The organism is Pseudomonas sp. DCA-1, from assembly GCF_046523955.1.
GTDB lineage: Bacteria > Pseudomonadota > Gammaproteobacteria > Pseudomonadales > Pseudomonadaceae > Aquipseudomonas > Aquipseudomonas putida_Y.
This window is the reverse complement of record NZ_CP169881.1, coordinates 1705001-1762012: the sequence shown is the minus strand read 5'-3', so window position 1 is coordinate 1762012 and position 57012 is coordinate 1705001. Positions and strand designations below refer to the sequence as shown.

Here is a 57012-nt window from a genome sequence, read left to right as displayed (position 1 = left end):
GACATTGAGCAACCTGCCGGCGGCCTCGACAGCACTCGGGTTGGCGCCCGGCCTGCTGGCCGCTGTCGCCAGCGCCGTGCTGGTGCTGTCTGCCTTGCTGGTCATTGGCTTGTACCGCCGACGCCTGGCCGAGCAACCACTGGCCGATAACCTGCTCGTTCAACTGGGCCGGCGCACACTTCGCCTGCCCAATGCGCGCCTGGCGGTCCTGCAACTGCTGATTACCGCGCTGGATGTGGCGGCGGCAGCCACCGTGCTCTACCTGTTGCTGCCAGAAGCCCCTCCTTTCGGCGCCTTTGTGCTGGTGTACCTGCTGGCCTTGGCTGCAGGCGTGCTCAGCCACGTACCGGGCGGCGTCGGGGTATTCGAAGCGATCCTGCTGGCGGCCTTTGCCGACCAACTCGGTGCCGCACCGCTGGCCGCTGCCTTGCTGCTGTACCGGCTGATCTATGTGGTACTGCCACTGCTGCTGGCCTGCGTGTTGCTGCTGGCCAATGAAGCCCGACGCCTGCTGTTTGCACAACAGGCCATCAAGGCCGCTTCGGGTCTGGCCGCACCGGTCCTGTCGATTCTGGTGTTCCTGTCCGGCATGGTGCTGCTGTTTTCCGGCGCCACGCCGGAGATAGACACGCGTCTGGAGCACATGGGCTTCCTGGTGCCACACCGGCTGATCGATGCCTCTCATTTCGGCGCCAGCCTGATCGGTGTGCTATGCCTGCTACTGGCCCAAGGCCTGCGTCGGCGCCTGTCCGCCGCCTGGCTACTGACCACCGTACTGTTGCTGGTCGGCGCCCTGCTGTCGCTGTTGAAGGGTTTTGACTGGGAAGAGGCTTGCCTGCTGACCTTCACCGCTGCCCTGCTCGCTCTATTCCGCCGCTCGTTCTATCGCCCCAGCCGCCTGCTGGAGCTACCCTTCTCGCCGGTGTTCCTGGTGGCCAGCGCCTGTGCGGTAGGCGCATCGGTGTGGTTGCTGCTGTTCGCCTACCAGGATGTGCCTTACAGCCATCAGCTATGGTGGCAGTTCACCCTGGATGCCGACGCTCCACGGGGTCTGCGCGCCGCCATGGGCAGCGCCTTGCTACTGGCTGCCGTGGCACTGACGTGGCTGCTGCGCACGGCGCCGCCGGTGATCCACCTGCCCGATGAAGAAGAGCTGCAACGCGCCAACCGTATCCTGCAGGCCTCCGACCAGCCCGACGGTGGCTTGGCGCTGACTGGCGACAAGGCGTTGCTGTTCCACCCGCGTGATAATGCGTTCCTCATGTACGCCCGGCGCGGCCGCAGCCTGGTGGCGCTGTACGACCCAATAGGCCCGGCCCAGGAACGCGCCGAGATGATCTGGCAGTTCCGCGACCTGTGCGACCTGCATAACGCACGGCCAGTGTTCTACCAGGTGCGTGCGGAGAACCTGCCGTTCTATATGGACATCGGCCTGACCGCATTGAAGCTGGGCGAAGAAGCCCGGGTCGACTTGCGCCGCTTCGACCTTGAAGCCAAAGGCAAGGAGATGAAGGACCTGCGCTACACCTGGAACCGCGGCGGACGCGATGGCCTGAGCCTTGAGATCCATGAGCCCGGCCACGCTCCGCTGGCTGAGCTGAAGGAAATTTCCGATGCCTGGCTCGGCGGCAAGAGCGTGCGCGAGAAAGGCTTTTCGCTGGGGCGCTTCAGCCCGGACTACCTGCAACACTTCCGCATAGCCCTGATTCGCTTCCAGGGCCGCCCGGTAGCCTTCGCCAACTTGCTGGAAACCCATGGAAACGAGCTGGCCAGCCTCGACCTGATGCGTGCGCACCCCGAAGCGCCAAAGCTGACCATGGAATTCATGATGATCGGCTTGATCCTGCACTACAAAAGCCATGACTACGGGCGTTTCAGCCTGGGCATGGTACCGCTGTCCGGTCTGCAACCAAGGCGTGGCGCCCCCTTGACCCAGCGCTTGGGTTCACTGGTGTTCCGCCGTGGTGAACAGCTTTACAACTTCCAGGGGCTTCGACGCTTCAAGGACAAGTTCCAGCCGGACTGGGAACCCCGCTACATGGCCGTGCCAGCCGGGCTCGACCCGCTGGTGGCACTGGCCGACACCGCCGCCCTGATTGCAGGCGGCCTGACTGGATTGGTGAAACGCTGATGACCCGACGCTTTTGGCTGTACCTGCTGGTTCCCCTGCTGCTGGCCGCCTTGGGTGGCGCGCTGGCCTTCTGGCTGTGGACGCGCCCGGCCCCCGAGGCACGCCTGGAACAAATGAGCATCAATGACACCAGCATCACCCTTGTTACCCCTGGTGTGCACCCCAAGGTCCGGGTGGCCATCGGTGTGCCACAAGACCAGGCACTGACGGGCAAGCAACTGCTCGACCTGAGCCAGGCCGGTGAAGCCCAGCTGGTGCAGGTAATTCTGCCGCCTAATGACTGCAGCAAGCAGCAACAGGCCATGGACCAGGCGCTGGCGCAACTGCCAGGAAAACCGACCCTGGTCGCAGGTATCGGCCCCGGTGCCGCTCAGGCCTGGCGTTGGCTGGCCAGCCAGGACAATGACAAGGCGCGGGCCATTTCCGTGGGCTTCACCCTCGAACAGCCTGGCTGCCAGGCACCGCTGCCCAAATCGGCTGCCCATGGCCACTGGAACGTCGCCTGGAACGACAACCCGGATGACGCCAGCGCCGCGTTCGTGCGCGACCAGGCCAACGCCGAAACCAGCATCAGCGACTACGACATCCACTTGCCACAAGTGCTCAAGGCGCAACTCACCCAAGCCCTGGTCGGCCATGACGGTAACGCACTGGCCATGCCGGTGGTCGAGGTGCCGGCCGGGCAAACGACAGACACGGTCACCTTGTTCCTTTCTGGTGATGGCGGCTGGCGCGACCTGGACCGCGACGTGGCCGGGGAAATGGCCAAGCTGGGTTACCCGGTGGTAGGCATCGACACGCTACGCTACTACTGGCAGCACAAGACCCCGGAACAAAGCGCCGCCGACCTTTCCGAGCTGATGCATCACTACCGGCAGAAGTGGGGTACCAAGCGCTTCGTATTGACCGGCTATTCGTTCGGCGCCGATGTGCTGCCGGCGATCTACAACCGCCTGCCGGTCGAGGACCAACAGCGTATCGACGCGGTGATGCTGTTGGCCTTTGCGCGCAGTGGCAGTTTCGAGATCGAGGTCGAGGGTTGGCTGGGCAAGGAAGGCCAGGAAGCGCCAACCGGGCCGGAAATGGCCAAGCTGCCAGCACCCAAGGTCGTCTGCGTGTATGGCGTAGAGGAAACCGACGAAAGCGGTTGCACGGAAAACACGGCAGTAGGTGAGCACCTCAAACTGCCTGGCGGGCACCACTTCGACGAGAACTACCCGGCACTCGCCAAGCGGTTGATTGGCGAGATCGAGACGCGCCAAGGCAAGTCCCGCGTAGCTGAGCAGAATTGACAGGCATCAGGGCCGCTCTGCGGCCCTGACAGTACCGTATAACCCAATTCAGATCTCGACCTGCGTCCCCAGCTCGATCACCCGGTTCAACGGCAGGTTGAAGAAGCGCAGGTTGCCGTTGGCATTCTTCAGCAAGAACGCGAACAGGTTGCCCCGCCAGCGCGACATCCCCTCCAGCCGTGACGCGATCACCGTCTCGCGACTAAGGAAGTAGGTGGTGCGCATCGGCGTGAAGTCCAGGCCATCCAGATGGCACAGCTTCAACGCGGCAGGCACGTCCGGCTCATCCATGAACCCAAAGTGCAGCAACACACGGAAGAATCCGTCGCCATAGGCTTCCACCTCGAAACGCTCATGTTCCGGCACCCGGGGCCGGTCTTCGCTGACCACAGTCAGCAACACCACCTGGCTGTGCAGCACCTGGTTGTGCAGCATGTTGTGCAACAGCGCATGCGGCACGGCATCGGAGCGCGCAGTCAGAAACACTGCCGTACCCTCGACCCGGTGCGGTGGCTGAATGCGGATGCTGCTGATGAACAATGGCAACGGCAGCGCACCTTCATCGATGCGCTCGACCAGAATCTGCTTGCCGCGCTTCCAGGTGCTCATCAGCAGGAACAGCACACCGCCGGCCAACACCGGGAAGGCACCGCCCTGGGCGATTTTCGGCACGTTGGCGGCGAAGAACAGCCCGTCGACTAACAGGAAGCCGACCAGAATCGGCACTGCGAGCAGCGGCGGCCACTTCCACAGCAGCAGCATCACCGCGGATACCAGAATGGTGGTCATCAGCATGGTACCGGTGACCGCAACCCCATAGGCAGCCGCCAGAGCGCCCGACGACCCGAAGCCGATGACCAACAGGACCACGCCCGCCATCAGCGTCCAGTTCACCGCACCAATGTAGATCTGCCCCTGCTCGTCGCTTGAGGTGTGCTGAATGTGCATACGTGGGATGTAGCCCAGCTGGATGGCCTGACGGGTCAGGGAGAAGGCCCCGGAAATCACCGCCTGCGAGGCGATAACCGTGGCCATGGTGGCCAGCCCGACCAAGGGCAGCAGCGCCCAGTCCGGCGCCAGCAGGTAGAACGGGTTGCGCGCCGCCTCCGGATTTTGCAGCAGCAGTGCACCCTGGCCAAAATAGTTGAGCAGCAGCGCCGGTAGCACCAGGATGAACCAGGCCCGGGCAATCGGCTTGCGGCCAAAGTGCCCCATGTCGGCGTACAGCGCCTCGGCACCGGTCAGCGCCAGCACGACCGCGCCGAGAATGGCCACGCCGATGCCTGGGTGCACCACGAAGAAGTTGACTGCCCAGCCCGGGTTGAACGCCTTGAGCACTTCCGGGCTCTGCGAGATGCCATGCACACCCAACGCGCCCAGCGCCACGAACCAAGTCACCATGATCGGACCAAACAGCTTGCCGATCTTCTCGGTGCCGTGCTGCTGCACCAGGAACAGTGCCACCAGCACCACCAGCGAAATTGGCACTACCCAGTGGTCGATACCGTCGAAGGCCAGGCCTACGCCCTCCACCGCCGACAGCACCGATACCGCCGGGGTGATCATACTGTCACCATAGAACAGCGAAGCGCCGATCAAGCCACAGATCACCATAAGCGTGCGCAGCCGCGGGTAGGCCGCCGTGGCCCGCCGCGCCAGTGCAGTCAGCGCCATGGTGCCGCCCTCACCCTGGTTATCAGCACGCAAGATGAACATCACGTACTTGAACGACACCACCCACAGCAGCGACCACAGGATCAGCGACAGGATCCCCAGCACGCCATCATGGTTGACCGACACCCCATAGCCGCCGGTAAAGACCTCCTTGAGGGTGTACAACGGACTTGTGCCGATATCGCCATAAACCACACCGACCGCCGCCACGAGCAGGCCCACCGACCGCGACGCCCCCTGCTTCCCCTCGTGCCCGCCCTCAGCGTGACTGCTTGCCTGAACCATCGACCACTCCCGCAAACGGCCCTTACGGCCCCTGGTAATCACTTTGCCGCCAGGCCCTTGAAGGCACCCCGGCGCAACGGCGCGAAGCATAGCGCAGCGTTCGTCGTATTTCTGCTGGTCAAGCGCCCTTGCGCTCGCTAGAATTGCGCACTTTTTGATCAGAGGCGCCAAAAGCGCCCGTCAAGTTCGTCCCCGATTCCGGCCGGGCGACCTGTATTCAATACCGAGGTTAGTCATGTCCACCACGCCCGCCACCCCCAAGGCAGGTTTCGGTTTGGAAGGCTTGGGTTGCCCTGATGACTCTCAATCTATACTTGAACGTTGATCCTACCTCTCCTATACCGCTCATCCCCTAATCAAGAAAATCACACGCTGACACAGGCGCCACCTTGTACAACGTAGACGAACCCCCTATCATCCAGCTACGCCATTGACGCACACAAGGGACTGCATGATCTTCATCGAGACCCCAGTATTCACCTCCGATCTCAAGGAGCATCTGGATGATGAAGAATACCGGGCTTTGCAGGCCTATCTGGCCGAGCATCCCGAAGCAGGTTCTCTCCTAGAGGAAACCGGCGGCCTCAGAAAAATCCGCTGGGCAGCCAAGGGCAAGGGCAAGAGTAGGGGTGTACGAGTGATCTACTACCATGTCACTGCAGCCCACCAGATCCGTATGATTCTGATCTATCGCAAGGGAATCGTGGATACCTTGACGAGCAGTCAGAAAGCGCAGCTTCGCGCACTAAACAAAGGGTGGAAATAATGGATAAGAATCTCTTCGATCGTCTTGTGGAAAGCATGACTCAGATGGATGAGATCGATCGCGGTGAGCGTCAGCCCTCGCGTGAATTCCACGTAGACGCAGTTCAAGTCAAAAAGATTCGTCAAGCCACCGGCCTCTCACAGGCTGCGTTTGCCAAACGTATTGATGTCGCAGTAGGGACTTTACGGAATTGGGAACAGGGCCGTCGCGAGCCTGAAGGACCAGCTCGTGCCTTGCTTCGAGCGATTCATAACGATCCTGAGCACGTACTTGCGGCATTGAGCTAAGTATACAAAAGCCCACAGTAGCGCTTTTTAAGCACACAGCTCGACAGGAAACTCACCTTACCTCAGCGTGACCAATTGCCTGAACCATCGCCCCCCTCCCGCAAACGGCCCTCACGGCCCCTGGTAATCACTTTGCCGCCAGGCCCTTGAAGGCCCCCCGGCGCAACGGCGCGAAGCATAGCGCAGCGTTCGTCGTATTTCTGCTGGTCAAGCGCCCTTGCGCTCGCTAGAATTGCGCACTTTTTGATCAGAGGCGCCAAAAGCGCCCGTCAAGTTCGCCCCCGATTCCGGCCGGGCGACCTGCATTCAATACCGAGGTTAGTCATGTCCACCACGCCCGCCACCCCCAAGGTAGGTTTCGTAAGCCTGGGTTGCCCAAAAGCCTTGGTCGACTCTGAACGCATCCTGACCCAGCTGCGCATGGAAGGCTATGAAGTCGTGCCCACCTACGAGGACGCCGACGTGGTGGTGGTCAACACCTGCGGCTTCATCGACAGCGCCAAGGCCGAATCGCTGGAAGTGATCGGCGAAGCAATCAAGGAAAACGGCAAGGTCATCGTCACCGGCTGCATGGGCGTCGAGGAAGGCAACATCCGTGACGTGCACCCAAGCGTGCTGTCGGTCACCGGCCCACAGCAGTACGAGCAGGTGGTCAACGCCGTTCACGAAGTGGTGCCACCGCGTCAGGACCACAACCCGCTGATCGACCTGGTGCCGCCACAGGGCGTCAAGCTGACCCCGCGCCACTATGCCTACCTGAAAATCTCCGAAGGCTGCAACCACAGCTGCAGCTTCTGCATCATCCCGTCGATGCGCGGCAAGCTGGTCAGCCGCCCGGTGGGTGAAGTGCTGAGTGAGGCCGAGCGCCTGGTCAAGGCCGGGGTCAAGGAGATCCTGGTGATTTCCCAGGACACCAGCGCCTACGGCGTCGACGTCAAGTACAAGACCGACTTCTGGAACGGCCGCCCGGTCAAGACCCGCATGCTCGAGCTGTGCGAAGCGCTGAGCAGCCTGGGCGCCTGGGTACGCCTGCACTATGTGTACCCTTACCCGAACGTTGACGACGTGATCCCGCTGATGGCTGCCGGCAAGATCCTGCCGTACCTGGACATCCCGTTCCAGCACGCCAGCCCGAAAGTGCTCAAGTCGATGAAGCGCCCTGCCTTCGAAGACCGCACCCTGGCACGCATCAAGAACTGGCGCGAGCAATGCCCTGAGCTGGTGATCCGCTCCACCTTCATCGTCGGCTTCCCGGGCGAGACCGAGGAAGACTTCCAGTACCTGCTGGACTGGCTGACCGAAGCCCAGCTCGACCGCGTGGGCTGCTTCCAGTACTCGCCGGTAGAAGGCGCCCCGGCCAACGACCTGGGCCTGGAAGAAGTACCGGACGACGTCAAGCAGTCGCGCTGGGACCGCTTCATGGCCCACCAGCAGGCCATCAGTGCTGCCCGCCTGCAATTGCGTATCGGCAAGGAAATCGACGTGCTGATCGACGAAGTTGAAGAACAAGGCTCGGTTGGCCGCAGCTTCTTCGATGCACCGGAAATCGATGGCAGCGTGTTCATCGATGGCGACCATGGTTTCAAACCAGGCGACAAAGTGCGTTGCCGTGTAGTGGATGCCGACGAATACGACATGTGGGCTGAACCCATCTAAAACGGCTGAAGCCTGCAAAGCCCCTGCCCCGGCGCTCTCCATTAGGGAATGACCGGTGCAGGGGCTTTTTTGTCAGAACGTGTGGAACAGCATCAGGCCGCCCTCGGCATCCGGGCTGGCATCCGAGAAGCCTTTGACTGCGTAGAGTTGGACTTTCCACTGCGGGTTGAGCTTGTGGGTGAGGAACAAGGTAAGCTCCTTGATCTGCGCCCCGGTCGAGACCACTTTCTGCCGCCAATCGTAGGAGGCGCCGGCCGAAGTACCGACCGCCACCGGCAGGGCAAAACCGAGGCTGGCAAATACCGGGTCGTCGAAATCGCTATCGGGCGGGTCGCCGAATTTCTTCCAACCCAGTGTCGCGAAGCCGGTGACCGAGCCAAAGCCCTTGGTGATGTCGACCTGGGTGGTGTAGTCGTACTGTCCGGTGCCCAGGCACTGGTCTTCGTCGGCGGTGGGGAATTTGACCTTGCCGATCAGGTCCAGCATCAGGCCGCCGTCACTACCATCTAGCAATGCATAGGCGACGCTGGCAACCGTGTCACCCAACCCGCTCTCCACGTCTCGGCAACCACCGGGCAAGGGGTCACCATTGGGGCCGACTTCGGGGTTGGTGATACGCAACCAGGGCACGGTAACCTTGTAAGTCATGGGGCCGCTCTCATACTTGCCGACCACTGGCAAATACCAGATTTCCGACGTGGTGCCGGTGCCATAGTCGCCACTTGAATAGTCCATGCCAATGGCGGCACTGAAGGTATCAGCCTGCACCGACACACAGGTGCATGAGAGCAAACAGGCGAAAAGAGCGAGCGAGGGTCTCATTTGCACCTCAGTACGCTTTCGGGAAGCATGGTCGGATTTTCACAGCCTAGTTGGCTAACGCCCGGATCGCTCTGGATGCTCGACTTTTTCCACCTTCTCAACTCTCTCTGGTAACTCCACCTTTTCGACCCGTTCAGGTTTTTCGACTTTTTCGACTTTTTCGACTTTTTCGACTTTTTCGACTTTTTCGACTTTTTCGACTTTTTCGACTTTTTCGACCTTCTCGACCTTCTCGACCTTCTCGACCTTCTCGACTTTCTCGACTTTCTCGACTTTCTCGACTTTCTCGACTTTGTCGGGCTTTTCGACCTTCTCTACTTTTTCAACCTTCCCGGTTTTTTCGACTTCAACCTTTTCAACCCGATCGGAGCTTCCGCTGTTGCTGCGGGCCGACCGCTCCAAGGTGTCGCGGTGTGCCGACGCTCCCGACTTGTCAACGCTGCCATGGCTACCGGAGCCGTCGACGGCGCTGCGCCCACTGTGATCATCACTACTTTCATCGCGATCGTTGGTCGCATCGCTTGCGCCATGACCGCTGCTGGAACCGCCGGAGCTGCTTTTGTCATGCTCACTACCGTGCCCCGACTGGCTTCTGCCGGGATTGTCTACACGGTCGTCCTGGAGTTCCACGCGGGTTGCCCGCAGCTCATGAGTACCATTGAGCACCCCGCTCACCCGCACACGTTGATCGAGCGCCAACGCCGTTGGCTGCCTGCCGACAATTACGGTGCCCTGCCCCAACGTCACATTGATACCTGCGACCACCAACTGCCGAGCTTGTGTGCGCTGCACCAGCCCTTCAACCACCGCCTGCTGGACACGGCCAGCAAAAGGCAGGCTCGGGTCTGGACGGGTTTGCGCCACTTCAAGCTGGCGCCCGGTCCACTGGCCGCGCACCAGCAATTCACGAGCAGGCGCCACACGGGTACCCAACTTCAACCCTTGAAGGCTGCCAGTGCGATCAACCGCGCCGATGGCGCTGGCCTCCCTCAACCCCGGTGCCCGTTCGATGCGGGTGGCCACTACTTCTCCCCGGGCATCGCGCAGGCCGCTGACCCTCACGGGCTCACCAGGGCGCAGCCCTTCAGCCACCCGCGCGCCAGCGGCCAACCGCACAGGTTGCCCCATGACCCGCAGGGGGGCCGAGGCATTGGGCAGCGCCGTCAACGGCCCTTCGAAGACGTTGAGGATCGAAATGCGCCCCGCTTGCAGGCCGCGCTGGGTGGCGAATGCCTCCACCGCCACCACCTGCCCGATCGCCAGCTGACCACTGCTGGTAGGTGCGCCGTTTTCACTCACCGGTACGTCCTTGCCATAGTGCACTTCCATGCCATTGACGCAGATCGAGGCAAATCCGGTGATGGTACCGACGATACCAGTCCCTCCAGTACCGCCCGGGTGCAGGATCGGCGTACCGGTACCGTCCACACCATCCGCCACTGCACCTGTGCCGCCTGTACCCCCAGGGCGTTGCTGAACTGGGGCACCGGTGCCACCGACGCCGCCATTTTCATTGCGCACACCGGTGCCGCCCATGCCGCCGGGAAACTGCAGACTCGCGGCACCGGCCATACCCACTTCGTCACGGCTGACACATACCGGCGCTGCAGCCACCTCGCCCGGGACCATCAGGTTCCACCCGAAAACCAGGGCAAACGTGACAGCACTGAGGTAGCGCACAAAAAGTGTCATGGCCCGGGTGTCTTCGACGGATCGGAATCGGTAGCTTCAGTGTAGAAATAAAGCCCGACAGTGATGCGCTGACGTTGTTCGATACCGGGCTCATCAACACTCTCCAACTCAGCTGCAAGTCGGCTGAAGGCAAGAAGTGTCTGCATGCCATCCTTGGCTACCACGTCACGCAGATGCTCGACGCTGGCCGGGCTCAAGGCATCGTAGTGCACGCTACGCTCAAAAAACGGCTGGCCTTCGCCGCTGAGGTTATGCACCGCAGCACAGGCATGGTCATGCAGGTTGTGGCCGAAGTACGCAGCCTTTTCATCAAAACCCTTCTGTGGCACGAATGCATGGGCTTCCAGGTGCACGCAATCCTGCTCATCGAGCCGCACGACGCCCAGGCGCAGCCATTCGTCCAGCACCACCCGACCGCGGATATCGGTGCTGACCCTGGCGACCAGGGCATCGAATGAGCAATCGCCACCCACACTGGCTAGCCGTGCAAGCGCCCTCGCCTGGCCGGGCGCCGAGCAGAATGGTGGGGTGTTGGTCCACACATTGACCAGCTGTGCACCTAGCGTGATGTTATCCGGCAGGGTCGCACGTGCAGTGTCGCCCTCATTACGCAGCCGCCGGACATCTTTACGATGTACGCCTGTAAGCAGGCTGATACGGCTGTCGGTTGGCGCAGTGTCGTTCAGGCGAAACTCGCGATGGGCTACATCGACGAACACCTCCTTGAGCAGGTCGGTGAACATCGTGTAGGTGACCCCTTTGCGCAGCATCAGGCGCACCAGCGGGCGCATGACACGCCGCAGCGCACTCAGCATCGACGGGGGTAAAACAGGCGATTGCATTGAGGGCATTCCTTGACAGAGGCACCCAGTATAAGGCGAGGGAATAAATCCCACGCAAACCGCAATCATGTCCCGGCTTGGGCGAGGAAAAAGCTGTCAGCGCTCATTGGAAATGACGTGACAAAGGCAGGCAGGCCAGAACCTGCTCATACAAAACCCGTCCGCTGGGTTTTGTATGGACCACTTCGGATCAGTACCAATCAGCTTCTGCTGTTGTCATCCCCGGCCTCGCCACCGGCATGAACACCGTGGTCATCACCCGGTTCGCCACCCACATGGTTGCCGTGATCATCACCAGGTTCACCACCAACATGATTACCGTGATCATCCCCAGGCTCACCGCCGACATGATTACCATGATCGTCACCTGCTTCAGCATGGTTGCTGCTGCGCCCAGCGTTTGAATTGCCGTCGTGGCCACTGCCACTGTTGCCGGCATGGCCACCACCGTCACCGCCGCTGCCGTGGCCACCACTTCCACTTCCGCCGCCACCGTGACCACCGCCGCCACCACTTCCACCACCACCGTGACCACCGCCTCCACCACTTCCGCCGCCACCGTGACCACCGCCGCCGCCACTTCCACCGCCACCATGGCCACCACCGCCTCCCCCATGACCGCCACCGCCGCCGCCGCCGCCGCCGCCGCCGCCATCTTTAGCGTAAGCACTGGTGCCATGAGAAATCGAGTCAGGGATCAAGGCAATGGACATCGATAACACGCCAGCTACAGCTGCCGCGAGTAACGCCTTCTTGAACAGCAGGTGGATTTGCATAGTCCGCCTCCAGGTCTTCGCCACGAGAACGCCAAATCAGTCAGGAATCCAGTTTCAGATTGAACTTATATTTACGTGGGATTTTTTCCCACGCTTAATTAATAGACCGTCACTCCCCAGGTCTCAAGCGCCAAGCGAACAAGCCGACCGGTGGTTGGCCTGCTATGTTTTCCCTATCGCCCCAGAGGAACGCCGGCATGCCTGCGCTACTGACGCTGCAAACCCCGCGCTTGAGCGACTACAGCGAGCTGGTACAAGTGTGGGAGGATTCGGTACGTGCCACCCACGACTTTCTGCCAGAGGGCTATATCCTGCTACTGCGCGAGCATGTGCTGCGCCGGTATCTCGACGCAGTGATGCTGATCTGCTGCAAGGACCGCCAGCGCATCTGTGGTTTCGCCGGTGTCGCCAACGGGCGGATAGACATGCTGTTCGTCGCACCTGGCTACCGCGGCCAAGGGGTAGGCAAGCGCCTGCTGCGCTATGCAATCAGCGAACTGAATGCCGAGTACCTTGACGTCAACGAACAGAACCCGAGAGCGCTGGGCTTCTACCTGCATGAAGGTTTCGAGGTCATCGGCCGTTCGGAAACCGACGGCCTGGGCCAGCCCTACCCTCTGCTGCACATGAGGCTAATGCGCACAGTGCCTTGAGGCGGCGCCTGAATGTGCCGCGCTATGTGTCCAAAATGGCGCATCTGACACAGATTCCCATCATCTACCGCTTGCAGGCAGGTACAATGGAGGCCTTTCCCTGCCTTGCGAATTGCCCCATGTCCGAACCCGTCCGCCTGTCCAAACGCCTCATCGAGCAGCTCGGCTGCTCCCGCCGCGAGGCCGAGCAGTACATTGAAGGAGGCTGGGTAACGGTCGATGGCGTGGTGGTTGAGCAGCCGCAGTTCAAGGTTGAGCAGCAGCGCGTCGAGCTGCTGCCGGGCGCCCGTGCCGAAACCCTGGAGCCGGTGACCCTGCTGCTGAACCAGCCAGCCGGCATGGACAGTGAAGACGCCCGCGCCAGCATGAACATGGGCAGCCTCAGCGAAGCCCACCGCGAAGGCGTGCGCGCCCTGCACGGGCATTTTGCCCGGCAGGCCTGTGTGGCACCGCTGGAGCCTGGCGCCAGCGGCCTGCAGGTGTTTACCCAAGACTGGCGGGTATCCCGCAAGATCGAAGCCGACCTGCGTCGCCTGGAGCAGGAGTTCATCATTGAAGTGCGCGGCGAGACCACCCCCCAGGCGCTGGAACGCCTGGCGCGCGGGGCCATGCGCAATGACCGCGAATTGCCTAAGGCCAAGGCCAGCTGGCAGAACGAGACACACTTGCGCATGGTGTTGAAAAACCCACAACCAGGGCAGATTTCCGAGCTATGCGCCTACCTGCGTCTGGAGCTTTTAAGCATGCGACGCATTCGCCTGGGGGGTGTGTCGATGGGCAAGTTGCCCTTGGGCCAATGGCGCTACCTGGCTACCTCCGAACGTTTTTAAGCAATACGCCGCGCCGGAACGCGCGGCACCTGAACAGGATTCTGCTGCAATGAACCACAACGACGTCCTGCGCAGCCTGCGCTACATGCTCAAGGTGAACGACGCCAAGATGGCCGAGATCATTGGGCTCTCTGGCCTCGAAGTGCATCCTCTGGTGCTGGCCACCTACCTGAAAAAAGAAGAAGAGGAAGGCTTCGTGCGCTGCCCGGAACGGGTGATGGCGCACTTCCTTGACGGCCTGGTGATCTACCGCCGAGGCAAGGACGATAGCCGCCCGCAGCAGCCGATTGAGCTGCCGGTAACCAACAACCTGATCCTCAAGAAGCTGCGTGTGGCCTTTGAGCTCAAGGAAGACGACCTGCACGCGATTCTCAAGTCGGTCAACTTCCCGGTCAGCAAACCTGAGCTCAGCGCGCTGTTCCGCAAGGCTGGCCACGACAACTACCGCCCGTGTGGCGACCAGTTGCTGCGCAACTTCCTCAAGGGCCTGACCCTGCGCGTGCGCGGCTGAGTGGCCATGCAGCATACGGTTGTCCCGGTCGGCATCGTCCGTTCCTGTTTCAAGGAAAAGTTTGCCATTCCGCGCCAGCCACAGCTGGCACCTGCCGCCCGTGGCGTACTCGAACTGTTGCCGCCGTTCGATCAAGGTGACGCGGTCGAAGGCCTGGAGCAGGTCAGCCATGTCTGGCTGCTGTTTCTGTTCCACCAGGCCCTGGAAGAAAAGCCGCGTCTGAAAGTGCGGCCACCGCGTCTGGGCGGCAACAAGAGCATGGGGGTGTTCGCCACGCGCGCAACCCACCGGCCCAACGGCATCGGCCAGTCGGTGGTACGCCTGGAGGGCGTGGAGCCCGGACGCCTGCTGCTGTCCGGGATCGACCTGCTCGACGGCACGCCGGTGCTGGATATCAAGCCGTATGTGCCTTATGCCGACAGCATCGCTGGCGCCAGCAACCAGATGGCCAATGCTGCGCCGGTGGCAATTGCCGTGCACTGGGCTGACAACGCCCTGCTCCAGGCCCGCGAGCATGCGCTGCGCCTGAGCGAGCCGCTGGTGGAACTGATCGAGCAATGCCTGGCGCAGGACCCACGGCCGGCCTACCAGATACCACCGGCTGAGCGGGTGTACGGGGTGAAGTTCTGGGATGTGCAAGTAAGGTGGCATTACCCGCAGCCGGACGTCATCCGGGTGCTGGAAGTGGTACTGGGCTGAGGGCCACGGGCTTCGCCCGTGTTCGCGGGCAAGCCCGCTCCCACAGGGATCGCGCCAGCTTTTAGAAATTGAGCAAGACAGTTGCTCCCACAAGGGACCGCGCAGACACGAAAAAGGCGACCTTGGGTCGCCTTTCTCATTTCAACTAGCTATCAACGAGCCGGGCCTTCAGCCACGCCCAGGTCGTCGGTCGGGCGGGTATCGATCAACGGCGCACCACCGGAGGCCAATTCCGAAGCCAGCTTGTCGTCGTCCATTTCCTTGACCCACTTGGCCACCACCACAGTGGCAACGGCGTTGCCCACCAGGTTGGTCAGGGCGCGGGCTTCGGACATGAAGCGGTCGATGCCGAGGATCAGCGCCAGGCCGGCAACCGGCAGGTGGCCAACAGCCGACAGGGTCGCGGCCAGCACGATGAAGCCCGAACCGGTAACGCCGGCAGCCCCCTTGGAAGCCACCAGCAGTACCAGCAGCAGGGTGATCTGGTGAGTGATGTCCATGGTGGTGTCAGTGGCCTGAGCGATGAACACCGCAGCCATGGTCAGGTAGATCGAGGTACCGTCCAGGTTGAACGAGTAGCCGGTAGGGATAACCAGGCCGACTACCGATTTCTTGGCACCCAGGCGCTCCATCTTGGCCAGCATGCGCGGCAGGGCCGACTCCGAGGACGAAGTACCCAGCACGATCAGCAGTTCTTCACGGATGTAGCGGATCAGCTTGAGCACGCTGAAGCCGTGGGCACGGCAGATACCGCCCAGTACCACCAGCACGAACAGCAGGCAGGTGATGTAGAAGCAGGCCATCAGGTAGCCCAGCTGCACCAGCGAGCCGACACCGTACTGGCCGATGGTAAAGGCCATGGCGCCAAACGCGCCGACCGGTGCCAGTTTCATGATCATGTTGATGATGTTGAACATGACATGGGCGAAGCGGTCGATCAGGTCCAGTACCGGCTTGCCGTAGCTGCCCAGGCGGTGCAGGGCGAAACCGAACAGCACCGAGAACATCAGCACTTGCAGGATGTCGCCGTTGGCGAACGCGCCGACGACCGTATTGGGGATGACGTTGAGCAGGAAGCCGACGGTGGTCTGCTGCGAGCCGGCGGCGGCGTAGGCAGCCACGCTGCTGGCATTCAGGGTGCTGACGTCGATGTGCATGCCAGCGCCTGGCTTGACCACGTTGACGACGACGAGGCCAATGATCAGCGCGATGGTGGAGACGATTTCAAAGTACAGCAACGCGTAGCCGCCGGTTTTGCCGACCGACTTCATGCTCTGCATGCCGGCAATGCCGCTGACCACGGTACAGAAGATGATCGGGGCGATGACCATCTTGATCAGTTTGACGAAGCCGTCACCCAAGGGTTTGAGGGCAACGCCCGTTTCCGGGTAGTAGTGGCCGAGCAGGATGCCGATGGTGATGGCGACCAACACCTGAACATACAGGGATTTGTACAGCGGCTGACGTGTCGTCATGGCTAATTTTCCTCAAGTGTGCCGGTTCACCCTTCCCAGAGTGATGGGGGCACCTGAATCGCTAACCCTCCTGCACTTGGAGGGATTTGTCGTTGTGTTCGAGCTGCCTGGGCAGGCCTCTGCGAGGATCAATAGCAAGGGTGGTGCCAAAATGCCCATGAAGGGTGCAAGGCCCGTATTTACTAGGGATAAATGCCCAACGACAGGGCGATATTCCCAGGGCGGATTGGCGGATTTCCGCCCGGTGGCGGAATTTGTACAGGGAGGAATGGCGGAAATCCGCCCATTATGAATTGCCAGTGCCGCCCATTCGCGGATTTACCTGCGAATGGGCGGCACTGGCTACGAGTCAATCCAGGTTGAAGGTAATCCTGAACGCGGCGCCTCCCAGCGGAGAATCGCCAAGGCTCAGCACGGCGTCATAGCTGTCGACGATATCCTTGACCACTGCCAACCCGATGCCCTGCCCCGGGTGCTGGCTGTCCAGCCGCTCCCCACGCTCCAGAATGCGTTCACGCTGGTCGGCGGGCACGCCCGGCCCGTCGTCCTCGATGCACAAGGTCAGATGCCCCGGCGCCTTCACCAGGCTCACCCGCACTTGCCCCAGGCTCAGCCGGTAGGCGTTCTCCAGCAGGTTACCGAGCATTTCCAGCAACGCGCCCTGCTCCATCGGTACCTGCGCCGCGGCCGGCAACTCCAGCACCACGTCCACACGTTTTTCCCGGTAAACCTTTGCCAAGGTACTGCACAGGCTGTCGAGCAACGGCCGCAGCAATACGCTGTGGCGTACCAGGCCACTCTTGCGCAGGCTGGCGCGTTGCAGCTGATAGTCGATCTGCTGGCTCATGCGTTCGATCTGGCTTTGCAGCACCCGCGCCTGCTCGCGCTCGCCGCTGCGCTGCTGCAAGCTTTCACCCACGCCCTGTAGCACCGCCAGCGGCGTCTTCAGGCTGTGCGCCAGGTCGTCCAGCGAATCACGGTAGCGCGTGCGCTGCTCACGCTCACTGCGCAACAGACGGTTGAGCGAGCGGGTCAGGCGCAGCAACTCGCGTGGGTGCTCGCCGCTCAGGCCGTCACGTGCACCGGATTCCACTTCATCCAGTTCGTGGCTGAGGCGTCGCAACGAGCGCAGCCCCCAGGTCAGGCCTGCCCACAACAACACCATAAGCGCCAGCAATGCAGCGCCGAACCCCAGGTAGAGCTTTTCGCGCAGGCCATTGAGGGTGGCCTTGTACTCGCTCACGGGCTGCAGCGCGACAATGCTGTAGGCGGCGCTCTGCCCGCCCAGCAGCTTTATCTCGACGTCGTACACGAAGAACTCTTCGCCATCGGACTGGTGAATGCGGTCGAACTCGTTGCCGCGCCCGTCATAGCGCGGCTGGTAGTTGATGTGCCGGTCGGCGGTGGCACGCGACTGCCAGACCAGTTTGCCGTCGCGGTCAAAGATATAGCCGAGCAGGCCTGTGTAGGGCAGGTTGTAGCGCTCGTCCGGCAGCAGTGTCGGCATCTGCAACCGGCCATGCTCGATACGCGCAGCGGAAATCAGCGTGGTTACATCAGAGGCCAGCCGCTGCTCGATCGATTCCTGCAAAGCCAGGCTGAAGGCCTTCTGCAAAGCCGGCAGCAGCGCCAGCATGAACAGCAGCGCCAACACTGCGGCGGCCAGCATCAGGCGCACCCGCAGCGAGCGGATCATCGGCAGCGCTCAGTGAACAGGTAGCCCAGGCCGCGCACCGTGTCGATGGGCTTGAAGCCGTGCTCGCCTTCAAGCTTGCGGCGCAGGCGGCCAACCAGCACTTCGATGACATTGGGGTCGCGCTCTTCGTCACCTGGGTACAACTGTTCCATCAGGCGATCCTTGGCCACCACCTGCTGGTGATGGCGCATGAGGTATTCGAGGATGCGGTATTCGTAGGCAGTCAGGGCCAAAGCTTGTTCGTCGAGGGTGGCCTGCTTGCGGTTGAGGTCAAGTACCAAGGGGCCAGCGGTGATGGTCGACTGGATGAAACCACTGGAGCGGCGTAACAGGGCATTGAGCCTTGCTTCAAGCTCCTCGAACTGGAACGGCTTGACCAGGTAGTCGTCGGCACCGGCGGCCAGGCCCTCGACCTTGTCTTGCCAGTTGCCACGGGCCGTGAGGATGAGAATGGGGAAGGTCTTGTCCTGGCTGCGCAGGCGCGTGATCAGCTCCAGGCCGCTGATACCGGGCAGGCCCAGGTCGATAATGGCAAGGTCGAAGTGGTACTGCTCGGCCTGGTACAGCGCTTCTTCGGCGTCAGCGACCGCCTCGACCACATGGCCGCTTTCGCCCAGGCGGGTGTAGAGGTGATGGCGAAGCAGGGCTTCGTCCTCGACCACCAGCAGTTTCATGTGCAGCTCCTTATGTGTATTGCCTGTACCGGCCCTTTCGCGGGCACGCCCGCTCCCACAGCAATCGCACCGTTTCTGAAACTTGTGCAGCACCTGTGAAGCCAAAGGCACTGCACGGTTTCTGAGGTTTGTGCAGCGCCTGTGGGAGCGGGCGTGCCCGCGAAGAGGCCAGTACAGGATAACGCGGCTCGTCCGTCAGAACTTGTATGAAGCAGCCAGGTAGGTCTGGGCGCTGCTGGTCAGACGCAGGGTGCCGTCCTTCGGCCCGCCATGTGCGCCCACCTCGGTCGCGGCATTGGTGCGCAGGTAACGGTAGCCCAGTTCGACCGAGGCCTTGTCGGTGATGTCCTGGATCACACCGGCCTGCAGACCGTAGGCATAACCGTAGTCAGTATCCCGGCTGGCGCCGGGCGAGTCCTGGGTGAGCTTGGTCACACCCAGGCTGCCCCCACCGAACAGCTTGGTGGTATCGCCCACCGGCAGAAACAAATCGTAGCTGCCCAGCAGGTTTTCCTGGCGCAACTTCAGGCCACTGTGGTCACCCGAGACGTTGTCATAAGTCATGTAGTAGCGGCCCTGGTCGTTGATCTTGCCCAGACGCACACCCCAGGTATCGTCCTTGCCGATAATACCGTCGGCATTGAGGTGGTCGGTGTTACGTTGCAGCAGGCCGGACTTGCGGACTTTGTCGCTGGTCTGGCCGTAGGTGAGGCTGGCGAAGTTGTCGTCCGCGGCCTGGGCGGTGGTGATGCCAGCGGCACAAACGGCCATGGCGGCAAGCAGGGTATTGAAGGTTTTCATGGCTGGGTACTCCAGTTGGGTGCGCTGTTTCGGTCTGGAAGCTAGAGTAATCAGGGCACCCTGAACCGCGACTGAACCCTGGCTGAACCCCGGCTGAACGAACCGACAGCAAAACAAGGAGTAGTGAACATGCGAGCCCTGCTGGCCCTGACCCTGATGTGCAGCGCCGCCCTCGCCCAAGCGGCGGTAGTGACCCGTGAGATTCCTTATCAGGACGACGATGGCAACCGCCTCGTCGGCTACTACGCCTACGATGATGCGCTGGACGGCAAACGCCCAGGCATCGTTGTGGTGCATGAATGGTGGGGCCTGAACGACTATGCCAAGCGCCGCGCGAGAGATCTTGCCGCCCTGGGCTACAAAGCGCTGGCCATCGACATGTATGGCGATGGCAAGCACACCGAGCACCCGCAGGATGCCCAGGCATTCATGGCCGAAGCGATGAAGGACCCGGCCGCAGCCGCAGCGCGCTTCGACGCGGGCCTGGACCTGTTGAAAAAGCAGCCGAATGTGAACAAGCATCAACTGGGCGCTGTCGGCTACTGTTTTGGCGGTAAGGTGGTGCTCGATGCCGCACGTCGTGGAGAGAAACTGGACGGCGTGGTGAGTTTCCATGGCGCGTTGTCCACCAAAACGCCGGCCAAGCCTGGCGTAGTGCGCGCGGACATCCTGGTTGAACATGGCGCTGCGGACAGCATGGTCACCCAACAGCAGGTGGACGCGTTCAAGGCGGAAATGGATGCGGCCAAGGTCAACTACCAGTTCGTCAACATTGAAGGGGCCAAGCACGGCTTCACCAACCCCGATGCCGATCGGCTGAGCCATGGTGAGCATGGGGGGCCGGACATTGGCTATAACAAGGCAGCGGACGAGCGTTCCTGGGCGGATATGCAGGCGTTCTTCAAGAAGGTGTTCAAATAAAAGATTGTGCAATCGTTGTGGCAGCAACTGTCTTGCTCAATGTCTAAAAGCTGGCGCGATCTGTGTGGGAGCGGGCTTGCCCGCGAACACGGGCGAAGCCCGTGCCATCCACCGCGGTGATTCTTCGCGGGTAAACCCGCTCCCACACGGATCACGCTGTGATCTGCGCCATGTTTTCATGGCTGCGCTAAGTCATCCTGCCACGCCACCTCCCTTAGCGCTTGCACAGCTGGCACAATAACCGCCATGAACACACTTCCCGCCTGCTGCGCCCCGCTCCAGCACCACTGGCCCCTGCCCCACCCATTGCCCGGCGCGGTGCTGGTCAGTTGCGCCTTCGACCCTGCCCACTTGGCCGCCGACGACTTCCAGCGCGCTGGCGTACTGCCCAGTGCCAGCCTGCTGCGCTCGGTGACTAAGCGCCAGGCCGAGTACCTGGCCGGTCGCGTATGTGCCCGTGCCGCGCTGCAGCACCTGGACGGCCGCGACTACGTGCCCGGCACCCACGAAGACCGCTCGCCCATCTGGCCTGCCGGTATTCATGGCTCGATCACACACGGCAAGGGCTGGGCCGCCGCGGTGGTCGCCGGCGAAAAAAGCTGCCAAGGTCTGGGCCTGGATCAGGAAGCCTTGCTGGATGACGAACGCGCCGAGCGGCTGATGGGCGAAATCCTCACCCCGGCAGAACTGGAGCGCTTGGACCGCCGCCAGCTTGGGCTTACGGTCACCCTGACGTTCTCGCTGAAGGAAAGCTTGTTCAAGACCCTGTACCCACTGACGCGCCAACGCTTCTACTTCGAACACGCAGAAGTGCTCGACTGGTCCGCAGAAGGGCTGGCGCGCTTGCGCCTGCTCACCGACCTGTCACCGCAGTGGCAGCAAGGCGCAGAGCTGCAAGGCCAGTTCTGCCAGCAGGACGGCCACCTGCTGAGCCTGGTCAGCGTCTGACCTTTACAGCGGTGCCTGCTGCCTTGGCCAGTTCAGGCTGAAGCAGGCTCCGCCCAACACCTCGCTGCGGCCCACTGTGGCGCGGCCCGCGTGCCAGTAGATGATCCGCCGTACGATCGACAGGCCCAGGCCATGCCCGCCCGAGGCACGGGTACGGCTGTCATCGAGGCGGGTGAAGGGCGTGAAAATGCGGTCCCAGAACCCCTCGGGGATCCCCGGGCCGTCATCCTCCACATCGATGCGGCAACGTTGCTGGCCCAGCTGATAACTCAAGCGCACTTCGCTCTCGGCATGGCGCATGGCATTGCCGACAAGGTTCTGCAGGGCACGGTGCAAGTAGCGCGGCTCGGCCTCGACCCAGGCGCCTTCGGCATCCGCGCCCTGGCAGTCACCGCGCACCACCCGCACCTCGGCACGCAAAGGTGCCAGCTCTTCGATCACCCGATCGAACAAAGCATCCAGATCGACCCGCTGGAACTTCAAGGCCGGTGCGCCCTGCTCCAGGCGGGCGTAGGTCAGCATCTCGTCTACCAGCTTGTCGAGGTCCTGGATATCACCGTCCATGCCCGCCAGGTGCTTTGCCCGCGCCTGTTCATTCGTGGCGCTTTCGATCATCTCCAGGCCAAAGCGCAGGCGCGCCACCGGCGTGCGCAGCTCGTGGGACACCGCTCGCACCAGCTCGCGCTGCATGGTCAGCGAACGCTGCAGGTGCTCGGCCATGCCATTGAAGGCAGCAGCCAGGCGCCCCACCGAGTCGGCGTCGCCGGCCGGCACGCGGGTGTCCAGGCTGCCCTGGGCGATGCGCGTGGCAGCAATCTCCAGGCCTGACACACGACGCTCCAGCTGACGCACCAGCAGGTAGACCACCAGGCCGATCAGGCACAGCCCCAGGAAGGCAATCAGGATCAGCAACTGCGGCGGGTAAGGGTTGAGCTGGTACAGCGGGCCGATTTCCAGTACCCATGGCGAGCCCGTCAGCCCGGCGAAGACACGGATCGAGTCACCATCCTTGCCCAGCGCCATCACCGTGTCCCCCTCCTCCACCCGGCGCCGCTGGTCATCGTCCAGGCCGACCCGCTCGATACGTTGCAAGGCGACACCAAAGCCGAAGCCTTTTTCCTGCTTGATCTGTGCCAGGCGCTGCTGCTGTTCGGTTACCGGGTAGCGCACCAGCTCGTCGGCCAGTAAATAGAGGGTGGCCCGCGCCAGCTGCTCGCTGATCTGTTTGATCTGCGCGACCAGCATCAGGTCTTCCTGGCCCACCTTGCGCAGCACTTGCGCCGCATGCGGGCCAATCTTCTCGACCACCACCAGGCCACGGTACAGGCGCGCCCGCTGGCTGCCGTCAAGGCTGCGTGCGCTCAGCGGCTGCAGCGCCAACGGCACGCCAAGCAGGCGCTCCCAGATCAGCAGCGAACGCTTGCGTTGGGTTTCATTCTGCACTGCCAGGTTGTCGGCCATCAGGCTGAAAGTGCCCTGGGCCAGGCTCTCCCGATGCTGGGCAGCGCGCACTTCATTGACCAGGTGCAGGCTAAGCACGCCAAGCAAGGCTACCAGCACCAGCACGGCCAGCATGCCGCCGTAGATGCGCAGAAAGATCGAATTGTTCATGGTGCCTCGCCGACGAACAGGTAGCCTTTACTGCGCAGGGTCTTGATCAACCGCGGCTGAAGCGGGTCATCGCCGATCTTGGGGCGGATTTTCGAGATGCGGATGTCGATGGAACGGTCCTGGCCGTCGTAGCCCACGCCACGCAGTGCGGTGAAGATCTGTTCGCGGGTCAGCACCCGGCCAGCGTTGCTGGCCAACAGCCAGAGTAGGTCGAATTCGGCGCCGGTCAGCTCGATCAACTGCTCGCCCAGGTGCGCCTCGCGCAGGCGGTTGTCGATACGCAGCGCACCAAAGGCCAGGTCCTGGCGCTTGCTATCCACGGTTTCGCTACGGCGCAGCAGAGCCTGGATACGTGCCAGCAGCAAGCGTGGGCGCACGGGTTTGCAGACGTAGTCGTCGGCCCCCAGGTCCAGGCCCTGAACCTGGTCGAGTTCATCACTGCGCGCGGTGAGCATGAGGATCGGCCCGGGGTATTGGGTACGCACCCGGCGGCAGATGCTCAGGCCATCCTCGCCGGGGAGCATCAGGTCGAGGATGACCAGGTCGGGCTGGCTGTCGATGATGCGCCTCGCGGCACGTGCGCCATCGGCCTCCACCGCGACCTCGAAACCATTGGCCTGCAGGTATTCGGCAGTGAGCTCGGCGAGGCGCTGGTCGTCTTCCACGATGAGGATGCGGGGTATGGGGTGGTCCATGGCTTTGGCCTTGTTGTTCTTGGGATCGTGTCAGGGCAGCTGAGAGTATGAATGTAGATGGGTGGGGCCTGCGAGATCGAGCGCCGCCCGCGCGGCGCATCGCGAGCTGCGCTCGCTCCTACGTTTGTTTCGGGCCAATCATTCCTGTGGGATTTGCGCGCGAACGCCTTGGCGTACGGCGCGATATCGTGTCGTACACACAAAGCGGTCGCGCGCGCCTGTAACAGGCGTAACTGGCCAGAAACAAACGTAGGAGCGAGCGCAGCTCGCGATGCGCCGCGCGGGCGGCGCTCAATCTCACAGGCACCCAGATCTTCAACCATGCCCTACCGCCCCCTCAACTGAACCGTTTTTTGTGACAGGGTTCGCGCCCGAAAAAAACTGCCCAAGGCCGTCACGTTGCAGAAAAATACTGCAAACCACTTGGCACAAGGCCTACAGCGAATACCCACCATTCACTCACAAAGTACGCACACGTTATCCACAGGCGATCGCCTTGCAAAGCCCCCAATACCGCATTATCTTGTATCCCGATCGCAGCGAACCACTAGATATAGGGGTTCGTGCAAAATCACACACAAAAGTCAACCCGCAAGATCAAGCGATTTTCCGGGCGGAACTTGAAGTGATTTCAGCAGCCAAACCGCTCCTGCGGAGGCGACCGAGGCAAGCCCCTCCAGGGTCTTGTTCGGGCATGGGTGTTGCAGGCCAGGCCTGGCATCCATCAGCAACAGATTTTGGGCTCCGCCCAGAACCTTTGACTTCGGCCAGGGAGCGGCAAGCCATTGCCCCTTATTCCTGAGTCTGTCCCGAAGTCGGTACGCCCGTGCGGGCGGATGCGCATGCATTGCGCATCCCCGCGGGGCCATCGAGCAAGTGGACGGAACGGTGGGCGCCCTAGGGCGCCTGAACAATATAGAAATTGTGGAGACACCCACCCATGCAAACCGACACAACTCGCGAGAACCCGCAGGCCCAGGTGCCGCAGGCCGCCGATTCCAACCCGGATCTGGCTGCCACCGCCCCTGGCCAACTGCGCGTGATCAAGCGCAACGGCACTGTCGTCCCTTACACCGACGACAAGATCACCGTGGCCATCACCAAGGCGTTCCTCGCAGTTGAAGGCGGTACCGCCGCCGCCTCGTCGCGCATCCACGACACCGTCGCGCGCCTGACCGAGCAGGTTACCGCTACGTTCAAGCGTCGCATGCCATCGGGTGGCACCATCCACATCGAAGAAATCCAGGACCAGGTCGAACTGGCCCTGATGCGCGCCGGTGAGCAGAAAGTCGCCCGCGACTACGTGATCTACCGTGACCAGCGCGCCAAGGAGCGTGCCACCCGCGCCAACACCGACGCCGTGGTCGAACCGCACCCAAGCATCCGCATCACCCTGGCTGACGGCAGCCTGGCGCCGCTCGACATGGCCCGCCTGAACACCATCATCAGCGAAGCCTGCGAAGGCCTGGCCGAAGTCGATGGCGACCTGATCCAGCGCGAAACCCTGAAGAACCTGTACGACGGCGTAGCCATCAAGGACGTCAACACCGCCCTGGTAATGACCGCCCGTACCCTGGTCGAGCGCGAGCCGAACTACTCGTTCGTTACCGCACGCCTGCTGATGGACACCCTGCGCGCCGAAGGCCTGGGCTTCCTGAATGTAGCCGACAGCGCCACCCACCACGAGATGGCCGACCTGTACGCCAAGGCCCTGCCGGCCTATGTCGCCAAAGGCATCGAGTTCGAGCTGCTGAACCCGGCCATGGCCGACTTCGACCTGGAAAAACTGGGCAAGGCGATCAACCACGAGCGCGACCAGCAGTTCACCTACCTGGGCCTGCAGACCCTGTACGACCGCTACTTCATCCACAAGGATGGCGTGCGCTTCGAGCTGCCGCAGGTGTTCTTCATGCGTGTGGCCATGGGCCTGGCGCTGGAAGAAAAAGACAAGGAAGCCCGTGCGATCGAGTTCTACAACCTGTTGTCGTCGTTCGACTACATGGCCTCGACCCCGACCCTGTTCAACGCCGGAACCCTGCGCCCGCAGCTGTCCAGCTGCTACCTGACCACCGTGCCGGACGACCTGTCGGGCATCTACCACGCGATCCACGACAACGCCATGCTGTCGAAATTCGCCGGTGGCCTGGGCAACGACTGGACCCCTGTGCGCGCACTGGGCTCGTACATCAAGGGCACCAACGGCAAGTCGCAGGGCGTCGTACCGTTCCTGAAAGTGGTCAACGACACCGCCGTAGCAGTCAACCAGGGCGGCAAGCGCAAAGGCGCCGTGTGTGCGTACCTGGAAACCTGGCACCTGGACATCGAAGAGTTCATCGAGCTGCGCAAGAACACCGGTGATGACCGCCGTCGTACCCACGACATGAACACCGCCAACTGGATCCCTGACCTGTTCATGAAGCGTGTCTTCGATGACGGCAAGTGGACCCTGTTCTCGCCTTCGGAAGTGCCAGACCTGCACGACCTGACCGGCAAGGCCTTCGAAGAGCGCTACGAGTACTACGAAGCCCTGACCGAGTACAACAAGATCAAGGTGTTCAAGACCGTCCAGGCCAAAGACCTGTGGCGCAAGATGCTGTCGATGCTGTTCGAGACCGGCCACCCATGGCTGACCTTCAAAGACCCGTGCAACCTGCGTTCGCCGCAGCAGCACGTGGGCGTGGTCCACAGCTCGAACCTGTGCACCGAGATCACCCTGAACACCAACAAGGACGAGATCGCGGTCTGCAACCTGGGCTCGATCAACCTGCCGAACCACATCGTCGACGGCAAGCTGGACACCGCCAAGCTGCAACGCACCGTGAACACCGCCGTGCGCATGCTCGACAACGTGATCGACATCAACTACTACTCGGTGCCGCAAGCGCGTAACTCGAACTTCAAGCACCGTCCGGTCGGCCTGGGCATCATGGGCTTCCAGGATGCGCTGTACCTGCAGCACATTCCTTACGGCTCCGATGCTGCCGTCGAATTTGCCGACAAGTCGATGGAAGCGGTCAGCTACTACGCCATCCAGGCTTCCTGCGACCTGGCCGATGAACGCGGCGCCTACGAGACCTTCCAGGGTTCGCTGTGGTCCAAGGGCATTCTGCCGCTGGATTCGCAACAGATCCTGATCGAGGCCCGTGGCCAGAAGTACATCGACGTCAACCTGGAAGAAACCCTGGACTGGGCGCCGGTACGTGCCCGCGTACAGAAAGGTATTCGTAACTCGAACATCATGGCCATCGCACCAACCGCGACCATCGCCAACATCACCGGCGTGTCGCAGTCGATCGAGCCTACCTACCAGAACCTGTACGTGAAGTCGAACCTGTCGGGCGAATTCACCGTGATCAACCCGTACCTGGTTCGCGACCTCAAGGCCCGCGACCTGTGGGACTCGGTCATGATCAACGACCTGAAGTACTACGACGGTTCGGTACAGCAGATCGAGCGTATCCCGCAAGAGCTGAAAGACCTGTACGCCACTGCGTTCGAAGTCGAGACCAAGTGGATTGTCGACGCGGCTTCCCGTCGCCAGAAGTGGATCGACCAGGCTCAGTCGCTGAACCTGTACATCGCCGGCGCCTCGGGCAAGAAGCTGGACGTGACCTACCGCATGGCCTGGTACCGTGGCCTGAAAACCACCTACTACCTCCGTGCCCTGGCCGCGACCAGCACCGAGAAGTCGACCATCAACACCGGCAAGCTCAACGCCGTTTCCAGCGGTGGCGACAGCGCCCCGGTCCAGGCAGCCGGCCCTGCGCCAGTGCCGAAGGCCTGCGCGATCGACGAGCCTGACTGCGAAGCCTGCCAGTAAGGCCTGAATGCCGCGCGGGGTGCCCAACGGTGCCTCGCGCGGCATTTTTGTATCCGCGCCTCAGAGAAACCTTGCCCTTTGCCCACTGTTCACGCAGCTCGGTAAAAGAACAGGACCTCTCAAAAAGGATGTAAGCCCATGGCGCGGAAAAAACTGGCATCTCGCAAGATTGGTCGCAACGCAGAAACCGGCCGTTTCACCTCGGTGGAACAGGCACGCAAGCACCCCAAGACACACATTGTCGAAACGCTGTATACCCACCGTAGCTAGTGGTAGCTGGCCTCATCGCCGGCAAGCCCGCGGTGAGGCCGGTTTCGCCAACGCAGCCCTCAAGAAACACCATATGATGTGCCTTGAAATTTAAACTGGCACAACATATAGGTTGGCGCTACACTCTCCCCCCGTAGAAGAAGCCACCTGTTTCGTGAACGGACGCACGCCAAACCGGTCGAAAAAGTTACCCTCGCCGGCAACACCCGCGCCCCGATCGAAGGTGAATTCCGGTATACTTTGCGCCCTCTGAAAAGAGCACCTATTCAATTGTCCTGGCCCCTCCCAGAGGTCTGGCCAGGTACAAGCCAGAACACATTCAGATGTAAACGAGAGTCAGCCTCTCGAGCTGTCCATTCGCCGTTACGGCCTTGCGTCAGGCATCACATTCTTTAAATCCAACCGGTTGCCTCTGGGCGACCCTCAAGCAGGAGCCAAACCATGCTGAGCTGGGACGAATTCGACAAAGAAGACGGCGAAGTAGCCGCCAAAGGCAACACCCCTGCGCAGGCCGCTGCCGCCGCCACCCTCGACAAGCTCGACAGCGCCGGTGGTGCCGCCGCCCTGGAGGCCCGTGCGGCCACCGCTTCTGACTCCGAAGCCGTCAAACGTGCAAAGGCTGCCCTCGACGCCCTCGACGTTGCCGAAGGCCTGGCCGAGCTGGAAGGCTCCTCGGCCCGCGTTGCAGTAGATGAAAAGCGCATGATCAACTGCCGCGCCGACCTCAACCAGCTGGTACCGTTCAAGTACGACTGGGCCTGGCAGAAGTACCTGGACGGCTGCGCCAACCACTGGATGCCGCAAGAGGTCAACATGACCGCCGACATCGCCCTGTGGAAGAGCCAGGACGGCCTGACCGAAGACGAGCGCCGCATCGTCATGCGCAACCTCGGCTTCTTCTCCACCGCCGACTCGCTGGTTGCCAACAACCTGGCCCTGGCCGTGTACCGCCTGATCACCAACCCGGAGTGCCGCCAGTACATCCTGCGCCAGGCCTTCGAAGAGGCGATCCACACGCACGCCTACCAGTACTGCATCGAGTCGCTGGGCATGGATGAAGGCGAGATCTTCAACATGTACCACGAGATCCCGTCGGTCGCTAAAAAAGCCGCCTGGGGCCTGAAGTACACCCGCGCCATCTCCGACCCGGAATTCAACACCGGCACCGTCGAAACCGACAAAGAGCTGCTGCGCAACCTGATCGCCTACTACTGCGTACTGGAAGGCATCTTCTTCTACTGCGGCTTCACCCAGATCCTGTCCATGGGCCGCCGCAACAAGATGACCGGCGTCGCCGAGCAGTTCCAGTACATCCTGCGTGACGAGTCGATGCACCTGAACTTCGGTATCGACGTGATCAACCAGATCAAGATCGAAAACCCGCACCTGTGGGATGCGGCGATGAAGGAAGAAGCGACCCAGATGATCCTGCAAGGGACCCAGCTGGAGATCGAATACGCCCGTGACACCATGCCACGCGGCGTGCTGGGCATGAACGCGGCGATGATGGAGGACTACCTCAAGTTCATTGCCAACCGTCGTTTGACCCAGATTGGTTTGAAGGAAGAGTATCCGGGGACTACCAACCCGTTCCCATGGATGAGCGAGATCATGGACTTGAAGAAAGAGAAGAACTTCTTTGAGACGCGTGTGATCGAGTATCAGACTGGTGGGGCGTTGAGCTGGGATTGATCTCCAAAGGGCCTTATTTTTCAGCGAGAACCGAACGAATTTCAGATTTTCCGAATTCTCGCACCAAATAAGCGCATTAAATGAAAAAAGCCACCTGAGCCGCAAAGGCCAAGGTGGCTTTTTCGTATAAGCCGAAGAACGACTAAACCCCTACCTGCTTCAGCGCTCTGATTTCATCCCGGATTTTTGCAAGAAGCTCATCTACATCGCCCTCCTGACCGACCTGCATCAAGACAATCAGGGTCGCAGGATTCACTCCTAGTCGCTCCGCAAATTCTTCCATTTTTTCGATCGTTGGACTGCGAATGCCACGCTCAATTGTGGAAACGAATGATTGGCTCGCCCCCAACTGCTCTTGTGCGATCTCTTTTCGTACCCGCACCTCCCTTAGCGCGGAGCCAAAAGCCAACTTGCGTTCCATCTGGTTACCCACAAAAGGAACGATAAAGCCCTGATGCGGACTCAAACGCTATGCTGCATACAGCATATATGAGAAAATTCGTTGTACTCCTAAATAACCAGTACGACCCCACTCCGTTTTCGTTTCGATTGAGGTTTCAAGCCGTGTTTGTTTCAGATCCCCAGGAAGAGGTCATCACTCTTATAGGCAAGGTCGACCCCAGCCACAAGAGTTGGCCTAGAGTTGATACAAGCGAAACCTTCTTCCAGGTTCATACTAAGCAACAAGGGGACCCCAAGCTCACCTTCGGCGTTATATTGCTGGCCACCCCGCGGGCGCTCCTAGATTTTCTGGAATGCTGTCAACGGGATGAGCAAATACGAATTGTACAAATTATTATATCAACCCCTCCTCATGCTAACCGGTCCAGGAAATGGCGCACCGAGGCACTCGCCAAACTAGAGGTAGGCTTCGGTGACAATGAAGTGCCAAACTCGATCATCTACCACACGATTGGCGATACCTACTATGAGGATCGTGTGTACGGAAAGCGCAAAACCCTAGGTCAACCAGCATTAAAGACAGTATACAAAGCGCGCGCAAGACGCTCGCCAGCTCAAGGAAAAATTAACAAGCTGCAGCCATTAGCTAGCAAAAGCAGTGTCCAAGGCTGAAACGTACAACGCTTGAAATACTTTTCAGAACTCGCACTATTTTTGCTTGCGCACGGGCCACACCCTTCCCCACTAGGCCGATGAGTTTTTCAACATGAGAATCACTTAAACAGCATTAAGAAGATCAATTAGGTAACCCGGGTGCGACAGATTAAGTCGCACTCTGAATCGCCCCTGGTTTTCTAGACACTCTCCAAGCTCAGGAAATAGCGTTTCTCATACTCTACTGGAGACAGCTGCATAGCACTGCTGTGTCGGCGTTTAGGGTTATAGAACATCTCGATGTAATCGAAAATATCACTTCGGGCTTCTTCACGGGTTGTGTAGATCTTTCGTCGGATTCGCTCTCGCTTCAAAAGCTGGAAAAAGCTCTCGGCTACGGCATTGTCGTGGCAGTTTCCCCGCCGGCTCATGCTGCTGATTACATTGTTGGCCTTCAAAAAGCTTTTCCAATCCGAGCTACTGAACTGACTACCTTGATCTGAGTGAATCATAACTTGCTGCTGAGGCTTGCGTCGCCAAACAGCCATCAACATCGCGTCGATAGCCAGGTCGCTGCACATCCTTGGCTTCATTGACCAACCAATTACTTGGCGTGAGAACAAATCCAGCACTACCGCGAGGTAGAGCCACCCTTCATAGGTGCGGATGTAAGTGATATCTGTCACCCAGACCTTGTTCGGCTCACTTACCTTGAACTGCCGCGCGAGGTGGTTGGGCGAGGCCACTGTTGGTTTTCCACCATAGAACCCTGGACGCCGCCGATAGCCCGTTTGAGAACGCAGCCCCTCCGCCTGCATCAAGCGCCTGACTCGATTTCGGCCGCATTCCTCTCCCAGCTCACGCAGGTCATCGTGAATTTTGCGGTAGCCGTATACACCTCCGCTTTCCAGCCAAGCGTGTTTGATCAAGCCAAGCAGACGTTGATCTTCTTTTGCTCGGGCAGATTGAGGCTCGGCCAGCCAGGCGTAATAGCCGCTGGGGTGCACCTTGAGGGTTTGGCAAAGGCGCCGCACCGGGTAATCAGTCGAGTGCTTCTTGATGAAGGCGTACTTCAGCCGCACTCCTTGGCAAAGTACGCGGCGGCCTTTTTTAAGATGTCTCGCTCTTCCGTCACGCGCTTGAGTTCAGCGCGTAGCTTGCGCAGTTCGGCCTGCTGATCGTCGTCTTGCTGACGCTGCTCTTGGGGCTTGCTGTAGACCTTGATCCAGGCGTAAAGACTGTGCACGGACATGCCCAGGCGCTGGGCGACATCGGCGACAGGTTTGCCTTTCTCGGTCACTTGCTTGACCGCTTCGATCTTGAATTCTTCGGGGTAACGCTGACGACTCATGGCACCTCCTATTTGGGCCTCATTATGAGGCTTGGAGGTGTCTACGAAACCAGGGGCGATTCATCTGCCTCTGGCTCAAACGCCTGGAGTCCGAACGTTTCAAAACTTCACCTGATCCGACTGACGTCGCCATTGTCCTGACCGTTCAGGAACTGAACTGGCTACTCGATGGCTTCGACCTCTGGCGCAACCGTCCGCATCAGGTTTTGACGCCTCGATACGTCGCCTGATTCGGTATAATCCGCGGCATGATTTCCATGCCCGAAAACCTCCCTGACGATCCTGTTCTGCTCAAGCAACTGCTTGAGCAGATGATCCACGAGCGCGCGTCCGACAAGGGCAAGATCGTTCATCTCGAAGAGGAAGTTGCGCTGTTGCGCCAGCGCTTGTTCGGGCGCAAGACCGAGCAGACTGGCGATACGGCGACACCACAGTTGCCACTCTTCGACGAAGCGGAAAGCCTGGCCGAGCCCTTGGATGAGGCTGACGACGAAGAAGTCGTTGCGCCAACCAAACGCCGTGGCAAGCGCAAGCCGCTGCCAGCTGATTTGCCGCGTATCGAAGTTGTCCACGAACTGCCCGAGCATGAACTGACCTGCGCTTGTGGCTGCCGTAAACATGCCATCGGTGAAGAAGTCAGCGAACAACTTGAAATCGTCCCGATGCAGATTCGCGTCATCAAACATGTTCGCAAGGTGTACGGCTGCCGGGACTGCGAGTCAGCGCCCGTAACGGCGGACAAGCCCGCCCAGATGATCGAGAAAAGCATGGCCAGCCCGAGTGTGCTGGCCATGCTGCTGACCACCAAATACGTAGACGGCTTGCCGCTTCACCGCTTCGAAAAAGTGCTGGGGCGTCACGGTATCGATATCCCGCGCCAGACCCTGGCACGCTGGGTGATTCAATGCAGCGAGCACTTTCAGCCGCTGCTGAATCTGATGCGCGAAAGCCTGTTGAACAGTCGGATCATCCACTGTGATGAAACACGTGTGCAGGTGTTGAAAGAGCCTGGTCGTGAGCCCAGCAGCCAATCCTGGATGTGGGTGCAAACCGGCGGCCCACCTGATCGCCCGGTGATCCTTTTCGACTACGCCACCAGCCGAGCGCAGGAGGTGCCGGTGCGCCTGCTGGACGGCTATCGCGGCTATGTCATGACCGACGACTACGCCGGTTACAACGCGCTGGCCGCACAGGACGGGCTGGAGCGATTGGGCTGCTGGGCGCACGCGCGCCGCAAGTTCGTCGAAGCGCAGAAAGTACAGCCCAAGGGCAAAACAGGACGCGCTGACATCGCATTGAACCTGATCAATAAGCTCTATGGCGTCGAGCGCGACTTGAAGGACAGTGACGACGAAGATCGTAAGGTTGCCCGCATGGAGCGCAGCCTGCCATTGCTGACTCAGCTGAAAAACTGGGTAGAGAAAACGCAACCTCAGGTCACGACGCAGAATGCCTTGGGCAAGGCCATCGGTTACTTGGCCAGCAACTGGAGCAAATTGGAACGCTACGTCGAGCACGGCTACTTGCCGATGGACAACAACGCGGCCGAGCGTGCGATCCGCCCGTTTGTCATCGGGAGAAAGAACTGGTTGTTCAGTGACACGCCCAAAGGTGCCACTGCCAGCGCACAACTTTACAGCTTGGTAGAAACGGCCAAAGCCAACGGCCAAGAACCCTATGCGTGGCTGCGCCACGCACTGGAACGCCTGCCGCAGGCGTGCTCAGTCGAAGACTACGAAGCGCTACTGCCATGGAATTGCACACCTCACATACACAGCTAGGTGCGCTGCCCATCTTTGGTTAGGTGGGGTTTATGGAGCGCTTACGTCAAATCCGATAGTTACAGGCTTTTCGCACATGCGTCTCGCCTGTGCCATGCTCAAACGACCACGGAGGCCAGCCATGACTGACCTTCAAAAACCCTCTCTCTTCACCCGCCACAACCGCCCTCTCCACACTCTCTGGCTCGAATCCCAAGCCTGGTTCTGCGCCCACGAACTCGGCCGGCTGAGCGGTCACTTTTTCGACGAACACTGCATGCGCAAGCTTGACCCGGATCAGTACCGCACGGTGCAACTGCTGCGCTATGGCAAGTACCAGGAGACCACCATGGTCAGTGAGTCCGGGGCCTATACCTTGCTGGCGCATCACCATGTACCGGAGAACCGCCATTTGCGCCGGTGGCTGACACATGAAGTGGTAGCGGTACTGCGTGATATTCAGGCAGGTGGGGTGGACGATGCGCCGAGGCTGGGGCAGATGTGCTGGCCTGGTGGACGCAGCGCTACGTTGTTGTATTGGCAGAGTGAGCCTTGGGTGAAGATGCGGGATATGCCGGTGGTGCTGGCCGGGGAAGTGGAGCTGCAGGGGCCGGCTGAGAAACGCAAATTGAGCTGGCGTGAGTGCGCTCAGCGGGCGCTGCGGATGCATGGGGTTTAGCGGGCATTGTATTGCCTGTGCTGGCCTCTTCGCGGGTGAACCCGCTCCTACAGAGATCGCAGTTTGCCGGGATTACCCGGCAAGCTGGTCTGCCTGACTTGGCAATGAGCCCTCTGGGCTGATGGGGGACCTGTGCGGGTTCATCGAGGCGTTGAACCGCCGCGAACACCGGCGAAGCCGGTGCCATACACCGAGTTGGATTCTTCGCGGGCATGCCCGCTCCCACAGAAGTAGAGCTCTAGCTTTGAGGCGGTGATTTACCTTGAGATTGCGACCTGGGACCGCCAAATCCTTGAAGCCTACTCAAGTCGCTCAGCAGCCTTTTTGTAAGCTTGGTCTCTTTCACGACGATCGACAGCGACGACAAAAACCACGATCTCTTGGTCAATGACCTGATAAACCAGCCTGTACCCACTGCTGCGAAGCTTTATCTTGTAGCAATCCGGCAGCGAGTGAAGGCGGTTTGCCTCGATTCGAGGGTTCAGCAGGACCTCTGCCAGTTTCTTCTTGAACTGCTGACGCACGGTATCGCCCAGCTTCTTCCACTCTTTCAATGCGCGGGCATCGAAGTCGAGGCTATAGGTCATCCAGCTGGACCCTCACGCGCTGCGGAGAAGCAAGCCGCTCTTGTGCAGTGGCAATGAGGTCTTCATCTTCCTCGGTCATCAGGACCGGCCGAAAGGGTAGCTTGCCCCGCTCAGCTACATATTGCAGGGCCTGGCGCATGAGTTCGGAGGGGGTGACACCGAGGCGATCGAGCTCTTTGTAGGCGCGGGCTTTGAGATCATCGTCGACGCGGATATTGATAGAAGCCATGACATAGCCCTCATGTAAAGACGATTGTCATTACAATGCACTGATCTTGGCTATTCTGCAATGGCAGTTTGTCTGCCGGAAGTGACCACAGCGCCATTCCCTTCAAATGAAGAGGCCTCGCCCCTGCCGACAGGAGGGGTACGGCACCAGCAAGGATGCCGGGACTGGACATGCCAGTCTAAGTGGTCAAGGGCGAGGCCAGATCTGAAGATAGCGCAGGCTCGGGGATGGGACCACCACTGATCCGATTTGATTTGTAACCCTGTCCCCGGTTTGCGGTGCGAGGCAGCCGATGGGGTGGATGGCATGGGCTTTACCCGTGTTCGCGGGCAAGCCCGCTCCTACCAGTAGATCGTGTACGGGCGTGGCATGGAGCAAGACAGTTGTAGTATGTCTGCAACGCGTTCAGGGTAGAGCCTCTGCAGCTCAGTTTTGGCGTCCAGGACCCTATTTGCTCTGCGATCAGCCGTTGACAGCCCACTTCCCCCCTGCTAATAATCGCCCATAGTTGTACGACAACACATAACAAAAACAACAATCCGTGGACGAACCCATGTCGACACCCATCCCGCTGCACCCACGCCTGTTGCACACCCCTCTTCCCCCGGCCAGCTCGCGTACCCCAGCCAGTACGTAGCGCCCGGTTACCGCGCATTCACCCCTGGCCCTGACCGGCCCGTTATCTACCCGCCCCTACCGCAGGCCGCTTGCGCGTGCCCGGTGGACGGGCTGCCACACCCTTAGGGAGCACAACAATAATGAAAATCTGCCACACCCTGCCCTTCGCCCTGCTTGGCGCCGGGGTTATCGCCGGCCTGCCGGGCACCAGCCTGGCTGCGGGATTTGTCGAAGACAGCAAGGCCACCCTCGGGTTGCGCAACTTCTACATCAACCGCAACTTCACCAACCCCAGCAACCCGCAAAGCAAGGCCGAGGAGTGGACGCAAAGCTTCATTCTCGATGCCCGCTCGGGGTTCACCGAAGGGCCCATCGGCTTTGGCGTTGATGTGCTGGGGATGTGGTCGGTCAAGCTCGACGGTGGTGGCGGCACTTATGGTACGGCGTTGCTGCCTCGCCATGACGATGGCCGGCCAGCCGACGATTACGGGCGCCTGGCAGTGGCGGGCAAGGCGCGTATTTCCAAGACCGAACTGAAGATCGGTGAATGGATGCCGGTGCTGCCGATTCTGCGTTCGGACGACGGGCGTTCGTTGCCGCAAACATTTCGTGGCGGGCAGGTGACCTCCAACGAAATCGCCGGGCTGACCCTGTACGGCGGCCAGTTCCGCGGCAACAGCCCGCGTAACGACGCGAGCATGGAAGACATGAGCTACGGCGGCGGCGTGTCGGACCGCTTCAACTTCGTCGGCGGCGAGTACAAGTTCAACCAGGACCGCACGCTGGTGGGGCTTTGGAATGCGGTGCTGAAGGACGTGTACCAGCAGCAATACCTGCAACTGAGCCACAGCCAGCCGGTGGGTGACTGGACCCTGGGTGCGAACTTGGGCTACTTCCATGGCGACGAGGACGGCTCCGAGCGCGCCGGGCAGCTGGACAACAAGACCTACTCGGGGATGTTCTCGGCCAAGTACGGCGGCAGCACCTTCTGGGTGGGGCTGCAGAAAGTCGATGGTGATACCTGGATGCGGGTGAACGGCACCAGTGGCGGGACCTTGGCCAACGATAGTTACAACTCCAGCTTCGACAATGCCAACGAGCGTTCGTGGCAGGTGCGCCATGACTTCAACTTCGTCACCGTCGGGGTACCGGGGTTGACCCTGATGAACCGCTACATCAGCGGGCGCGATGTGCACAGCGGGGGCGTGACCGATGGCAAGGAGTGGGTGCGTGAAACGGAGCTTGCGTATGTGATCCAGAGCGGGGCGTTCAAGGATTTGAGCGTGAAATGGCGTAACTCGTCGATTCGCCGGGATTACAGCAATAACGAGTTCGATGAGAACCGGTTGATCTTCAACTATCCATTGTCGCTGCTCTGATCAAGACCTGCGGGTTTACCCGCGAATACGGTGGCGATGGAAACGGTGAACGACAGGTGGAGATTGGCCAGCAGGGCCGGCCCTTTCGCGGGTGAACCCGCTCCTACAACGGCCTGTGCCCAACCACCGACCTGTGTCCAACATTGATCAGGTGTAGGAGCGGGTTTACCCGCGAATACGGTGGTGGCGGCAACGGTGAACGACGGGTGGAGATTGGCCAGCAGGGCCGGCCCTTTCGCGGGTAAACCCGCTCCTACAACGGCCTGCGCCCAACCACCGACCTGTGTCCACCATTGATCAGGTGTAGGAGCGGGTTTACCCGCGAATACGGTGGTGGCGGCAACGGTGAACGACGGGTGGAGATTGGCCAGCAGGGCCGGCCTCTTCGCGGGTAAACCCGCTCCTAAGGGCGACCGCGCAGGCCTTTCGTATTTTTACACGCGAAAAGGCCGGCAAAAGCCGCCCAAGCCTCATTGACAACACACAGAACCACCGCCAATAATCAGCCAAGTCATACGACAACCTACAACAATTAACAACAAGAGCTGGCCATGACCACTACTCCCTTCAATCGCCTGCTGCTCACCGGAGCCGCAGGCGGCCTGGGCAAGGTCCTTCGCGAACGCCTGCAAGGCTACGCCGAGGTCCTGCGCCTGTCTGATATCAGCCCCATGGCCCCGGCCGCGGGCCCGCATGAAGAAGTCATTACCTGCGACCTGGCCGACAAGGCTGCGGTGCATGCCCTGGTCGAGGGCGTAGACGCCATCCTCCACTTCGGCGGGGTTTCTACCGAGCACGCCTTCGAAGAGATTCTCGGCCCGAATATCTGCGGCGTGTTCCACGTGTACGAGGCGGCGCGCAAGCATGGGGTCAAGCGCATCATCTTCGCCAGCTCCAACCACACCATCGGTTTCTATCGCCAGGATGAGCGCATCGACGCTCACGCGCCGCGCCGTCCCGACAGCTATTACGGGCTGTCCAAGTGCTACGGCGAAGATGTGGCCAGCTTCTATTTTGACCGCTACGGCATCGAGACCGTCAGCATTCGCATCGGCTCGTCGTTCCCGCAGCCACAGAACCCGCGCATGCTCTGCACTTGGCTGAGCTACGACGACCTGGTGCAGTTGATCGAACGCGGGCTGTCCACCCCCGGCGTTGGTCACACCATTGTCTATGGCGCGTCCGACAATCGCACCGTGTGGTGGGACAACCGCCATGCCGCGCACCTGGGCTATGTACCCAAGGACAGCTCCGAAACCTTCCGCGCTGCCGTGGAGGCCCAACCGGCCCCTGCCGCCGATGACCCGAGCATGGTCTACCAAGGCGGCGCTTTCGCCGTGGCCGGCCCGTTCAACTGACCCCAAGCCAAGAGGCACGGCATGAACTGCGAACTAATCGTCGACGCCCGCAACGGTACCGGCGAAAGCCCTGTGTGGCACCCCGGTGAACAGGCCTTGTACTGGGTAGACATTCCCGCTCGCCAGTTGCATCGCTGGCAAGCGGCCGATGGCAAACACCAGTGCTGGCAGGGCGACGAGATGCTGGCCTGTATAGCCCGCAGCGGTCAGGGTTGGGTTGCGGGCATGGAAAGCGGCATCTTTCAGCTCCAGGCCATGGCGGACGGCAGCCTGGACAGCCGGCTGCTCAGCAACGTGCAGCACGCTCAGGCCGGCATGCGCTTCAACGATGGCCGCTGCGACCGTCAGGGCCGCTTCTGGGCCGGGACCATGCTGCTGGACATGCAGCAAGGTGCCCACGTGGGCGCGCTGTACCGGCTGGACGGCGAAGGCCAGCTGCACCTGCAGCAGGACGGCATGATCGTGCCCAACGGCCTGGCCTTCAGCCCCGACGGCATGCGCATGTACCTGTCCGACTCGCACCCGAACGTGCAGAAGGTGTGGGCTTTCGACTACGACATCGACAGCGGCACACCGCACAACAAACGGCTGTTCATCGACATGCGCGACTACCCCGGCCGCCCGGATGGTGCCGCCATCGACCAGGACGGCTGCTACTGGATCTGCGGCAACGACGCCGGGCAGATCCACCGTTTCACCCCCGAAGGTCGCCTCGACCGATCGCTCCGCGTGCCGGTGAAAAAGCCGGCAATGTGTGCCTTTGGCGGCGCCAGCCTGGACATTCTGTACGTTACCTCGATCCGCCCCATGGGCATCGACCTCAGCGACCAGCCCCTGGCTGGCGGGGTATTTGCCCTCGACCCTGGCACCAAGGGCCTGGAGGAACCTGCCTACCGGGGCTGACGCCCCCTAGCCATACCCACACTTGTACCCACGAAACCAGATAATAAAAACCACGGAGTTTCATCATGACGTTCAAACGCAAGCTGCTCCTTGCCGTACTCCCGTTCGCCTTCAGCGTGGCCATGCCTGCTTCGGCGCTGGACATCAAGTTCGCCGAAATTCACCCGGCCGGGTACCCGACCGTGGTGGCGGAACAGAACATGGGTAAAAAGCTGGAAGACGCCAGCAATGGCGAAATCACCTTCAAGATGTTCGCCGGCGGCGTTCTGGGTTCTGAAAAGGAAGTGATCGAACAGGCACAGATCGGTGCCGTGCAAATGACCCGTGTCAGCTTAGGGATAGTCGGCCCGGTGGTGCCGGATGTGAACGTGTTCAACATGCCGTTCGTGTTCCGCGACCATGATCACATGCGCAAGATCATCGACGGCGAGATCGGCCAGGAAATTCTCGACAAGATCACCAATTCCGATTTCAACCTGGTAGCCCTGGCCTGGATGGATGGGGGCTCGCGCAGCATCTACACGAAAAAGCCGGTACGCAGCCTGGAAGACCTCAAGGGCATGAAGATTCGCGTACAGGGCAACCCGCTGTTCATCGACATGATGAACGCCATGGGCGGCAACGGCATCGCCATGGACACCGGGGAAATCTTCAGTGCCCTGCAGACTGGCGTGATCGATGGTGCCGAGAACAACCCGCCCACGCTACTTGAGCACAACCACTTCCAGAGCGCCAAGTACTACACCCTCACTGGCCACCTGATCCTCCCGGAGCCGGTTGTGATGTCCAAGACCACCTGGAACAAGCTCAGCCCCGAGCAGCAGGCGCTGGTGAAGAAGGTGGCGCGTGAAGCACAGATGGAAGAGCGCGCGCTGTGGGATGCCAAGACCGCCGCCAGCGAAGAGAAGCTCAAGGCCGCCGGTGTCGAGTTCATTACCGTCGACAAGAAGCCGTTCTACGACGCCACCGCTTCGGTACGCGAAAAATACGGCGCGCAGTACGCCGACCTGATGAAACGTATCAACGCTGTCCAGTAACCGCGCCCCTTCCCGAACGACCTCGGCAGCGCGGCGCCCGCCGCATTGCCGCTTTGGTGATGCCCATGAAAAACCTGTTCCTGCGTGTGAACGACACGCTGTACTGCACCTGCACCTGGGTTGCCGGCCTGTCGATCCTGACCATGTCACTGATCATTCCGTGGGGCATCTTCGCCCGCTACGTGCTCGGCACCGGCGCCAGCTGGCCGGAGCCAGTAGCCATCCTGCTGATGGTGGTGTTCACCTTCGTCGGCGCCGCCGCAAGCTACCGGGCCGGGGCACACATGGCGGTGACGATGATCACCGACCGCCTGCCACCGCTGCAGCGCAGCCTGGCCGCGCTACTGGTGCAAGTGTTGATGATTCTGGTGTGCGTGTTCATGACCTACTACGGCACCAAGCTGTGCATCACCACCTGGAACCAGTTTCTGGCGTCACTGCCGGGGGTGCGGGTGGGCATGACCTATGCGCCGATCCCGATCGGTGGCGTGCTGACCCTGGTCTTTGTGCTGGAAAGGCTCCTGCTGGGCGATCAGAGCCACCGCAAGGTAGTGCGCTTCGACCACCTGGAAGAAAACGAAGGAGCAGCATAAATGGATGCGTTCATTCTGTTGGGCAGCTTCATTGCCCTTATTCTGCTGGGCATGCCAGTGGCCTACGCCCTGGGCCTGTCGGCGTTGATTGGCGCCTGGTGGATCGACATCCCGCTGCAGGCGATGATGATCCAGGTGGCCAGTGGGGTTAACAAATTCTCGCTGCTGGCGATTCCGTTCTTCGTGCTGGCCGGTGCGATCATGGCCGAAGGCGGAATGTCACGGCGACTGGTGGCGTTTGCCGGGGTACTGGTGGGCTTCGTGCGTGGCGGGCTGTCGCTGGTCAACATCATGGCCTCGACCTTCTTCGGCGCAATCTCCGGCTCGTCGGTGGCGGACACCGCGTCGGTGGGTTCGGTGCTGATCCCGGAGATGGAGCGCAAAGGCTACCCGCGCGAGTTCTCCACCGCCGTGACCGTCAGCGGCTCGGTACAGGCGCTGCTGACTCCGCCCAGCCACAACTCGGTGCTGTACTCGCTGGCGGCGGGCGGTACGGTTTCCATTGGCTCGCTGTTCATGGCAGGTGTGATGCCCGGGTTGCTGCTGAGCGCCGTGATGATGGGCCTGTGCCTGATCTTTGCCAAGAAGCGCAACTACCCCAAGGGTGAAGTGATCCCGATGCGCCAGGCGTTGAAGATAGCCGGCGAAGCGCTGTGGGGCCTGATGGCCATGGTGATCATTCTGGGCGGCATTCTGTCGGGCATGTTCACCGCGACCGAATCGGCAGCAGTGGCGGTGGTGTGGTCGTTCTTCGTGACCATGTTCATCTACCGCGACTACAAGTGGCGCGACCTGCCCAAGCTGATGCACCGCACGGTACGGACCATCTCGATCGTGATGATCCTCATCGGCTTTGCTGCCAGTTTTGGTTACGTGATGACGCTGATGCAGATCCCGTCAAAGATCACCACGGCGTTTCTGACCCTCTCGGACAACCGCTATGTGGTCCTGATGTGCATCAACTTCATGCTGTTGCTGCTGGGCACGGTGATGGACATGGCGCCGCTGATCCTGATTCTTACGCCGATCCTGTTGCCGGTGATCACCGGTATCGGCGTGGACCCGGTGCACTTTGGCATGATCATGCTGGTGAACCTGGGCATCGGGCTGATCACACCGCCGGTGGGCGCCGTGCTGTTCGTCGGCTCAGCCATCGGCAAGGTGAGCATCGAGTCGACGATCAAGGCAATGCTGCCGTTCTACCTGGCGCTGTTCATGGTGCTGATGGCGGTGACCTACATTCCGGCCATCTCGCTGTGGCTGCCCAGTGTGGTGCTGTAAATAAAACCGGGGCTGCGATGGGCTGCAAAGCAGCCCCCTTGGCCCTACCTGCAACGGATCCTGCACATGGCTGCCCCCTCCTCGGCTGTACCTCTATTCCCGCGCAAACTGGCAATCGCCTTGCTGGCCCTGCTGGCCTGTTCATTCGCCGGCAACCACATTGCCGCTCGCATCGCATTCGACGACGGCACCGGCGTGCTGCTGGCCATTCTCTGCCGTTCAGGTATTACCTTGCTGGTGCTTGCCTGCCTGCTGCTGTGGCAACGCCAGGCCCTGAGCCTGCCCGCCGGTACCCGGCACTGGCAACTGCTGCTCGGCCTGCTGATCGCCACCCAAAGCCTGTGCCTTTATTCGGCAGTCGCACGCATTCCGGTAGCCTTGGCGCTGCTGGTGGGCAACACGTTCCCGATGCTGCTGGCGCTGCTCACCTGGGCACTGGGCGGTGCACGCCCCACCGGCCGCACGGTGTTGTTCATGGGCCTGATTCTGTGCGGCCTGGTACTGGCGCTGGATGTGCCGGCACACCTGGCCGACAGCGCTGCGGCCAACCCGCACTGGGCACTAGGGGTAAGCCTGGCTTTCGGCGCGGCTTGTGCCTTTGCCTGTGCCTTGTGGATCACCGACCAAAAACTGGCTGCCGTGCGCGGCCCTGTACGCAGCCTGCTGACCCTGCTGATCGTGTTCTCCAGCATGCTGGTTGCAGGCACAAGCGGGGTGATCCCATCCGGTTTGTCACTGCCAGGCAGCAGCAGTGGCTGGGCGGCCCTGGCCACTCTGGTAGTGCTGTATGGCCTGGCCTTCAGCTTGCTGTTCGTCTGTGTCCCTCGCCTGAACATGGCGCAGAACGCACCGGTAATGAACGTTGAACCCATCGCCACGTTGTTGCTGGGCTGGGCCTTGCTCGACCAGCACCTGAGCACTGTGCAGCTGGTCGGCGGCGCGGTGGTGGTGTGCGGCATCGTGCTGCTCACCTACCGCCGGGCCAATTGATTGATCTTCCACAAAGGAGCCCTGCATGGCTGTGACCGAACTGCACCTGCAAGACCGCCTGACACACCTGAGCCTGGCCCCGGAAATCGGCGCCAGCCTGGTCAACTGGCAGGTAAAGGCGACCGGGCAGGCACTGCTGCGCCATACCGACGCGGCCGCGCTGGCCAGCGGTACACCCCGACGCCTGGCCTGCTACCCGCTGGCGCCGTGGTCCAACCGTATTGCCGAGGGTGGCTTTGCCCGGCCCGAGGGGTGGCAGGCACTGTTACCAAATACCGGGCATGACCCTTACCCGATTCATGGCAGTGCCTGGCAACAGGCCTGGCAGGTAGAACACCACAGCGAACAGCAAGCTCGGTTGACGCTGGACAGTGCCGTGCCGTTTGCCTACCAGGCCACGCTGGATGTGCACCTGCATGAGGGTTGCCTGAACCTGGACCTGCATGTGATGCACCAGGGTGAGCCAGCTACCTGGTATGGCCTGGGGCTGCATCCCTACTTTCCGCGGTATCCCGATACCAAGTTGTACGCAACTGCGCGCAAGGTGTGGCTGGCCGAGGATGGGAGGTTGCCTTCGTACGAGGCCGAGGTGCCTGAGCAATGGCGTTTCAATGCCATGAGGCGTTTGCCCGAGGCAGTGGTTGATCACGCCTTCAGTGGCTGGCCAGGGGAGTGCGTGATCGAACAGCCCAGCGCGGGTTATCGACTGGCGTGCAGTGCCAACGAGGCTGGACACTTCTTGCTGTTTTGCCCGCAAGGACAAGGTTTTTTCTGCTTTGAGCCGGTTAGCCACCCCATCAACGCGCACCACCTGCCAGGGCGGCCAGGGTTGCGATTGTTGCACCGGGGGGAGGCAATGAACCTGGCGTTCAGGATGCAGTATCAGGCGTTGTGAGCGGGTTGCGTGAAAAACGGCCGCCACGGTATCAAACATTGTTTCGCATCATTTCTCGACGCGATGCAGGTTCTCAATCCAGCTGCTGATCGCGCAAACCTTGCGCCAGCATGTCGATAAAGGCCCTGACCTTGGCCGAACCGTACTTGCTTTCGCGGTGCAGCACATGAATGGGCCAGGGCGCCTCTTCGTACTCGGCCAGCAGCACCTGCAGCTGCCCGCTGGCCAGTTCGTCTACGACCTGATACGACAGCAGCCGGGCAATGCCCAGCCCGCCGCTGGCAGCGGCGATTGCCCCGTCATTGCTGGTTACCGTCAGCCGTGGCTTCATGCGCACCAAGGTCGGCTCGTCGGTCACGCCGAAGCGCCAACCGGCCCGCGGCGACAGGTTGGTGGTGCCGATTACCGCGTGCCCGGCCAGGTCAGACGGGTGCTTTGGCACACCATGACGCGCCAGGTAGTCGGGGGAGGCACACAACATGCGCCGCACCCTGCCCACCCGCAGCGCCTTCAACCCGGAGTCGGGCAACGGCCCGATGCGCACGGCCACGTCCATGCCCTCCTCGACCATGTTCACCACGCGGTCGAGGAAGTACGCGGAAACATCGACTTCCGGGTACTGCTGCAGGTAACGGACGATGCACGGCATGACGAACTTCCTGCCGAACAGGATCGGCGCGGTCACCGCCAGATCGCCCCTGGGGGTCGCGTTGATGCCGGCAGCGGCTTCATTGGCCTCGTGGATGCTGGCGAGGATGTGCCGGGTATCTTCCAGATAACGGCCGCCGGCCTCGGTCAGGCGCACGCTGCGAGTTGTGCGCAGCAACAGCTTGACCCCTAGCTGCTCTTCCAGGGCGCTGACGGCGCGGGTGACAGCGGCCGGGGAAATGTCCAGACGGCGGGCAGCCGCGGCGAAGCTTTCCAGCTCGCCGACGGCGACGAACACCTTCATCAGGTGGATCTGGTCCATGCGGGCTCCTGAGGGCTATGGGGCGTGCGGATTATCTTTCATCTGGATGCCTGGTGTTAGCTGTGCCGGCCTCTTCGCGGGCAAGCCCGTTCCTGCGACTGGCTTGAATCAAACATCCAGCACCAGCGCCTGCATCCCCTCCTCAACTTTCGCGGGCACAGCACAACAGATCAGCACCGAACCCGCCTCCGGCAGCTCTGCCGGCGGATTTGGATAATGCACCTGGCCGCTCACCAGTCGGGTCTTGCAGGTACCACACGAGCCACCCCGGCAACTGAACTCCGGGGCCAGCCCACGCGCCTCGGCCAGTTCCAGCAAGGTGCCGCTACCGGGAACCCAGCGTGCCTCCTTGGCCGACGCGGCAAAATACACCGGCACCGGTTCGTCAGCGGCAGGTGGCTGTTGCAAGGTTGGCTGGTCTGCATCGGTGTGCCGCCGCAGCGTCGACGGGCCAAACGCTTCGGCGTGGATCCGCGCATCCGGCACATGCACCCCACGCAGCCCTTCGTAAAGTTGCTGGGTGAAGCTGCCCGGCCCACACAGGTAGAAATCGTAGTCGTCCAACGCCAGCGTTGCCTTGACCTGTTCGATACCCAACCGACCGGCGAGCTCATAATCACGGCCGAGCTGCGCGTGCCCTTCAGGCTGACTCAGGGCGCGGTGTACATGCAGCAGATCGCCAGCCTGTTGCCGCAAGGTCGTCAGTTCCTGCTGGAACGGCAAGTCAGCCAGGCTGCGTGCGCCATGGAACAGATGAATGCGCCGAGTCTGCCCCGTGCTCAACTGCTGGCGCAGCATGGCCAGCAACGGTGTGATGCCCACGCCCGCGCCGATCAGCACCAGCGGCCGCGTGCTTTGCTGGTCAAGCGTGAAGCTGCCCACCGGCGGCCGTACATTCAACACATCGCCGGCCACAACGTGCTCATGCAGATACCGCGAAGCCGGGCCCTGGGCTTTGACGCTGATGCGCAAGAACCCATCGGCCGGGGCACTTGAAAGGCTGTAGGTACGAATCAGCGCCGCTTCGCCATCACGCGGCACTTGCACAGGCAGATGCTGGCCAGGGGCAAAGGCCACAGGGAGGCCTGCCTGTGGCTCAAGATAGAACGAGCGGATATCGCGGCTTTCCTGCTCTACCCGCAGCACACGCCAGGCCAGCCATTGGCGCTGTTGTTGCCGCTGCTCCAGGCGCGCATCGGCCTCGGCCCAGGTACCGGTCATCAGACTGGTCGGCGCGTATTCCTTGAAAGCCCAGCGCAGGGCAACGGCAGCCGGACGCCACACTACCTGCTCGACCTGCAGTGTCCATAACCGCTCCGCGCCTTCAAAGGCCTGGATGGCCGGGCTGTCCAGCAGCACCTCGGCACGCCCGTACAGTTGCAACACATTGCCATTTTTAAAGTCGATGAACAGCAAGCCGGCCCGCGGGTTGACCACCAGGTTACCCAAGGTGTTGAAATGCAGATTGCCAGCATAGTCGGGAATGGTGAGCCGATTGCCTTCGACCTTGATGAAGCCTGGCCGCCCACCACGGTGGGAGACATCCACCGAGCGCTGGCCGTCAGCATGCTCGACATAGCTGGCGACGAAGAAGGTATCGGCGGCCTCGATCATGCTGACGGTTGAGGTATCCAGTGTTGTCGCATCGAAGCGCCCGAGGGCGGGTTCGGTGACGCGGGTGTAGTCACGCAACTGGATGTACTGCGGGCAGTTGCCAAACGCCTGCTCTACGGCCACTTGCAGTTGCCCCTGTGCAGCGTGGCGGATCTGCCCGTTGATGCGATTGCGCCGACGGGTGTGCAGTTCGATCCCCAGCAGACCGACGGCCTGCCCGGCTGCCAACCCGGGGGTGGCGGGGTCCTCCGCTGGCAAGGTGGTGTGGATCGTGAGCATACGAGGGTCGGGCGAGCTTACGAACCCTTCTGGCCCTTCCAGCAGCGTGGCCCAAGGCCGGCCCTGGGCATCCACGCTGGCGGCGACCATGAACGGTAACTGGTGATAGAACGCTCGGTGCTGGTCGGGCATGTGGTCACGAATGACCTTTTGCCCGAACGCCTCCATGCGTTCTGCTACACCGACCTTTTCCTGCAGGGTCTTTTCACCCGCATGCCAGGGTGAGGGGCGGTGATCAGGAGACTGTTGCATGGCGGCGTTCCTCGCGATGGCGGGGTTTCAGGCGTGGGTTTGCAGCCCGATCACGGTGCGCGGCATGGGGACGAAACGCGGCAGTGCCTCGATCCGCGCCAGCCAGTTGCGCACATTGGCATACGGCTCCAGCGACACGTTGCCCTCCGGGGCGTGAGCGATGTAGGAGTAGTTGGCAATGTCCGCGATCGTGGGTGTGCTACCCGCCAGGAATGGCGTGTTTGCCAACTCGGCATCGATCACCTTGAGCAAGGTGTGGGCTCGGGAAATCACCTCGTCGGTATTGAACGAAGCCCCGAACACCGTGACCAGGCGGGCGGCTGCCGGGCCAAATGCCAGCGGGCCGGCGGCGACCGATAGCCAGCGTTGCACACGGGCAGCGGCGGCAGGTTCTTCGGGCAGCCAGGCACCGTTGTCATACTTTTTGGCCAGATAGACGAGGATGGCGTTGGAGTCGGCAATCACCGTGCCGTTGTCATCGATGACTGGAACCTGGCCGAACGGGTTGAGGGCAAGGAAGTCCGGCTGCTTGTGGGCGCCTTTGGCCAAGTCGACGAACACCAACTCTGTGGGCAGGTTCAGTAGCGAGAGCATCAACTCGATGCGATGGGCATGGCCAGACTTGGGGAAGTTGTACAGCTTGATCGGGTTCGACATGGGCTTGGCTCCTGGTCAGCGCCGGGATGGGGCTGATGGAGCACATGCTGCACTGGATCGGCTGGCAGCAGAATCAGTGCGCAGGGGAAACCATAATTTCGCGGGGCGGAATAATGGTTTCCAAACACTGCGCTGGCGCCCGCAGGTGAGCGCTAGCCGATACAACTATCAGATCAGTGCAGCTTTTTGAAATGCCGGAACAACCCACGCGCAGCCTCGACCACCTGCGGCACGCAGGCCTGGATATCCTCTTCGCTCATCTGGTCCAGCAGCTCGAAATTATCCTCCAGCCCATGTAGCGAAATGGCCTTGAGCAGCAAGGCCTGCTCCGGTGGCAACTCGCCCCAACCGGCAATCTGGGTACCGCGCATGTAGCCGAAACACCACTCCTCCATCACGATCACAGTGCCCTGCTCGCCTTCGCGTTCCTCGAACAGCGGTTCGAACTGGTCGACCTCATTGCTCAGTTCTTCTGCCACCTGGCTGGCATAACGCAGCATCAATGCCGTGTAGGCCTCCTCATGGGCGGGCTTCTTGAACTTCGGTACCTTGCCACCCGCCACTGCGGGCAACCATTGTTCCGGGAGGACAGTGACCGGCGAACTGGCCAACGCGACGAAAAAGCCATTGAGCTCGGCCAGGTTCAGCACCGAGTAGTCATTGCCATAGGTGATCAGCAGGTCTTCGAGGCGGTCGAGTTCTTTTTCGCTGAGTACGGGGAGCATGGGTAAGAATCCTGGGATGCAAAAGTGTGTGCACCCTAGCACAGCAACGCCGGAAGGGCTGCCCGCGCGAATGATCGCGCGGGCAGAAGGCTCAGGAGTGCAACCAGTCCTGCAGCTCATGCTGTCGGCCGGTGCCGATCAGCAGCCACAGCAAGATGCGGCATTTGCGCGGGCAGAGTTGCCCAGCCATGTACACGCCTTTTTTCTGCAGGTCGATCTCTGCACCAGCAAACCCGTAGGTTGCCCGGGCTGTAGGCCCTCTCCCTGTGCGCGTAGCAACCATGACCGGCACGGTGGGCGCCAGGTGTTCCAGCACTTCGGACCAACTGGCGGAAACATGACCAGCACCGAAACCGGCGATGACCACCCCCTCATAACCCAATGTGGCCACAGCCTGCAGCAGCGCCGTATCTGCGTCCAGGCAGGCTTCCAGCAGGGCAACGCGCTGGTCGGTGCGATACGGTAACGGCAACACCTCCCGTCGCCCGGGCGGATGGCGATACAACACATCACCCTCCACAACGTCACCCAACGGGCCAAATCCGGGCGACTCGAATGCCGCCATCGCCACGCTGGCCGTCTTGCGAACCCTTGCCGCGCTGTGGACCTGATCGTTCATGACCACAAGCACACCTCGCCCACGGCTGTGTTGTGCCAATGCAACCTGAGCCGCAGCCAACAAGTTGGCCGGCCCATCATTGCCCGGCTGACTCGCCGAGCGCATGGCACCGGTCATCACCAATGGCACATCGAATGACCAGAGCAGGTCCAGGAAATAGGCCGTTTCCTCAAGGCTGTCGGTCCCTTGGCTCAATACCAAGGCCTGAGCCCCGCGCTCCACTTCGCCCCGGGCCCATGCCAACACCTCCAGCAACGTCGCGAAGCCCAGCGATGCACTGGGGAGCAGACACAATGAAGCAACGTTCAACTGCGCCATCTCGCGCAACTGTGGAACCTGAAGCAGTTGCCGCTCACAATCCAGGCTTGGCGTCACACCACCCCCGACAGCACCGGCCCGCATACTGACCGTGCCGCCCAGAGTGGCGATCGACAGCCTGGGCAGGCTCGAATGTTCACTCATGCTGCTCCCCCCACAAGCAATCCGGTTACAGGCACGATTCCCAGCGTGCAGACGGCCATCGACATCACATTGCCGATGTAGCCATGCACATAGGCCGGCAACCGCTGAGTGATCGCCACTGCCAGCGGCGGAGCCACCAGTGCACCCAGTACTGCACTGATCACCACCACTTGCCAGCTGCCGCCATGTGTCAACACCGCAGCGGGGACGATCGACACAATCGGAATGTAGGTAGGGTACCACCCACGGGCTTTCCACTGTCCACGCCAGCATACAACCCCGACCAGGGATGCCAGGGCCTGCCCGGCCACTATTTGCATCACCAGCATAGAACCGTAGGACAGTGCAGCCGGGCTCAACAGGTAAGCCAGCAACACACCCAGCAGTAGCCCGAGGCTGGCCAGTTCATTACCAAAGAATGGGGCTTCGCTGAAGTCGGCCAGAACGCGCCGCAAAGTCCAGACCACACCGTAGTCAGGCTGATTGACAACCGGCTCCACGACGGTGGGTTCACGGCATTGGCGTACCCATGAAGGAAAGCGCTTGCACAGGATGAAGGCCACGACGCTTGCCACAGCCATGCCACTCACATTGCCCACTACCACGGGCAACTGCAGGGGATAACACAGGTAATTGACCATCAGCAGGCTGGCCGGTGTTACCAGTAGAGCCCCCAGTAGCGCCCCCGTGATCGTCACCCGCCAGCCCGCACCAAAAAGCAAGACCATGGCTGCCGGCAATGACACGAAGGCAACGAAGGTAGGTTGCCAAGTACCACTGGCCAAGGTCCATCCCCACAACACATGACTTAGCAGCAAGCCCAAAAGCGAGCTGGTAAACACCCATGGCCATAATCCGCTGCCATAGCAAATGGCAAAGCCCTGCCAGCGGTATCCTCGCAGCTGCGCCCAGTGCGCCAGGCACGCGCCCAGCAGCAAGCCAAGCGCGGGCAGTTCGTGCTTGTAGAAAGCCACTTCACTGATATCACCAACAATCCAGCGCAAGCGGCTGAGCGGCTCATCGAGCGTCGCCACCCTCTGTGCATAATCCAGCCATTGGCCATGGGCAAGGCTTGCAGCGAAAAACACCAGCAGGCAGCCGAACATCAACACAAGCCAATGCTGCTGTCGTGAGAAGAAGAGCGTGTTCATTCGCAATTCCTCAGCGTGGCATAGGTGCATGCAAGCGATAGCCAAGGGTGGCATCGTAGAGGTCGGTGCGCCGGTCTCTTGGCAGGTCGTTGAGGCTGTTCCAGATCGGTGCCGAGCGTGCACTGCTCAAATCGACATCGGCATAGATAATCTCCTCGGCTTCTGCACTGCCCACCTCGCCGATCGGCCAGCCATTGGTACCGGCGATCAGCGAGCAGCCCAGGAAGCGCCCGCCCCGCTCGCTGCCGACACGGTTCGCGGCGGCGATATAAACGTTGTTGACATGGGCTGCCGTCATGGTCAGGTACGAAGCCATACAACGCCCTGCATCATCGAACAACGGCGGCGGGGTCCATACCCAGTTGTTGAGGCTGCAGATGATGTCGGCGCCTTGCGCGGCCATCACCCGGGGTACTTCCGGGAACCAGATGTCCCAGCAGATTAGCAGGCCGATACGGCCGATAGGCGTCTCGAATACCGGAAACCCCAAATCTCCGGGGGTGAACCAAAGCTTTTCCTGGTTCCACAGATGCGCCTTGCGGTAGTGCCCAAGCAGGCCTTCGGGGCCAAACAGCACTGCACTGTCGTAGAGCTTAAGCCCGTCGCGTTCGGCAAACCCCGCAGCCAGGTATACCTGGTATTGCTTGGCGAAGTCGGCCCAGGTTTTCAGGCAAGGGCCGTCCTGCAGCACCTGCGCATGGGAATAGGCTTCGGCACGGGAATTGAAGGTGTAGCCCGTGTTGGCCAGTTCAGGCAGTACGATCAGGTTGGCGCCTTCGCGTGCTGCGCGCCGGGCCAATGCCAGGCCTCTGCTCACGTTGCTCTCACAGTGCTCAAGACCGACCTGAGGGTCGTACTGGATGACAGCGATACGTACGGGGCTGACGGGGGAACAGGATTCAGACATGGCGGCTTCCTTCTTGTGGTTGTTTTGGAAGGACGCCAGTAAAGCGATGTTGGGTCAGGGAGCGACAGTCAGGAGAGTCCTATGGGACCAAAGGAAAGTCACATAATGGCAGTAGGACTCCCCCTACAAAATGGCCCGTACGCCGTTATTTCCCAACCTGATAGTGGGGGTAGTACTCGAGGGTAAAGCCACCATTGAACTCGGCTGACGTGTTGTTGCAGAGGTTGATGACCGTATCGATTGCCGTGCGCAAACACGGCTCGGTCCATCCAGCGTCAACTGAGAAGGACTCGCCAGCCAGATACAGCCCTGAGCGCGCACTCAGGTCTCGGTTGTATTTCATCAGGTTTACAGCATCAAAGTAGGTACCTGCCCTATACAACTTCGCGCACCCGAGCGCATTTCGATCTGTGATCCAACGCTGTATGCAAATATTTCGAGTATCGACGTAAGGTGAAATAGCCTCCCCCACATTGGTGCAGCGTAGAAGGATCCGATCGAGCTCCTTCAGACATTTACTCGCCAACTCCGCATCAGAGAAGGCTGCCAATTTGGTAGCGTCATCCTCCCAGGTATAACTGAGGAGAATGCAGTCATCTGGATAGCTATCGTTGTACCGATAGGCATAGACATCGTGCACAAAGCTATCGGTAATCAGAATTTGCGGCATCGGCTTGCGGTCGAGGAAACTTTTCTTCAACGGTGCATAGACCTTGCAACTGGTCTCCCAATGGGCATGCTTCCAGGCATCGATAATCGGCTGCGGCAACATCTGGCGGGTGAAGCCGCTGAGGCTGATGTTGGTTTCGATCAGCCATGACGGAGTGGTCATGATTACGCTGTCGAAGTCTTCATATTCGGTGCTCTCGTGTAACGGATCACTGCATCGCCAACGGTATCCGACCCGAATACGGCCACTTTCCAGCTTCTGCACCGCACACACGGACGTATCAGTCAGTAGCCCATCACTTGTTTTCAGAAGATGTTCATATAGCGAGATCCCACCCATGCCGACCTCTAGGTGCAAAAGGCTTTCGTCGAGGGCCGCAAGTCCGAGATAAGCTGGCCCTTGAAACGGCAATCCCCTGCTATCAGGGATATTGTTTGCTTCAAGATGCGGCGCAGTGTAAGGCACCCCTCTTGAATCCACACGGCCATGCACCAACTGCAAGTGACTGCTGAAGCCAAAGATTGCCGTACGTAGCGGGTACAGGCAGCAAACATCATAAAAGGCTCCCCAGCTGCCATCGCCAATACCGATTGCATAGAAAATGGCTGACTCGTCACTGCTCATGCCCAAACCGCCAAAGTCACCGGGGTTTTCAGGGTCCCAGGCAGCAAGGGCGGGCAAATGCACCAGATCCCTGAACGACAGTCGATGATAGCGTTCGACGATTTCCCGCCATATCGACTCCCAGCTTGACGTGCCATAAACCGCGGCAACATGCTCAGCAAATTGCTGAGCATAATTGCGCCATTTCTCGTAGACCTGTTGCAAGACTGCCGTAGGGGGTGGGGTTTCGCCTGACGGATTACGCCAGATCAAAAGACCCGGGTCACCTTCCCCTTCTAATTGACCTTCGCGAAGATAAATTCCCGTAGCATTCACCCAAGGTGTACCTGGGTTAGGGAAGTCAGAAATCCGCAGCTCGAACAGCTTTGCGTAATAGGCCATGAGCGAGCGACCCTCTTTAGGCGACTCTCCAGTCCTATTGAAGAACGGCATGCGCATCGCCCCCATTTCAAAAGGGGTTGCAGGTTGCTTGTGGCTTGCTGAGCTGTTCACGACCGTCAGGTGTCGCCCGCCTACACGCCGGGACTGCTCAATCAAGGTGATACGGTTGAAACCACAGCGCAATAACTCGCGGGCAGCAGTCAGCCCGGTAACTCCGGCACCGACGATGCAAATGCGGTGATCGGGTTGTGTGGCACGTGCGACGCCGCCCTCTTGTTCGAGAAGCCGGCGGTAGTCGAAGCAGAGATCCGGGGGATTAGGGAAACGTGCGGCCCATGGCTGCATAGGCAGTGATGGGTCGATGGCCAGATCGGCAGGAGGGTTGTGTGTCGAACCAATAGTCATGTTCTCGGGTTCTCCATGAGTAGAGAACCTGAGAATGATCAATTGCAACAGGCGTGAAGTGGTTGCCATCTACCACCCGCCGACACCTACAGGATCTGAGATACCTGTGGGTGCCGGCTTACAGCGATAAGGTCGTCAGGGCTTACACCGCCAGCGCGCGCTCACGCAGCTCGCTGTTGAGGATGCGGTCGTTCTCGCTGTAATCGACCGGGCAGTCGATCATGTGCACACCCGGGGTCTTGATGCAGTGCTCCAGCAGCGGCAGCAGGCCTTCGGCGCTTTCCACGCGGTGGCCGTTGGCGCCGTAGGCTTCGGCATACTTGACGAAGTCCGGGTTGCCGTAGTCCAGGCCGAAATCGGTGAAGCCCATGTTGGCCTGCTTCCAGCGGATCATGCCGTAGCCGTCGTCACGCAGGATCACCACGGTGATGTGCATGCCCAGACGTACTGCAGTTTCCAGTTCCTGGCTGTTCATCATGAAGCCGCCGTCGCCGCACACCGAGATTACCGGGCGGTCCGGGTGCACCAGGTGCGCAGCCATTGCCGATGGCAGGCCGGCGCCCATGGTCGCCAGGGCGTTGTCCAGCAGCACGGTGTTCGGCTTGTGCGCCTTGTAGTTGCGGGCGAACCAGATCTTGTAGATGCCGTTGTCCAGGGCGACGATGCCTTCGGATGGCAATACACGACGGATGTCAGCAACCATGCGCTGCGGGTAGACCGGGAAGCGGTCGTCGTCGGCGCCTTCGGCGATCTGTGCTTCGTTGGCTTCACGGATGGCCATCAGGCGGGTGAAGTCCCAGTGCGAAGTCTCGGTCAAGGCTTCGCCGATCTGCCACACGGCGTTGGCGATGTCGCCGATCACTTCCACCTGCGGGAAGTACACGGCATCGACTTCGGCAGAGCGGAAGCTGATGTGGATGACTTCGGTGCCGCCACGGACCATGAAGAACGGCGGCTTTTCGATCACGTCGTGGCCGATGTTGATGATCAGGTCGGCCGCTTCGATGGCGCGGTGGACGAAGTCACCGGACGACAGGGCAGCGTTACCCAAGAAGCGCGGGTGGCGCTCGTCGACCACGCCTTTACCCATCTGGGTGGTGATGAACGGGATGCCAGTCTTGTCGATCAGTTGCTTGAGGACCTTAGCGGTCATCTTGCGGTTTGCGCCGGCACCGATCACCAGGATCGGGCTGCGGGCCTTCTGCAGTTTTTCGACGGCAGCTTCGATGGCCACGTGCTCGGCCAGCGGGCGGCGGTGCAGGCTGCGCGGGATCGGCAGCGCGTCGGTCTGCTCGGCGGCGATGTCTTCCGGCAGCTCCAGGTGCACCGCACCCGGCTTTTCTTCTTCGGCCAGGCGGAAGGCTTCGCGCATGCGGGCGGGGATGTTGTCGGCCGAGGCGAACTGGTGGGTGTACTTGGTGATGGGGTCCATCATGCCGCACACGTCAATGATCTGGAAGCGACCCTGCTTGGACTTCTTGATCGGCTTCTGCCCGGTGATCATCATCATCGGCATGCCGCCCAGGTAGGCGTAGGCGCTGGCGGTCACGAGGTTGGTGGCACCAGGGCCGAGGGTCGACAGGCTGACGCCGGTCTTGCCGGTCAAGCGACCGTAGGTGGCAGCCATGAAACCTGCAGACTGCTCGTGACGGGTCAGTACCAGCTTGATCTTCGACTTGCGCAGGGATTCGAGCAGGTCGAGGTTTTCCTCACCGGGGATGCCGAATACATACTCGACACCTTCATTTTCCAGGCATTGCACAACGACATCGGCGGCCTTGGCCATCTTGCTTGCTACCTCAAGTGATGGGACGGTGGAAGTCCAGGAATGCGCAGCACGGTACGCTGGCATCGCCAGGTCCAAGAGCAGAAGTGCCCCGAACCAGAGTCTTGACGTAGGGGGGGCGCGGAAAAGTCACGTTAAGGTAACGGGAATATTGTCGCAGCCTGAGATGGTCTGTGGGAGGCGACGTGGCCTGGAGGGTATACGCCCCTGCCTGGCGTTGCACCATTCTCTGTAGGAGCGGGTTTACCCGCGATCACCGGCGAAGCCGGTGCCCTCCACCGAGTTGCCTGCTTCACGGCATGCCCCACAGCAATTCGAGCAGGCCCGGAATTTTTGGCCCACAGGGTGTTATATGGTCAAGCCTCACGGGCAATTAGTATTGGTTAGCTCAACGCCTCACAGCGCTTACACACCCAACCTATCAACGTCGTAGTCTTCGACGGCCCTTTAGGGGATTCAAGATCCCAGTGAGATCTCATCTTGAGGCAAGTTTCCCGCTTAGATGCTTTCAGCGGTTATCTCTTCCGAACATAGCTACCCGGCAATGCCACTGGCGTGACAACCGGAACACCAGAGGTTCGTCCACTCCGGTCCTCTCGTACTAGGAGCAGCCCCTCTCAAATCTCAAACGTCCACGGCAGATAGGGACCGAACTGTCTCACGACGTTCTAAACCCAGCTCGCGTACCACTTTAAATGGCGAACAGCCATACCCTTGGGACCGGCTTCAGCCCCAGGATGTGATGAGCCGACATCGAGGTGCCAAACACCGCCGTCGATATGAACTCTTGGGCGGTATCAGCCTGTTATCCCCGGAGTACCTTTTATCCGTTGAGCGATGGCCCTTCCATACAGAACCACCGGATCACTAAGACCTACTTTCGTACCTGCTCGACGTGTTTGTCTCGCAGTCAAGCGCGCTTTTGCCTTTATACTCTACGACCGATTTCCGACCGGTCTGAGCGCACCTTCGTACTCCTCCGTTACTCTTTGGGAGGAGACCGCCCCAGTCAAACTACCCACCATACACTGTCCTCGATCCGGATAACGGACCTGAGTTAGAACCTCAAAGTTGCCAGGGTGGTATTTCAAGGATGGCTCCATGAGAACTGGCGTCCCCACTTCAAAGCCTCCCACCTATCCTACACAAGCAAATTCAAAGTCCAGTGCAAAGCTATAGTAAAGGTTCACGGGGTCTTTCCGTCTAGCCGCGGATACACTGCATCTTCACAGCGATTTCAATTTCACTGAGTCTCGGGTGGAGACAGCGCCGCCA

At 60.8% G+C, this 57012-nt stretch carries 50 protein-coding genes and 1 rRNA gene (2 of these 51 only partly in view); 26 read left to right on the top strand and 25 right to left on the bottom strand.

The annotated features are described in order from the left end of the window. On the top strand, positions 1 to 2131 hold the 3' portion of the coding sequence (gene mprF, locus ACE4QZ_RS08400; protein WP_103444798.1) for a bifunctional lysylphosphatidylglycerol flippase/synthetase MprF. The gene continues 512 nt to the left of window position 1, outside the view; the window shows 2131 of its 2643 coding nt (coding positions 513–2643); the start codon falls outside the window, past its left edge; the stop codon is at positions 2129 to 2131. After that, entirely contained in the window at positions 2131 to 3423 is a 1293-nt protein-coding gene (locus ACE4QZ_RS08395) for a virulence factor family protein (protein WP_084850355.1), read from the top strand. The genes mprF and ACE4QZ_RS08395 overlap by 1 nt, the downstream gene beginning before the upstream one ends. A gap of 48 nt (positions 3424 to 3471) precedes the next feature. On the opposite strand, the gene ACE4QZ_RS08390 is transcribed toward ACE4QZ_RS08395, so the two are convergent. Continuing rightward, positions 3472 to 5382 carry a potassium transporter Kup gene (locus ACE4QZ_RS08390; protein ID WP_021783322.1) on the bottom strand — a complete coding sequence of 637 codons (1911 nt, stop codon included), beginning with the start codon at positions 5380 to 5382 and terminating at the stop codon, positions 3472 to 3474. Positions 5383 to 5833: 451 nt separating this feature from the next. Between ACE4QZ_RS08390 and ACE4QZ_RS08385 the strand changes: the two genes are divergently transcribed. The 3 genes from ACE4QZ_RS08385 (at position 5834) to rimO (ending at position 8091) form a co-directional block, all read left to right on the top strand. Next, positions 5834 to 6148, top strand: coding sequence for a hypothetical protein (locus tag ACE4QZ_RS08385; RefSeq protein ID WP_103462108.1), 315 nt, complete (start codon positions 5834 to 5836; stop codon positions 6146 to 6148). Continuing rightward, a complete protein-coding gene (locus ACE4QZ_RS08380; protein ID WP_103462107.1) occupies positions 6148 to 6435 on the top strand; it encodes a helix-turn-helix domain-containing protein in 288 nt (95 codons plus the stop codon). The genes ACE4QZ_RS08385 and ACE4QZ_RS08380 overlap by 1 nt, the downstream gene beginning before the upstream one ends. Positions 6436 to 6759: 324 nt before the next feature. Further along, positions 6760 to 8091: a 30S ribosomal protein S12 methylthiotransferase RimO gene (rimO, locus tag ACE4QZ_RS08375; RefSeq protein ID WP_021783321.1), complete on the top strand. Its 1332-nt coding sequence runs from the start codon at positions 6760 to 6762 to the stop codon at positions 8089 to 8091. 72 nt (positions 8092 to 8163) lie between these two features. On the opposite strand, the gene ACE4QZ_RS08370 is transcribed toward rimO, so the two are convergent. The 4 genes from ACE4QZ_RS08370 to ACE4QZ_RS08355 form a co-directional block, all read right to left on the bottom strand. Then, positions 8164 to 8913 (bottom strand): hypothetical protein, encoded by a 750-nt coding sequence (locus tag ACE4QZ_RS08370; protein WP_033738921.1) that lies wholly within the window; start codon positions 8911 to 8913, stop codon positions 8164 to 8166. A 54-nt stretch (positions 8914 to 8967) separates the two neighbouring features. Continuing rightward, positions 8968 to 10605, bottom strand: a complete 1638-nt coding sequence (locus tag ACE4QZ_RS08365; protein ID WP_410480430.1) for a DUF5666 domain-containing protein — start codon at positions 10603 to 10605, stop codon at positions 8968 to 8970. Then, positions 10602 to 11447, bottom strand: coding sequence for a DUF6502 family protein (locus ACE4QZ_RS08360; RefSeq protein ID WP_021783318.1), 846 nt, complete (start codon positions 11445 to 11447; stop codon positions 10602 to 10604). Before ACE4QZ_RS08360 ends, ACE4QZ_RS08365 begins: the two co-directional genes overlap by 4 nt. 190 nt (positions 11448 to 11637) lie before the next feature. Continuing rightward, positions 11638 to 12126, bottom strand: a complete 489-nt coding sequence (locus ACE4QZ_RS08355) for a hypothetical protein (RefSeq protein WP_410480429.1) — start codon at positions 12124 to 12126, stop codon at positions 11638 to 11640. 294 nt (positions 12127 to 12420) lie between these two features. On the opposite strand from ACE4QZ_RS08355, the gene ACE4QZ_RS08350 reads away from it, so the two are divergent. From ACE4QZ_RS08350 to tsaA, 4 genes are all read left to right on the top strand, one after another. Continuing rightward, the gene (locus ACE4QZ_RS08350) at positions 12421 to 12876 is read left to right on the top strand and encodes a GNAT family N-acetyltransferase (protein ID WP_021783316.1); all 456 of its coding nucleotides are present in this window, start codon (positions 12421 to 12423) and stop codon (positions 12874 to 12876) included. A gap of 119 nt (positions 12877 to 12995) precedes the next feature. After that, positions 12996 to 13706: an rRNA pseudouridine synthase gene (locus tag ACE4QZ_RS08345; protein WP_103462104.1), complete on the top strand. Its 711-nt coding sequence runs from the start codon at positions 12996 to 12998 to the stop codon at positions 13704 to 13706. A gap of 49 nt (positions 13707 to 13755) precedes the next feature. Beyond that, the gene (locus ACE4QZ_RS08340; RefSeq protein ID WP_021783314.1) at positions 13756 to 14217 is read left to right on the top strand and encodes a DUF1456 family protein; all 462 of its coding nucleotides are present in this window, start codon (positions 13756 to 13758) and stop codon (positions 14215 to 14217) included. 6 nt (positions 14218 to 14223) lie between these two features. Next, a complete protein-coding gene (tsaA, locus tag ACE4QZ_RS08335) occupies positions 14224 to 14916 on the top strand; it encodes a tRNA (N6-threonylcarbamoyladenosine(37)-N6)-methyltransferase TrmO (protein ID WP_028698166.1) in 693 nt (230 codons plus the stop codon). A gap of 152 nt (positions 14917 to 15068) precedes the next feature. Here the strand turns inward: tsaA and ACE4QZ_RS08330 are convergent, their stop codons facing one another. From ACE4QZ_RS08330 to ACE4QZ_RS08315, 4 genes are all read right to left on the bottom strand, one after another. Continuing rightward, the gene (locus tag ACE4QZ_RS08330) at positions 15069 to 16391 is read right to left on the bottom strand and encodes a dicarboxylate/amino acid:cation symporter (RefSeq protein WP_021783312.1); all 1323 of its coding nucleotides are present in this window, start codon (positions 16389 to 16391) and stop codon (positions 15069 to 15071) included. Positions 16392 to 16740: 349 nt separating this feature from the next. Then, the gene (locus tag ACE4QZ_RS08325; protein ID WP_103444802.1) at positions 16741 to 18087 is read right to left on the bottom strand and encodes an ATP-binding protein; all 1347 of its coding nucleotides are present in this window, start codon (positions 18085 to 18087) and stop codon (positions 16741 to 16743) included. Next, positions 18084 to 18761 carry a response regulator gene (locus tag ACE4QZ_RS08320; RefSeq protein ID WP_021783310.1) on the bottom strand — a complete coding sequence of 226 codons (678 nt, stop codon included), beginning with the start codon at positions 18759 to 18761 and terminating at the stop codon, positions 18084 to 18086. Before ACE4QZ_RS08320 ends, ACE4QZ_RS08325 begins: the two co-directional genes overlap by 4 nt. A gap of 195 nt (positions 18762 to 18956) precedes the next feature. Continuing rightward, positions 18957 to 19562 (bottom strand): outer membrane beta-barrel protein, encoded by a 606-nt coding sequence (locus tag ACE4QZ_RS08315; protein WP_010952338.1) that lies wholly within the window; start codon positions 19560 to 19562, stop codon positions 18957 to 18959. A 129-nt stretch (positions 19563 to 19691) separates the two neighbouring features. Here ACE4QZ_RS08315 and ACE4QZ_RS08310 point away from each other — a divergent pair, with 129 nt between their 5' ends. Beyond that, on the top strand, positions 19692 to 20483 hold the full coding sequence (locus ACE4QZ_RS08310) for a dienelactone hydrolase family protein (protein WP_021783309.1): 792 nt from the start codon (positions 19692 to 19694) through the stop codon (positions 20481 to 20483). 246 nt (positions 20484 to 20729) lie between these two features. Further along, a complete protein-coding gene (locus ACE4QZ_RS08305) occupies positions 20730 to 21431 on the top strand; it encodes a 4'-phosphopantetheinyl transferase (protein ID WP_021783308.1) in 702 nt (233 codons plus the stop codon). Between the two features lie 3 nt (positions 21432 to 21434). Here the strand turns inward: ACE4QZ_RS08305 and ACE4QZ_RS08300 are convergent, their stop codons facing one another. Next, the gene (locus tag ACE4QZ_RS08300; protein WP_021783307.1) at positions 21435 to 23042 is read right to left on the bottom strand and encodes an ATP-binding protein; all 1608 of its coding nucleotides are present in this window, start codon (positions 23040 to 23042) and stop codon (positions 21435 to 21437) included. Next, positions 23039 to 23737: a response regulator transcription factor gene (locus ACE4QZ_RS08295; protein WP_103444803.1), complete on the bottom strand. Its 699-nt coding sequence runs from the start codon at positions 23735 to 23737 to the stop codon at positions 23039 to 23041. Before ACE4QZ_RS08295 ends, ACE4QZ_RS08300 begins: the two co-directional genes overlap by 4 nt. A gap of 940 nt (positions 23738 to 24677) precedes the next feature. Here ACE4QZ_RS08295 and ACE4QZ_RS08290 point away from each other — a divergent pair. From ACE4QZ_RS08290 to ACE4QZ_RS08280, 3 genes are all read left to right on the top strand, one after another. Further along, on the top strand, positions 24678 to 27557 hold the full coding sequence (locus ACE4QZ_RS08290) for a ribonucleoside-diphosphate reductase subunit alpha (protein WP_021783305.1): 2880 nt from the start codon (positions 24678 to 24680) through the stop codon (positions 27555 to 27557). A 138-nt stretch (positions 27558 to 27695) separates the two neighbouring features. Further along, positions 27696 to 27827, top strand: coding sequence for a hypothetical protein (locus ACE4QZ_RS08285; RefSeq protein WP_003254821.1), 132 nt, complete (start codon positions 27696 to 27698; stop codon positions 27825 to 27827). Positions 27828 to 28268: 441 nt separating this feature from the next. Beyond that, on the top strand, positions 28269 to 29519 hold the full coding sequence (locus tag ACE4QZ_RS08280; protein WP_003254823.1) for a ribonucleotide-diphosphate reductase subunit beta: 1251 nt from the start codon (positions 28269 to 28271) through the stop codon (positions 29517 to 29519). 142 nt (positions 29520 to 29661) lie between these two features. On the opposite strand, the gene ACE4QZ_RS08275 is transcribed toward ACE4QZ_RS08280, so the two are convergent. Beyond that, positions 29662 to 29940, bottom strand: coding sequence for a helix-turn-helix domain-containing protein (locus tag ACE4QZ_RS08275; protein ID WP_146257882.1), 279 nt, complete (start codon positions 29938 to 29940; stop codon positions 29662 to 29664). Between the two features lie 50 nt (positions 29941 to 29990). Between ACE4QZ_RS08275 and ACE4QZ_RS08270 the strand changes: the two genes are divergently transcribed. After that, positions 29991 to 30593: a hypothetical protein gene (locus ACE4QZ_RS08270; RefSeq protein ID WP_103462102.1), complete on the top strand. Its 603-nt coding sequence runs from the start codon at positions 29991 to 29993 to the stop codon at positions 30591 to 30593. 182 nt (positions 30594 to 30775) lie between these two features. On the opposite strand, the gene ACE4QZ_RS08265 is transcribed toward ACE4QZ_RS08270, so the two are convergent. Then, a protein-coding gene (locus ACE4QZ_RS08265; RefSeq protein WP_087535084.1) for an IS3 family transposase occupies positions 30776 to 31926 on the bottom strand; the annotation gives its coding sequence in 2 pieces (ribosomal slippage) (positions 30776 to 31692 and positions 31692 to 31926; 1152 coding nt in all). Between ACE4QZ_RS08265 and tnpB the strand changes: the two genes are divergently transcribed. The 3 genes from tnpB (at position 31899) to ACE4QZ_RS08250 (ending at position 34365) form a co-directional block, all read left to right on the top strand. Continuing rightward, the gene (gene tnpB, locus ACE4QZ_RS08260; RefSeq protein WP_410480455.1) at positions 31899 to 32156 is read left to right on the top strand and encodes an IS66 family insertion sequence element accessory protein TnpB; all 258 of its coding nucleotides are present in this window, start codon (positions 31899 to 31901) and stop codon (positions 32154 to 32156) included. The genes ACE4QZ_RS08265 and tnpB overlap by 28 nt on opposite strands. An 18-nt stretch (positions 32157 to 32174) precedes the next feature. Continuing rightward, entirely contained in the window at positions 32175 to 33707 is a 1533-nt protein-coding gene (locus tag ACE4QZ_RS08255; RefSeq protein WP_029885958.1) for an IS66-like element ISPpu13 family transposase, read from the top strand. Between the two features lie 121 nt (positions 33708 to 33828). Then, the gene (locus tag ACE4QZ_RS08250; protein ID WP_103463481.1) at positions 33829 to 34365 is read left to right on the top strand and encodes a Bro-N domain-containing protein; all 537 of its coding nucleotides are present in this window, start codon (positions 33829 to 33831) and stop codon (positions 34363 to 34365) included. Positions 34366 to 34664: 299 nt separating this feature from the next. On the opposite strand, the gene ACE4QZ_RS08245 is transcribed toward ACE4QZ_RS08250, so the two are convergent. Further along, entirely contained in the window at positions 34665 to 34952 is a 288-nt protein-coding gene (locus tag ACE4QZ_RS08245) for a type II toxin-antitoxin system RelE family toxin (protein ID WP_103463480.1), read from the bottom strand. Then, positions 34942 to 35181 carry a type II toxin-antitoxin system RelB/DinJ family antitoxin gene (locus ACE4QZ_RS08240; protein WP_103463479.1) on the bottom strand — a complete coding sequence of 80 codons (240 nt, stop codon included), beginning with the start codon at positions 35179 to 35181 and terminating at the stop codon, positions 34942 to 34944. The genes ACE4QZ_RS08245 and ACE4QZ_RS08240 overlap by 11 nt, the downstream gene beginning before the upstream one ends. A 758-nt stretch (positions 35182 to 35939) precedes the next feature. Between ACE4QZ_RS08240 and ACE4QZ_RS08235 the strand changes: the two genes are divergently transcribed. The 8 genes from ACE4QZ_RS08235 (at position 35940) to ACE4QZ_RS08200 (ending at position 44235) form a co-directional block, all read left to right on the top strand. Then, positions 35940 to 37178: an OprD family porin gene (locus ACE4QZ_RS08235; RefSeq protein ID WP_021784481.1), complete on the top strand. Its 1239-nt coding sequence runs from the start codon at positions 35940 to 35942 to the stop codon at positions 37176 to 37178. A gap of 551 nt (positions 37179 to 37729) precedes the next feature. Next, positions 37730 to 38536: an NAD-dependent epimerase/dehydratase family protein gene (locus tag ACE4QZ_RS08230; RefSeq protein WP_021784480.1), complete on the top strand. Its 807-nt coding sequence runs from the start codon at positions 37730 to 37732 to the stop codon at positions 38534 to 38536. Between the two features lie 21 nt (positions 38537 to 38557). Beyond that, entirely contained in the window at positions 38558 to 39439 is an 882-nt protein-coding gene (locus tag ACE4QZ_RS08225) for a glucurono-1,5-lactonase (protein WP_021784479.1), read from the top strand. Positions 39440 to 39504: 65 nt separating this feature from the next. Continuing rightward, complete coding sequence (locus ACE4QZ_RS08220) at positions 39505 to 40476, top strand: TRAP transporter substrate-binding protein (RefSeq protein ID WP_021784478.1); 972 nt, start codon at positions 39505 to 39507, stop codon at positions 40474 to 40476. A 65-nt stretch (positions 40477 to 40541) separates the two neighbouring features. Further along, a complete protein-coding gene (locus tag ACE4QZ_RS08215; protein ID WP_021784477.1) occupies positions 40542 to 41069 on the top strand; it encodes a TRAP transporter small permease in 528 nt (175 codons plus the stop codon). Continuing rightward, on the top strand, positions 41070 to 42350 hold the full coding sequence (locus ACE4QZ_RS08210) for a TRAP transporter large permease (protein WP_021784476.1): 1281 nt from the start codon (positions 41070 to 41072) through the stop codon (positions 42348 to 42350). It abuts the gene before it with no gap. A gap of 66 nt (positions 42351 to 42416) precedes the next feature. Further along, positions 42417 to 43340 (top strand): EamA family transporter, encoded by a 924-nt coding sequence (locus ACE4QZ_RS08205; RefSeq protein ID WP_103462092.1) that lies wholly within the window; start codon positions 42417 to 42419, stop codon positions 43338 to 43340. 25 nt (positions 43341 to 43365) lie between these two features. Continuing rightward, a complete protein-coding gene (locus ACE4QZ_RS08200) occupies positions 43366 to 44235 on the top strand; it encodes an aldose 1-epimerase (protein ID WP_103462091.1) in 870 nt (289 codons plus the stop codon). 73 nt (positions 44236 to 44308) lie between these two features. On the opposite strand, the gene ACE4QZ_RS08195 is transcribed toward ACE4QZ_RS08200, so the two are convergent. From ACE4QZ_RS08195 to ACE4QZ_RS08150, 10 genes are all read right to left on the bottom strand, one after another. Then, on the bottom strand, positions 44309 to 45205 hold the full coding sequence (locus ACE4QZ_RS08195; RefSeq protein ID WP_021784473.1) for a LysR family transcriptional regulator: 897 nt from the start codon (positions 45203 to 45205) through the stop codon (positions 44309 to 44311). 108 nt (positions 45206 to 45313) lie between these two features. Further along, positions 45314 to 47350 carry a pyridoxamine 5'-phosphate oxidase family protein gene (locus ACE4QZ_RS08190; RefSeq protein ID WP_103462090.1) on the bottom strand — a complete coding sequence of 679 codons (2037 nt, stop codon included), beginning with the start codon at positions 47348 to 47350 and terminating at the stop codon, positions 45314 to 45316. A 27-nt stretch (positions 47351 to 47377) separates the two neighbouring features. Next, entirely contained in the window at positions 47378 to 48007 is a 630-nt protein-coding gene (locus ACE4QZ_RS08185) for a glutathione S-transferase family protein (RefSeq protein WP_103462089.1), read from the bottom strand. Positions 48008 to 48180: 173 nt separating this feature from the next. Further along, on the bottom strand, positions 48181 to 48732 hold the full coding sequence (locus tag ACE4QZ_RS08180; RefSeq protein ID WP_021784470.1) for a UPF0149 family protein: 552 nt from the start codon (positions 48730 to 48732) through the stop codon (positions 48181 to 48183). A 91-nt stretch (positions 48733 to 48823) separates the two neighbouring features. Continuing rightward, complete coding sequence (locus tag ACE4QZ_RS08175) at positions 48824 to 49813, bottom strand: asparaginase (RefSeq protein ID WP_103444810.1); 990 nt, start codon at positions 49811 to 49813, stop codon at positions 48824 to 48826. After that, positions 49810 to 50964, bottom strand: a complete 1155-nt coding sequence (locus ACE4QZ_RS08170) for a hypothetical protein (protein WP_021784468.1) — start codon at positions 50962 to 50964, stop codon at positions 49810 to 49812. Before ACE4QZ_RS08170 ends, ACE4QZ_RS08175 begins: the two co-directional genes overlap by 4 nt. A gap of 10 nt (positions 50965 to 50974) precedes the next feature. Beyond that, complete coding sequence (locus tag ACE4QZ_RS08165; protein ID WP_021784467.1) at positions 50975 to 51871, bottom strand: nitrilase family protein; 897 nt, start codon at positions 51869 to 51871, stop codon at positions 50975 to 50977. A 145-nt stretch (positions 51872 to 52016) separates the two neighbouring features. Further along, on the bottom strand, positions 52017 to 53951 hold the full coding sequence (locus ACE4QZ_RS08160) for a flavin monoamine oxidase family protein (protein ID WP_021784466.1): 1935 nt from the start codon (positions 53949 to 53951) through the stop codon (positions 52017 to 52019). 142 nt (positions 53952 to 54093) lie between these two features. Beyond that, complete coding sequence (locus tag ACE4QZ_RS08155; protein ID WP_410480428.1) at positions 54094 to 55737, bottom strand: acetolactate synthase large subunit; 1644 nt, start codon at positions 55735 to 55737, stop codon at positions 54094 to 54096. A 352-nt stretch (positions 55738 to 56089) separates the two neighbouring features. Further along, a 23S ribosomal RNA gene (locus ACE4QZ_RS08150) occupies positions 56090 to 57012 on the bottom strand (it continues 1970 nt past the right edge of the window).

Bases quoted from the DNA above. Each gene is read 5' to 3' on its own strand.
- ACE4QZ_RS08395 (WP_084850355.1), top strand. From the start codon at position 2,131: ATGACCCGACGCTTTTGGCTGTACCTGCTGGTTCCCCTGCTGCTGGCC.
- ACE4QZ_RS08390 (WP_021783322.1), bottom strand. From the start codon at position 5,382: ATGGTTCAGGCAAGCAGTCACGCTGAGGGCGGGCACGAGGGGAAGCAG.
- ACE4QZ_RS08385 (WP_103462108.1), top strand. From the start codon at position 5,834: ATGATCTTCATCGAGACCCCAGTATTCACCTCCGATCTCAAGGAGCAT.
- ACE4QZ_RS08380 (WP_103462107.1), top strand. From the start codon at position 6,148: ATGGATAAGAATCTCTTCGATCGTCTTGTGGAAAGCATGACTCAGATG.
- rimO (WP_021783321.1), top strand. From the start codon at position 6,760: ATGTCCACCACGCCCGCCACCCCCAAGGTAGGTTTCGTAAGCCTGGGT.
- ACE4QZ_RS08370 (WP_033738921.1), bottom strand. From the start codon at position 8,913: ATGAGACCCTCGCTCGCTCTTTTCGCCTGTTTGCTCTCATGCACCTGT.
- ACE4QZ_RS08365 (WP_410480430.1), bottom strand. From the start codon at position 10,605: ATGACACTTTTTGTGCGCTACCTCAGTGCTGTCACGTTTGCCCTGGTT.
- ACE4QZ_RS08360 (WP_021783318.1), bottom strand. From the start codon at position 11,447: ATGCAATCGCCTGTTTTACCCCCGTCGATGCTGAGTGCGCTGCGGCGT.
- ACE4QZ_RS08355 (WP_410480429.1), bottom strand. From the start codon at position 12,126: ATGGCACCAGTGCTTACGCTAAAGATGGCGGCGGCGGCGGCGGCGGCG.
- ACE4QZ_RS08350 (WP_021783316.1), top strand. From the start codon at position 12,421: ATGCCTGCGCTACTGACGCTGCAAACCCCGCGCTTGAGCGACTACAGC.
- ACE4QZ_RS08345 (WP_103462104.1), top strand. From the start codon at position 12,996: ATGTCCGAACCCGTCCGCCTGTCCAAACGCCTCATCGAGCAGCTCGGC.
- ACE4QZ_RS08340 (WP_021783314.1), top strand. From the start codon at position 13,756: ATGAACCACAACGACGTCCTGCGCAGCCTGCGCTACATGCTCAAGGTG.
- tsaA (WP_028698166.1), top strand. From the start codon at position 14,224: ATGCAGCATACGGTTGTCCCGGTCGGCATCGTCCGTTCCTGTTTCAAG.
- ACE4QZ_RS08330 (WP_021783312.1), bottom strand. From the start codon at position 16,391: ATGACGACACGTCAGCCGCTGTACAAATCCCTGTATGTTCAGGTGTTG.
- ACE4QZ_RS08325 (WP_103444802.1), bottom strand. From the start codon at position 18,087: ATGATCCGCTCGCTGCGGGTGCGCCTGATGCTGGCCGCCGCAGTGTTG.
- ACE4QZ_RS08320 (WP_021783310.1), bottom strand. From the start codon at position 18,761: ATGAAACTGCTGGTGGTCGAGGACGAAGCCCTGCTTCGCCATCACCTC.
- ACE4QZ_RS08315 (WP_010952338.1), bottom strand. From the start codon at position 19,562: ATGAAAACCTTCAATACCCTGCTTGCCGCCATGGCCGTTTGTGCCGCT.
- ACE4QZ_RS08310 (WP_021783309.1), top strand. From the start codon at position 19,692: ATGCGAGCCCTGCTGGCCCTGACCCTGATGTGCAGCGCCGCCCTCGCC.
- ACE4QZ_RS08305 (WP_021783308.1), top strand. From the start codon at position 20,730: ATGAACACACTTCCCGCCTGCTGCGCCCCGCTCCAGCACCACTGGCCC.
- ACE4QZ_RS08300 (WP_021783307.1), bottom strand. From the start codon at position 23,042: ATGAACAATTCGATCTTTCTGCGCATCTACGGCGGCATGCTGGCCGTG.
- ACE4QZ_RS08295 (WP_103444803.1), bottom strand. From the start codon at position 23,737: ATGGACCACCCCATACCCCGCATCCTCATCGTGGAAGACGACCAGCGC.
- ACE4QZ_RS08290 (WP_021783305.1), top strand. From the start codon at position 24,678: ATGCAAACCGACACAACTCGCGAGAACCCGCAGGCCCAGGTGCCGCAG.
- ACE4QZ_RS08285 (WP_003254821.1), top strand. From the start codon at position 27,696: ATGGCGCGGAAAAAACTGGCATCTCGCAAGATTGGTCGCAACGCAGAA.
- ACE4QZ_RS08280 (WP_003254823.1), top strand. From the start codon at position 28,269: ATGCTGAGCTGGGACGAATTCGACAAAGAAGACGGCGAAGTAGCCGCC.
- ACE4QZ_RS08275 (WP_146257882.1), bottom strand. From the start codon at position 29,940: ATGGAACGCAAGTTGGCTTTTGGCTCCGCGCTAAGGGAGGTGCGGGTA.
- ACE4QZ_RS08270 (WP_103462102.1), top strand. From the start codon at position 29,991: ATGCTGCATACAGCATATATGAGAAAATTCGTTGTACTCCTAAATAAC.
- ACE4QZ_RS08255 (WP_029885958.1), top strand. From the start codon at position 32,175: ATGATTTCCATGCCCGAAAACCTCCCTGACGATCCTGTTCTGCTCAAG.
- ACE4QZ_RS08250 (WP_103463481.1), top strand. From the start codon at position 33,829: ATGACTGACCTTCAAAAACCCTCTCTCTTCACCCGCCACAACCGCCCT.
- ACE4QZ_RS08245 (WP_103463480.1), bottom strand. From the start codon at position 34,952: ATGACCTATAGCCTCGACTTCGATGCCCGCGCATTGAAAGAGTGGAAG.
- ACE4QZ_RS08240 (WP_103463479.1), bottom strand. From the start codon at position 35,181: ATGGCTTCTATCAATATCCGCGTCGACGATGATCTCAAAGCCCGCGCC.
- ACE4QZ_RS08235 (WP_021784481.1), top strand. From the start codon at position 35,940: ATGAAAATCTGCCACACCCTGCCCTTCGCCCTGCTTGGCGCCGGGGTT.
- ACE4QZ_RS08230 (WP_021784480.1), top strand. From the start codon at position 37,730: ATGACCACTACTCCCTTCAATCGCCTGCTGCTCACCGGAGCCGCAGGC.
- ACE4QZ_RS08225 (WP_021784479.1), top strand. From the start codon at position 38,558: ATGAACTGCGAACTAATCGTCGACGCCCGCAACGGTACCGGCGAAAGC.
- ACE4QZ_RS08220 (WP_021784478.1), top strand. From the start codon at position 39,505: ATGACGTTCAAACGCAAGCTGCTCCTTGCCGTACTCCCGTTCGCCTTC.
- ACE4QZ_RS08215 (WP_021784477.1), top strand. From the start codon at position 40,542: ATGAAAAACCTGTTCCTGCGTGTGAACGACACGCTGTACTGCACCTGC.
- ACE4QZ_RS08210 (WP_021784476.1), top strand. From the start codon at position 41,070: ATGGATGCGTTCATTCTGTTGGGCAGCTTCATTGCCCTTATTCTGCTG.
- ACE4QZ_RS08205 (WP_103462092.1), top strand. From the start codon at position 42,417: ATGGCTGCCCCCTCCTCGGCTGTACCTCTATTCCCGCGCAAACTGGCA.
- ACE4QZ_RS08200 (WP_103462091.1), top strand. From the start codon at position 43,366: ATGGCTGTGACCGAACTGCACCTGCAAGACCGCCTGACACACCTGAGC.
- ACE4QZ_RS08195 (WP_021784473.1), bottom strand. From the start codon at position 45,205: ATGGACCAGATCCACCTGATGAAGGTGTTCGTCGCCGTCGGCGAGCTG.
- ACE4QZ_RS08190 (WP_103462090.1), bottom strand. From the start codon at position 47,350: ATGCAACAGTCTCCTGATCACCGCCCCTCACCCTGGCATGCGGGTGAA.
- ACE4QZ_RS08185 (WP_103462089.1), bottom strand. From the start codon at position 48,007: ATGTCGAACCCGATCAAGCTGTACAACTTCCCCAAGTCTGGCCATGCC.
- ACE4QZ_RS08180 (WP_021784470.1), bottom strand. From the start codon at position 48,732: ATGCTCCCCGTACTCAGCGAAAAAGAACTCGACCGCCTCGAAGACCTG.
- ACE4QZ_RS08175 (WP_103444810.1), bottom strand. From the start codon at position 49,813: ATGAGTGAACATTCGAGCCTGCCCAGGCTGTCGATCGCCACTCTGGGC.
- ACE4QZ_RS08170 (WP_021784468.1), bottom strand. From the start codon at position 50,964: ATGAACACGCTCTTCTTCTCACGACAGCAGCATTGGCTTGTGTTGATG.
- ACE4QZ_RS08165 (WP_021784467.1), bottom strand. From the start codon at position 51,871: ATGTCTGAATCCTGTTCCCCCGTCAGCCCCGTACGTATCGCTGTCATC.
- ACE4QZ_RS08160 (WP_021784466.1), bottom strand. From the start codon at position 53,951: ATGACTATTGGTTCGACACACAACCCTCCTGCCGATCTGGCCATCGAC.
- ACE4QZ_RS08155 (WP_410480428.1), bottom strand. From the start codon at position 55,737: ATGGCCAAGGCCGCCGATGTCGTTGTGCAATGCCTGGAAAATGAAGGT.